Origin of the sequence: Caulobacter sp. 17J80-11 (assembly GCF_014349105.1) — a bacterium.
Taxonomy (GTDB): Bacteria; Pseudomonadota; Alphaproteobacteria; order Caulobacterales; family Caulobacteraceae; genus 17J80-11.
This window is the reverse complement of record NZ_JACSJI010000016.1, coordinates 1-53,501: the sequence shown is the minus strand read 5'-3', so window position 1 is coordinate 53,501 and position 53,501 is coordinate 1. Positions and strand designations below refer to the sequence as shown.

61 protein-coding genes and 2 tRNA genes (1 of these 63 running past the window's edge) are annotated in these 53,501 nt (G+C 70.1%); 34 read left to right on the top strand and 29 right to left on the bottom strand.

All coding sequences use genetic code 11. The features are described from left to right. From H8B08_RS15260 to H8B08_RS15250, 3 genes are all read left to right on the top strand, one after another. Positions 1-390 carry the 3' portion of a PaaI family thioesterase gene (locus tag H8B08_RS15260; RefSeq protein ID WP_370545491.1) on the top strand. Its footprint begins 33 nt before the window's first position, so the window shows 390 of its 423 coding nt (coding positions 34-423); its start codon lies beyond the left edge, outside the window; its stop codon occupies positions 388-390. A 158-nt stretch (positions 391-548) separates the two neighbouring features. Next, positions 549-890: a hypothetical protein gene (locus H8B08_RS15255; protein WP_187451052.1), complete on the top strand. Its 342-nt coding sequence runs from the start codon at positions 549-551 to the stop codon at positions 888-890. Between the two features lie 79 nt (positions 891-969). Beyond that, positions 970-1,404, top strand: a complete 435-nt coding sequence (locus H8B08_RS15250; protein ID WP_187451051.1) for a hypothetical protein — start codon at positions 970-972, stop codon at positions 1,402-1,404. Between the two features lie 33 nt (positions 1,405-1,437). On the opposite strand, the gene H8B08_RS15245 is transcribed toward H8B08_RS15250, so the two are convergent. Together H8B08_RS15245 and H8B08_RS15240 are read right to left on the bottom strand one after the other, a co-directional pair. After that, the gene (locus tag H8B08_RS15245) at positions 1,438-3,126 is read right to left on the bottom strand and encodes a lysine--tRNA ligase (protein WP_187451050.1); all 1,689 of its coding nucleotides are present in this window, start codon (positions 3,124-3,126) and stop codon (positions 1,438-1,440) included. 32 nt (positions 3,127-3,158) lie between these two features. Continuing rightward, positions 3,159-3,833 (bottom strand): HAD family phosphatase, encoded by a 675-nt coding sequence (locus tag H8B08_RS15240; RefSeq protein ID WP_187451049.1) that lies wholly within the window; start codon positions 3,831-3,833, stop codon positions 3,159-3,161. A 78-nt stretch (positions 3,834-3,911) separates the two neighbouring features. Between H8B08_RS15240 and H8B08_RS15235 the strand changes: the two genes are divergently transcribed. From H8B08_RS15235 to H8B08_RS15215, 5 genes are all read left to right on the top strand, one after another. Then, on the top strand, positions 3,912-4,748 hold the full coding sequence (locus H8B08_RS15235; RefSeq protein WP_222934511.1) for an RMD1 family protein: 837 nt from the start codon (positions 3,912-3,914) through the stop codon (positions 4,746-4,748). A 93-nt stretch (positions 4,749-4,841) separates the two neighbouring features. Then, the gene (locus tag H8B08_RS15230; RefSeq protein WP_187451048.1) at positions 4,842-5,336 is read left to right on the top strand and encodes a MerR family DNA-binding transcriptional regulator; all 495 of its coding nucleotides are present in this window, start codon (positions 4,842-4,844) and stop codon (positions 5,334-5,336) included. 18 nt (positions 5,337-5,354) lie between these two features. Beyond that, entirely contained in the window at positions 5,355-7,139 is a 1,785-nt protein-coding gene (locus H8B08_RS15225; protein WP_187451047.1) for an acyl-CoA dehydrogenase C-terminal domain-containing protein, read from the top strand. A gap of 93 nt (positions 7,140-7,232) precedes the next feature. Continuing rightward, positions 7,233-8,396 (top strand): acyl-CoA dehydrogenase family protein, encoded by a 1,164-nt coding sequence (locus H8B08_RS15220; RefSeq protein WP_187451046.1) that lies wholly within the window; start codon positions 7,233-7,235, stop codon positions 8,394-8,396. A 122-nt stretch (positions 8,397-8,518) separates the two neighbouring features. Then, the gene (locus tag H8B08_RS15215; protein ID WP_187451045.1) at positions 8,519-10,390 is read left to right on the top strand and encodes a response regulator; all 1,872 of its coding nucleotides are present in this window, start codon (positions 8,519-8,521) and stop codon (positions 10,388-10,390) included. 74 nt (positions 10,391-10,464) lie between these two features. Here the strand turns inward: H8B08_RS15215 and H8B08_RS15210 are convergent, their stop codons facing one another. Next, a complete protein-coding gene (locus H8B08_RS15210) occupies positions 10,465-11,358 on the bottom strand; it encodes a branched-chain amino acid aminotransferase (protein WP_187451044.1) in 894 nt (297 codons plus the stop codon). Between the two features lie 85 nt (positions 11,359-11,443). Here H8B08_RS15210 and H8B08_RS15205 point away from each other — a divergent pair, with 85 nt between their 5' ends. From H8B08_RS15205 to H8B08_RS15170, 8 genes are all read left to right on the top strand, one after another. Beyond that, a complete protein-coding gene (locus H8B08_RS15205; RefSeq protein WP_187451043.1) occupies positions 11,444-12,133 on the top strand; it encodes a response regulator in 690 nt (229 codons plus the stop codon). Continuing rightward, on the top strand, positions 12,133-13,488 hold the full coding sequence (locus H8B08_RS15200; protein WP_187451042.1) for an ATP-binding protein: 1,356 nt from the start codon (positions 12,133-12,135) through the stop codon (positions 13,486-13,488). The genes H8B08_RS15205 and H8B08_RS15200 overlap by 1 nt, the downstream gene beginning before the upstream one ends. 74 nt (positions 13,489-13,562) lie before the next feature. Further along, positions 13,563-14,054, top strand: coding sequence for a hypothetical protein (locus H8B08_RS15195; RefSeq protein WP_187451041.1), 492 nt, complete (start codon positions 13,563-13,565; stop codon positions 14,052-14,054). Between the two features lie 105 nt (positions 14,055-14,159). Beyond that, on the top strand, positions 14,160-14,681 hold the full coding sequence (locus H8B08_RS15190) for a hypothetical protein (protein WP_187451040.1): 522 nt from the start codon (positions 14,160-14,162) through the stop codon (positions 14,679-14,681). 52 nt (positions 14,682-14,733) lie between these two features. After that, complete coding sequence (gene ubiA / locus H8B08_RS15185) at positions 14,734-15,666, top strand: 4-hydroxybenzoate octaprenyltransferase (protein ID WP_187451039.1); 933 nt, start codon at positions 14,734-14,736, stop codon at positions 15,664-15,666. Positions 15,667-15,677: 11 nt separating this feature from the next. After that, a complete protein-coding gene (locus H8B08_RS15180; RefSeq protein ID WP_187451038.1) occupies positions 15,678-16,517 on the top strand; it encodes a DUF3298 and DUF4163 domain-containing protein in 840 nt (279 codons plus the stop codon). A gap of 41 nt (positions 16,518-16,558) precedes the next feature. Further along, positions 16,559-17,257 (top strand): HAD family hydrolase, encoded by a 699-nt coding sequence (locus tag H8B08_RS15175; protein ID WP_187451037.1) that lies wholly within the window; start codon positions 16,559-16,561, stop codon positions 17,255-17,257. A gap of 83 nt (positions 17,258-17,340) precedes the next feature. After that, entirely contained in the window at positions 17,341-18,270 is a 930-nt protein-coding gene (locus H8B08_RS15170; RefSeq protein WP_187451036.1) for a fatty acid desaturase family protein, read from the top strand. Here H8B08_RS15170 and H8B08_RS15165 read toward each other — a convergent pair. Beyond that, positions 18,267-18,842 carry a YdcF family protein gene (locus H8B08_RS15165; RefSeq protein WP_187451035.1) on the bottom strand — a complete coding sequence of 192 codons (576 nt, stop codon included), beginning with the start codon at positions 18,840-18,842 and terminating at the stop codon, positions 18,267-18,269. The genes H8B08_RS15170 and H8B08_RS15165 overlap by 4 nt on opposite strands. Positions 18,843-18,950: 108 nt before the next feature. Between H8B08_RS15165 and H8B08_RS15160 the strand changes: the two genes are divergently transcribed. From H8B08_RS15160 to H8B08_RS15150, 3 genes are read left to right on the top strand one after another with little or no spacing between them, the layout of a single operon-like run. Continuing rightward, positions 18,951-19,601, top strand: a complete 651-nt coding sequence (locus H8B08_RS15160) for a methyltransferase (protein WP_187451034.1) — start codon at positions 18,951-18,953, stop codon at positions 19,599-19,601. Beyond that, a complete protein-coding gene (locus H8B08_RS15155) occupies positions 19,598-20,353 on the top strand; it encodes a murein L,D-transpeptidase family protein (RefSeq protein WP_187451033.1) in 756 nt (251 codons plus the stop codon). Before H8B08_RS15160 ends, H8B08_RS15155 begins: the two co-directional genes overlap by 4 nt. Before the next feature lie 52 nt (positions 20,354-20,405). Beyond that, a complete protein-coding gene (locus tag H8B08_RS15150) occupies positions 20,406-20,753 on the top strand; it encodes a VOC family protein (protein ID WP_187451032.1) in 348 nt (115 codons plus the stop codon). Positions 20,754-20,793: 40 nt separating this feature from the next. On the opposite strand, the gene H8B08_RS15145 is transcribed toward H8B08_RS15150, so the two are convergent. After that, a complete protein-coding gene (locus H8B08_RS15145) occupies positions 20,794-21,705 on the bottom strand; it encodes a DMT family transporter (protein WP_187451031.1) in 912 nt (303 codons plus the stop codon). A gap of 137 nt (positions 21,706-21,842) precedes the next feature. Here H8B08_RS15145 and H8B08_RS15140 point away from each other — a divergent pair, with 137 nt between their 5' ends. After that, a complete protein-coding gene (locus H8B08_RS15140; RefSeq protein ID WP_187451030.1) occupies positions 21,843-22,256 on the top strand; it encodes a YbaY family lipoprotein in 414 nt (137 codons plus the stop codon). Between the two features lie 7 nt (positions 22,257-22,263). Here the strand turns inward: H8B08_RS15140 and H8B08_RS15135 are convergent, their stop codons facing one another. Together H8B08_RS15135 and H8B08_RS15130 are read right to left on the bottom strand one after the other, a co-directional pair. After that, the gene (locus H8B08_RS15135) at positions 22,264-22,575 is read right to left on the bottom strand and encodes an antibiotic biosynthesis monooxygenase (RefSeq protein WP_187451029.1); all 312 of its coding nucleotides are present in this window, start codon (positions 22,573-22,575) and stop codon (positions 22,264-22,266) included. Positions 22,576-22,586: 11 nt separating this feature from the next. Next, on the bottom strand, positions 22,587-23,369 hold the full coding sequence (locus H8B08_RS15130) for a Coq4 family protein (protein ID WP_187451028.1): 783 nt from the start codon (positions 23,367-23,369) through the stop codon (positions 22,587-22,589). Positions 23,370-23,426: 57 nt separating this feature from the next. On the opposite strand from H8B08_RS15130, the gene H8B08_RS15125 reads away from it, so the two are divergent. After that, on the top strand, positions 23,427-23,681 hold the full coding sequence (locus H8B08_RS15125; RefSeq protein ID WP_187451027.1) for a ribbon-helix-helix domain-containing protein: 255 nt from the start codon (positions 23,427-23,429) through the stop codon (positions 23,679-23,681). Here H8B08_RS15125 and H8B08_RS15120 read toward each other — a convergent pair. Further along, entirely contained in the window at positions 23,627-23,866 is a 240-nt protein-coding gene (locus tag H8B08_RS15120; RefSeq protein WP_187451026.1) for a hypothetical protein, read from the bottom strand. The two genes, H8B08_RS15125 and H8B08_RS15120, sit on opposite strands and share 55 nt — an antisense overlap. 125 nt (positions 23,867-23,991) lie before the next feature. On the opposite strand from H8B08_RS15120, the gene H8B08_RS15115 reads away from it, so the two are divergent. Continuing rightward, entirely contained in the window at positions 23,992-26,307 is a 2,316-nt protein-coding gene (locus tag H8B08_RS15115; protein ID WP_187451025.1) for an ATP-dependent helicase, read from the top strand. Between the two features lie 48 nt (positions 26,308-26,355). Here H8B08_RS15115 and H8B08_RS15110 read toward each other — a convergent pair whose 3' ends face one another. From H8B08_RS15110 to H8B08_RS15080, 7 genes are all read right to left on the bottom strand, one after another. Next, the gene (locus H8B08_RS15110) at positions 26,356-27,072 is read right to left on the bottom strand and encodes an amino acid racemase (protein ID WP_187451024.1); all 717 of its coding nucleotides are present in this window, start codon (positions 27,070-27,072) and stop codon (positions 26,356-26,358) included. 2 nt (positions 27,073-27,074) lie between these two features. Continuing rightward, complete coding sequence (locus H8B08_RS15105) at positions 27,075-28,073, bottom strand: D-cysteine desulfhydrase (RefSeq protein ID WP_187451023.1); 999 nt, start codon at positions 28,071-28,073, stop codon at positions 27,075-27,077. A 98-nt stretch (positions 28,074-28,171) separates the two neighbouring features. Further along, the gene (locus tag H8B08_RS15100; RefSeq protein WP_187451022.1) at positions 28,172-28,429 is read right to left on the bottom strand and encodes a hypothetical protein; all 258 of its coding nucleotides are present in this window, start codon (positions 28,427-28,429) and stop codon (positions 28,172-28,174) included. Between the two features lie 47 nt (positions 28,430-28,476). Continuing rightward, a complete protein-coding gene (locus H8B08_RS15095) occupies positions 28,477-28,905 on the bottom strand; it encodes a hypothetical protein (protein ID WP_187451021.1) in 429 nt (142 codons plus the stop codon). 31 nt (positions 28,906-28,936) lie between these two features. Next, positions 28,937-29,671: an NYN domain-containing protein gene (locus H8B08_RS15090; protein ID WP_187451020.1), complete on the bottom strand. Its 735-nt coding sequence runs from the start codon at positions 29,669-29,671 to the stop codon at positions 28,937-28,939. A gap of 86 nt (positions 29,672-29,757) precedes the next feature. Beyond that, positions 29,758-31,557 (bottom strand): arginine--tRNA ligase, encoded by a 1,800-nt coding sequence (gene argS, locus H8B08_RS15085; protein ID WP_187451019.1) that lies wholly within the window; start codon positions 31,555-31,557, stop codon positions 29,758-29,760. Continuing rightward, positions 31,558-32,250 (bottom strand): Tat pathway signal sequence domain protein, encoded by a 693-nt coding sequence (locus H8B08_RS15080; RefSeq protein WP_187451018.1) that lies wholly within the window; start codon positions 32,248-32,250, stop codon positions 31,558-31,560. It lies immediately after the preceding gene. A 120-nt stretch (positions 32,251-32,370) separates the two neighbouring features. On the opposite strand from H8B08_RS15080, the gene ispH reads away from it, so the two are divergent. Then, on the top strand, positions 32,371-33,330 hold the full coding sequence (ispH, locus tag H8B08_RS15075) for a 4-hydroxy-3-methylbut-2-enyl diphosphate reductase (protein WP_187451017.1): 960 nt from the start codon (positions 32,371-32,373) through the stop codon (positions 33,328-33,330). Positions 33,331-33,371: 41 nt separating this feature from the next. Next, complete coding sequence (gene rnhA / locus H8B08_RS15070) at positions 33,372-33,824, top strand: ribonuclease HI (protein ID WP_187451016.1); 453 nt, start codon at positions 33,372-33,374, stop codon at positions 33,822-33,824. A gap of 15 nt (positions 33,825-33,839) precedes the next feature. Here the strand turns inward: rnhA and H8B08_RS15065 are convergent, their stop codons facing one another. The 5 genes from H8B08_RS15065 to H8B08_RS15045 are packed head-to-tail and all read right to left on the bottom strand — an operon-like array spanning position 33,840 to position 36,509. After that, complete coding sequence (locus tag H8B08_RS15065; RefSeq protein ID WP_187451015.1) at positions 33,840-34,301, bottom strand: NfeD family protein; 462 nt, start codon at positions 34,299-34,301, stop codon at positions 33,840-33,842. Between the two features lie 12 nt (positions 34,302-34,313). Then, complete coding sequence (locus H8B08_RS15060) at positions 34,314-35,255, bottom strand: SPFH domain-containing protein (protein WP_187451014.1); 942 nt, start codon at positions 35,253-35,255, stop codon at positions 34,314-34,316. A gap of 58 nt (positions 35,256-35,313) precedes the next feature. Continuing rightward, entirely contained in the window at positions 35,314-35,712 is a 399-nt protein-coding gene (locus H8B08_RS15055) for a TIGR02301 family protein (protein ID WP_187451013.1), read from the bottom strand. Continuing rightward, on the bottom strand, positions 35,673-36,014 hold the full coding sequence (locus H8B08_RS15050) for a hypothetical protein (protein WP_187451012.1): 342 nt from the start codon (positions 36,012-36,014) through the stop codon (positions 35,673-35,675). The genes H8B08_RS15055 and H8B08_RS15050 overlap by 40 nt, the downstream gene beginning before the upstream one ends. A gap of 54 nt (positions 36,015-36,068) precedes the next feature. Then, positions 36,069-36,509 carry an NUDIX hydrolase gene (locus tag H8B08_RS15045; protein ID WP_187451011.1) on the bottom strand — a complete coding sequence of 147 codons (441 nt, stop codon included), beginning with the start codon at positions 36,507-36,509 and terminating at the stop codon, positions 36,069-36,071. 92 nt (positions 36,510-36,601) lie between these two features. Here H8B08_RS15045 and H8B08_RS15040 point away from each other — a divergent pair, with 92 nt between their 5' ends. The 4 genes from H8B08_RS15040 (at position 36,602) to H8B08_RS15025 (ending at position 40,808) form a co-directional block, all read left to right on the top strand. Then, positions 36,602-38,011 carry an FAD-binding oxidoreductase gene (locus H8B08_RS15040; protein ID WP_187451010.1) on the top strand — a complete coding sequence of 470 codons (1,410 nt, stop codon included), beginning with the start codon at positions 36,602-36,604 and terminating at the stop codon, positions 38,009-38,011. 269 nt (positions 38,012-38,280) lie between these two features. After that, positions 38,281-39,042, top strand: coding sequence for a peroxide stress protein YaaA (yaaA, locus tag H8B08_RS15035; protein WP_187451009.1), 762 nt, complete (start codon positions 38,281-38,283; stop codon positions 39,040-39,042). A 23-nt stretch (positions 39,043-39,065) separates the two neighbouring features. Next, complete coding sequence (locus tag H8B08_RS15030; protein ID WP_187451008.1) at positions 39,066-39,761, top strand: SDR family oxidoreductase; 696 nt, start codon at positions 39,066-39,068, stop codon at positions 39,759-39,761. A gap of 243 nt (positions 39,762-40,004) precedes the next feature. Beyond that, positions 40,005-40,808 carry a 3-hydroxybutyrate dehydrogenase gene (locus tag H8B08_RS15025; protein ID WP_187451007.1) on the top strand — a complete coding sequence of 268 codons (804 nt, stop codon included), beginning with the start codon at positions 40,005-40,007 and terminating at the stop codon, positions 40,806-40,808. 2 nt (positions 40,809-40,810) lie between these two features. On the opposite strand, the gene H8B08_RS15020 is transcribed toward H8B08_RS15025, so the two are convergent. The 5 genes from H8B08_RS15020 to H8B08_RS15000 all read right to left on the bottom strand — a co-directional run bounded on the left by H8B08_RS15020 (position 40,811) and on the right by H8B08_RS15000 (position 44,203). Continuing rightward, positions 40,811-41,731, bottom strand: coding sequence for an L-threonylcarbamoyladenylate synthase (locus H8B08_RS15020; RefSeq protein ID WP_255500868.1), 921 nt, complete (start codon positions 41,729-41,731; stop codon positions 40,811-40,813). After that, positions 41,728-42,297 carry a YceI family protein gene (locus H8B08_RS15015; RefSeq protein ID WP_222934510.1) on the bottom strand — a complete coding sequence of 190 codons (570 nt, stop codon included), beginning with the start codon at positions 42,295-42,297 and terminating at the stop codon, positions 41,728-41,730. Before H8B08_RS15015 ends, H8B08_RS15020 begins: the two co-directional genes overlap by 4 nt. Beyond that, the gene (locus H8B08_RS15010) at positions 42,294-42,851 is read right to left on the bottom strand and encodes a cytochrome b (RefSeq protein WP_187451006.1); all 558 of its coding nucleotides are present in this window, start codon (positions 42,849-42,851) and stop codon (positions 42,294-42,296) included. Before H8B08_RS15010 ends, H8B08_RS15015 begins: the two co-directional genes overlap by 4 nt. A 39-nt stretch (positions 42,852-42,890) precedes the next feature. Then, the gene (locus H8B08_RS15005; RefSeq protein WP_187451005.1) at positions 42,891-43,496 is read right to left on the bottom strand and encodes a YceI family protein; all 606 of its coding nucleotides are present in this window, start codon (positions 43,494-43,496) and stop codon (positions 42,891-42,893) included. An 86-nt stretch (positions 43,497-43,582) separates the two neighbouring features. Next, on the bottom strand, positions 43,583-44,203 hold the full coding sequence (locus H8B08_RS15000) for a YceI family protein (RefSeq protein ID WP_187451004.1): 621 nt from the start codon (positions 44,201-44,203) through the stop codon (positions 43,583-43,585). A 193-nt stretch (positions 44,204-44,396) separates the two neighbouring features. Here H8B08_RS15000 and H8B08_RS14995 point away from each other — a divergent pair, with 193 nt between their 5' ends. Further along, entirely contained in the window at positions 44,397-46,178 is a 1,782-nt protein-coding gene (locus tag H8B08_RS14995; RefSeq protein WP_187451003.1) for an acyl-CoA dehydrogenase, read from the top strand. Here the strand turns inward: H8B08_RS14995 and H8B08_RS14990 are convergent. After that, a complete protein-coding gene (locus tag H8B08_RS14990) occupies positions 46,168-46,986 on the bottom strand; it encodes a serine protease (protein ID WP_187451002.1) in 819 nt (272 codons plus the stop codon). The genes H8B08_RS14995 and H8B08_RS14990 overlap by 11 nt on opposite strands. A 94-nt stretch (positions 46,987-47,080) precedes the next feature. Between H8B08_RS14990 and H8B08_RS14985 the strand changes: the two genes are divergently transcribed. Together H8B08_RS14985 and H8B08_RS14980 are read left to right on the top strand one after the other, a co-directional pair. Continuing rightward, the gene (locus tag H8B08_RS14985; protein ID WP_187451001.1) at positions 47,081-49,186 is read left to right on the top strand and encodes a S9 family peptidase; all 2,106 of its coding nucleotides are present in this window, start codon (positions 47,081-47,083) and stop codon (positions 49,184-49,186) included. Then, complete coding sequence (locus H8B08_RS14980) at positions 49,183-49,725, top strand: GNAT family N-acetyltransferase (protein ID WP_187451000.1); 543 nt, start codon at positions 49,183-49,185, stop codon at positions 49,723-49,725. The genes H8B08_RS14985 and H8B08_RS14980 overlap by 4 nt, the downstream gene beginning before the upstream one ends. Here the strand turns inward: H8B08_RS14980 and H8B08_RS14975 are convergent. Next, positions 49,722-51,005: a cystathionine gamma-synthase family protein gene (locus H8B08_RS14975; RefSeq protein ID WP_187450999.1), complete on the bottom strand. Its 1,284-nt coding sequence runs from the start codon at positions 51,003-51,005 to the stop codon at positions 49,722-49,724. The two genes, H8B08_RS14980 and H8B08_RS14975, sit on opposite strands and share 4 nt — an antisense overlap. 68 nt (positions 51,006-51,073) lie before the next feature. Continuing rightward, positions 51,074-51,526, bottom strand: a complete 453-nt coding sequence (locus H8B08_RS14970) for a response regulator (protein WP_187450998.1) — start codon at positions 51,524-51,526, stop codon at positions 51,074-51,076. A 243-nt stretch (positions 51,527-51,769) separates the two neighbouring features. On the opposite strand from H8B08_RS14970, the gene H8B08_RS14965 reads away from it, so the two are divergent. Both H8B08_RS14965 and H8B08_RS14960 read left to right on the top strand, forming a co-directional pair. Further along, positions 51,770-52,300 (top strand): sensor histidine kinase, encoded by a 531-nt coding sequence (locus tag H8B08_RS14965; RefSeq protein ID WP_187450997.1) that lies wholly within the window; start codon positions 51,770-51,772, stop codon positions 52,298-52,300. A 110-nt stretch (positions 52,301-52,410) separates the two neighbouring features. Next, entirely contained in the window at positions 52,411-53,172 is a 762-nt protein-coding gene (locus tag H8B08_RS14960; protein ID WP_187450996.1) for a phytanoyl-CoA dioxygenase family protein, read from the top strand. 22 nt (positions 53,173-53,194) lie between these two features. On the opposite strand, the gene H8B08_RS14955 is transcribed toward H8B08_RS14960, so the two are convergent. Then, a tRNA-Gln gene (locus H8B08_RS14955) sits at positions 53,195-53,268 on the bottom strand. Between the two features lie 157 nt (positions 53,269-53,425). Here H8B08_RS14955 and H8B08_RS14950 point away from each other — a divergent pair. After that, positions 53,426-53,499 (top strand) — tRNA-Pro (locus H8B08_RS14950). Positions 53,500-53,501 lie beyond the last annotated feature (2 nt).

The following is a 53,501-nucleotide window of genomic DNA, read 5'->3' as shown; positions in this document are numbered from 1 at the left end:
CTCGGCCGCATCCCCTACGCGCGGTTCCTCGGCCTGCGCGCCGAGCTGGCCGGCGACGAGATGACGGCGATCATGCCCTTCGCCGAGCACCTGATCGGCAACCCGCTGCTGCCGGCCCTGCACGGCGGCGTCACCGGCGCCTTCATGGAGCTGACCGCGATGGCCCAGCTGGCCATCGTCGAGCGCCGCCCGCGCCTGCCCCGGCCGATCGGCGTGACGGTGCAGTACCTGCGCTCGGGCCGGCCGCTGACCACCTACGCCCGCGCCCAGATCAAGAAGGCGGGCCGGCGAATCGCCAACGTCCACGTCGAGGCCTGGCAGGAGACCCGCGCCGCCCCGATCGCGTCCCTGCACGCCCACTTCCTGCTGTCGCAAATCGAGGAAAATTAACGTTTCTCGCCTTCCGGGCGAGTGTTCGTCAGCGGCTACGCTTGACGAACGCCTCCGCTTGCCCGCGAAATCGTGGTTAACAAGTCCCTAAGCTCTACCGTTAACGACGGAAGGGTGTTAAGACCTTGTTAACTTCCTATTCAGTGGGCGGGTCACAAATGCACAAGATCGAAGTCGCCAAGAACGTCGCCGACAAGCTGTTCGCCACCGAGCACGCCGTCGATGAAGCCATGGTCAGCGCGTCGCGCTTCCTTGAATCGATGGTTGAAGCCCGCCGCGAGCTGAACCTGTCGGCCGTCGCCGGCGAAGTCGCCACCAGCCGCGTCGCCGAGGCGATCTCCGCCCTGTCGGAAGCGCGCCGTTCGGTCATGGCCGCGCACGGCGCCCTGGCGAACCTGCAGAGCAAGATGGGCATGGGCGACAACGAGTTCGGCCAAGGCCAGAAGCCGGATCAAGAATCGGGCGTTCGCCCGGCTCTCCGCGTCGCGGCCTCTCAGTAAATTAATCCGGGGCCGCTTGCGGCCAAGGATGCGAGTCTGCCACTTTCGCCCCCGAGGTCAGCCTCGGGGGCGTTTGGTTTTGTTCGACTCGATCTACTCGCAGATCTGGGCGGTCGCCCTTTTGCTCACGTGCGGCCTCGCCCTGTTGAAGGGGGACCGGCCCGAGCAGACCGCCGCGGTCGTTTGCCTGATCAGTTGGCTCGCCACCGTCTTCGCACAGGACGACACGGCGAGTTTTACGCCTGAGCACCTTTGGCTGGCGATCGACACGAGCGTGCTCGCCGTGTTCGTCGGGATCGCCTGGAAGTCGCAGCGCAGCTGGCCGATATTCGCCGCCGCGTTCCAGTCGATCGCGGTCGTCATTCACATCGCCTTCCTGCTCGACCTCTCGATCGGAACCCGCGCTTACATCGCCGCCCTGGCGATCTCCAGCTACGGCGCCCTCGGCGCTCTGGCGGTCGGCACCTGGCGTGTGTGGCGTGAGCGGGAGGCCCTGGGGTTCACCCAGAAGTAAGAGGCGAGCCGCCGGCTCGCCTCCGTACAAGCATCAGCCGGCCACCAACTCGCCGCGCGCGCCCTGCTCGATCAGGGCGACCGTCCGGTCCAGGCCGAAGATCGCCGCGAACGAGCCGAAGCGCGGCCCCTGGGTCTGGCCCAGCAGCACCTCGTAGAGCGCCCCGAACCAGGCCCGCAGCGGCTCGAAGCCGTGGTCCTTGCCGACCGCATAGACCTCGTTCTGGATCAGCTCGCCGTCCTTGCAGTCGGCCGGCAGGGCCTTCAGGCGCGTGGCCAGGTCCTCCAGCGCGGCCTTCTCCCTGGGGTCGGGCAGGCGGAACTGCTTGGCCGGGCGGACGAAGTCCTCGTAATAATTCAGCGCGTAGCCGGCCAAGCGGTCGAGCAGCGGCTCGCTCTGCGGCGTCGCGTCCGGCGCGTAGCGCGACAGGAAGCCCCACAGGGTCGCCTTGTCGGCGGCGTTGGCGGCCGAGACCAGGTTCAGCATCAGGCCGAAGGTGACCGGTGGGCCCTTCTTCGGCGGCTGGCCGTTGTGGACGTGCCAGACCGGGTTCTCGATCGGCGTGGCGTTCGCGCCCTCGGTAACCGTGCGGTTGTAGGCGTCCAGCTGCTGCAGGTACTCGTCGGTCGCCTTCGGCACCACGTCGAAGTGCAGCTTCTTGGCCGACTTGGGGGACTGGAACATGTAGTAGGCGAGGCTCTCCGGCGCGCCGTACCGCAGCCAGTCCTCCATGGTCAGGCCGTTGCCCTTGGACTTGGAGATCTTCTCGCCGTTCTCGTCCAGGAAGAGCTCGTAGTTGAAGCCCTCCGGCGGCTCGCCGCCCAGGATGCGGGCGATGCGCGACGACACCTTGACCGAGTCGATCAGGTCCTTGCCGGCCATCTCGTAGTCGACGCCCAGCGCGACCCAGCGCATGGCCCAGTCGGGCTTCCACTGCATCTTCACCAGGCCGCCGGTGACCGACTGTTCGACCCGCTGGCCGTTCTCGTCCTCGAACACGATGGTGCCGCGCTCGACGTTGCGCTCCAGGGTGGGGACCTGCAGCACCCGGCCGGTGGTCGGGCTCACGGGAAGGAAGGGCGAGTAGGTGGCGCGCCGGTCCGGCCCCAGGGTCGGCAGCATCACCGCCTGGATTTCGTCGAAGCGCGCCAGCGCCTTCAGCAGGGTCTCGTCGAAGCGGCCCGAGCGGTAGCAGTCGGTGGCCGACAGGAACTCGTAGTCGAAGCCGAACGAGTCCAGGAAGGCGCGCAGGCGCGCGTTGTTGTGGCGGCCGAAGCTGTCGTGCTCGCCGAACGGGTCGCGCACCACGGTCAGCGGCTTGCCCAGGTCCTCGGCCAGCATCTCCTTGTTCGGCACGTTGTCCGGCACCTTGCGCAGGCCGTCCATGTCGTCCGAGAAGCAGACCAGCCGGGTCGGCAGGTGGTCGTCGGTGAGCGCGCGGAAAGCCGCGCGCACCATGGAGGTGCGCGCCACTTCGCCGAAGGTGCCGATGTGCGGCAGGCCCGAGGGGCCGTAGCCGGTCTCGAAGATCACCGCCCGCCCCAGCGCCGGGAAGGTGGTCACCGCCTCGTCCGCCTTGCCTTTCTGCAGCAGGCTGGCCGCCAGGTCGCGTTCCGCGTCGTCGTTCAGACGCGTTTTCAGGAGCCGCGCCAGCAGGTTGCGCGCTTGCTCGAAGGGCCAGGCCCGGCCGTCGCGGGCGATCGAAGAGAGACCGTGTTGCATGGCGCGGGGCTTAGGCGGCGCGCCGCCCCGGGTCAACGTCCCCAGCCGCTCCACAACGCCTCGGCCTCGGCCCAGGAGCCCAGCACCCGTTCCGCCCCCGCCTCGGCCAGCCGCCCGGCGGTGACCGGATCCATGTGGCCCCCGCCCGCGAACCCCCAGACCGTCATGCCGGCCGCCAGCGCCGCGCGCACGCCGTTGAGGCTGTCTTCCAGCGCCAGGCAGCGGCGCGGATCGGCCCTGATCCTGTCGGCGGCGTAGAGGAAGACGTCGGGGTGCGGCTTGCCGCGCGCGACCAGCTCGGCCGAATAGACGTGCGGATCGAACAACGGCAGCAGACCGGTCTGGTCCAGCTTCTTGCGGAGGTGGACCGCGCCGCTGGAGCTGGCCACCGCCCGGGCCAGCGGCAGGGCTTCGACCGCCGCCGCGACCCCGGCGATCTCGGCCAGACGCTCGGCGCAGGCGGCGACGAAGCGCGCCTGCAGGTCGGGCATGAAGTTCTCGGCCAGCGGGCGCCCGGTGGCGGCGCGGCAGTCCGCGTCCAGCGCTTCCAGCAGCGGCCCCGGCGGCAGGCCCAGAAAGCGCGCCTTGTACTCGACCAGGTCGTAGGTCACGCCGAGCTCGGCCATCGCCTCCAGCTCGACCTCCAGCGACAGCACCTCGCTGTCAACCAGGACACCGTCGCAATCGAAGATCACGGCGTCGAACATGCAGGCGCTCCGGGTGGTTACCGCGACGCCCGGTCTAGGCTGCGTCGCGCCGGGCGCAAAGCCGTGAGCCCCCGCCCGATGGCCGACGTCGTGCCGCCTGCCCCCGCCCCGCCCCGGCCGCTGCTCAGCGGACGACCGATGGCGACGGCGCGCGCGCTGCTGCTCGGCGACCGGATCAACACCGCCGGGCTGGAGCGCAGCGACGTCTACGCCACCTCGCCCCTGTGCTTCCGCGTCGGCGACGGCTTTGCGGCGGTGTTCCGCTACGGCGTCGTCGTGCTGGTCGGCCTGACCCCGCTGGAAGAGGACGAGGTGCTGCGCGGGCTGAGGCCGCGGGTCAGCGAACCGGTGGAGACGCGCGAGGAAGAGGCCGTGCCGATCCGACTCGCGCGCGAAGGCGAGGAAGGCGTCGGGCCGGACGGGACGGTGCAGTTGCGCGCCTTCAGCCCCGAGCATCTGATGGTCGTGGCCGACGTGCTGGCCAAGAGCACGGCCCTGGCCCACGACGAGCGGCAGGTGGCCTCGGTGTTCGACACGCTCGAGCCGTTCGCCGGGCGGTTGGCCGCGGACGGGCGCGCGCCCGGCGGCCGGCGCGCCATGCTGAAGCTGATCGGCTCGGCCCTGCTGGTCCAGCACCGAGTGTCGGCGCGGGTGGCGGTGCAGGAGCGGCCCGACGTGCTGTGGGACCGCCCCGACCTGGACCGGCTCTATTCGCGCCTGGAGGACGAGTACGAGCTGACCGAGCGGGCCGACACCCTGAACCGCAAGATCGAGGTGATCGGCAAGACCGCGACCGCCCTGACCGACCTGATCGACACCCAGCGGTCGCTGCGGTTGGAAATCCTGATCGTGCTGCTGATCGCCGCCGAGATCGTGCTGACCCTCTGGCAGATGGGCTTCGGCGGCGGGCACTGAGCGCGGCGCCGCGCCGCAGGCGTGGCGATTGCCGTTGACGCGAGCGTAAAGATGGACCTTCCCTTTACGCACGCGTCAAGTTAGATTTGAGCCATGACCATCGCCGACGACCGCCGGACCTATTCGATCCGCCAGCTCTGCCGCGAGTTCGACGTCACCGCGCGCGCGCTGCGCTTCTACGAAGACAAGGAACTGCTGTTCCCGTCCCGCCGCGGACAGACGCGGGTGTTCTCCGCGCGCGACCGCGCCCGGCTGCAGCTGATCCTGCGCGGCAAGCGCATCGGCTTCTCCCTGGTGGAGATCCGCGAGCTGCTCGAGCTCTACGACCGCAAGGACGGCAACGCCGTGCAGATGGCCGAGACGCTGAAGCGTTTCCGCGCCCAGCTCGACACCCTCAAGCGCCAGCGGCAGGACCTCGACGAGGCCATCGACACCGTCGAGAAGGGCTGCGCCTGGCTGGAGGAGAAGGTGGCCGAGCACCGCCCGGACCTGCTGCCCCAGGCGGCCGACTACGAGACCCTGCTGCGCGCCCGGCTCGGCGAAGACGCCGCCGACGACGCGCCCGCCCCCACCCGCAAGACCGCCTAAACGAGGACCAGGAAAACCATGGCCTACAAAGCGCCCGTCCGCGACTTCACCTTCCTGCTGACCGACGTCCTCGACATCGACCGGTATTCGAACCTGCCGGGCTTCGCCGACGCCTCCTCCGACCTGGTGGCCCAGATCCTCGAGGAGGGCGCGAAGTTCGCCGAGGAAGTGATCGCGCCGCTGAACAAGACGGGCGACCAGGAAGGCTGCAAGCTGAACGCCGACGGCACGGTGACCACGCCGACCGGCTGGCGCGCCGCCTACAAGCAGATGGTCGAGGCCGGCTGGCCGGCGCTCAGCTCCGACCCGGCCTACGGCGGCCAGGGCATGCCGGCCGTGGTGTCGATGGCCTACGGCCAGATGACCGCCGCCGCCAGCGCCGCCTTCTCCATGTACCCGGGCCTGACCCACGGCGTGTACTCGGCCCTGATCGCGGCCGGCTCCGAGGAGCAGAAGGCCACCTACCTGCCCAAGCTGGTCTCCGGCGAGTGGGGCGGCACCATGAACCTGACCGAGCCGCAGTGCGGCACGGACCTGGGCATGATCCGCACCAAGGCCGTGCCGAACGGCGACGGCAGCTACCAAATCACCGGCCAGAAGATCTGGATCAGCTCCGGCGAGCACGACTTCACCGACAACATCATCCACCTGGTGCTGGCCCGCATCGAAGGCGCGCCCCAGGGCGTGAAGGGCATCAGCCTGTTCGTGGTGCCCAAGTTCTTCGTCAACGCCGACGGCAGCCTGGGCGAGCGCAACAACGCCAAGTGCGCCGGCCTCGAGCACAAGATGGGCATCCACGGCAACGCCACCGCCGTGATGGCCTACGACGACGCCAAGGGCTGGCTCGTCGGCAAGGAGAACGAAGGCCTCAAGGCCATGTTCGTGATGATGAACGAGGCGCGCCTCGGCACCGGCCTGCAGGGCCTGTCGATCGGCGCCGCCGCCTACCAGGCGGCCGTCGAGTTCGCCAAGGAGCGCCTGCAGGGCCGCTCCCTGACCGGCCCGAAGAACCCGGACGGCCCGGCGGACCCGATCATCGTCCACCCGGACGTGCGCCGCATGCTGATGGAGTCCAAGGCCTTCATCGAAGGCGGCCAGGCCTTCGTGCTGTGGACCGCGCTGCACGCCGACCTGCAGCACTCGCCCGACGAGGCCGTGGCCACCAAGGCCAAGGACTACATGGGCCTGCTGACCCCGGTGCTGAAAGCCTACCTGACCGACCGCGGCTTCCACGTCGCCTCGCAGGCCATGCAGGTGCACGGCGGCTCGGGCTACACCGAGCACTTCCCGGCCTCGCAGTACCTGCGCGACGCCCGCATCACCATGATCTACGAGGGCACCAACGGCGTGCAGGCCCTGGACCTGGTCGGCCGCAAGCTGGCCGCCAACGGCGGCCGCGCGGTGATGACCTTCTTCCAGGAAGTCGACGCCTACGTCGCCGAGCGCCAGGCGAACGCCGAGCTGAAGCCGTTCCTGGACGGCCTGGCCGACACCAAGGCCAAGCTGCAGGAGGCCACCTTCTGGCTGATGCAGAACGGCGTGGCCAACCCGGACAACGCCGGCGCCGCCTCGACCGACTACCTGCACGTCTTCGGCCTGACCGCGCTGGCCTACATGTGGGCGCAGATGGCCGAGGCCGCCCAGGCCAAGATCGCCGCCGGCGACACCGATCCCTTCTACGCGAGCAAGCTGACCACCGGCCGCTTCTTCCTGGAGCGGATCCTGCCCGACGCGGCCGGCCACCTGGCCAAGCTGAAGACCGGCGCCGACACCATGATGGCCCTGCCGGCCGAAGCCTTCTGATCCGACGACGCCGGCGGCCCGAAAGGCCGCCGGCGTTTTCGTTTCAGCCCCCCCCTGAACACACGACAAGAAGCGTACCGAGGAAGCCCGCCGATGAACGTCCTGAACGTGGAAGAACCCGCCTTCATGCAGGAAGAGGACGTGCGCCTCTTCGACGACATGGTCGCCCGCTTCGTCCAGGACCACGCTTCGCCGGAAGAGACCGCCCGCTGGCGCGCCAATCAGGCGGTGCCGCGCGAGTTGTGGAACCAGGCCGGGGCGGCCGGCCTGCTGTGCGTCTCGGCGCCGGAGGAATACGGCGGCGCCGGCGGCGACTATCGTCACGAGGCGGTGCTGATGCGCCAGCTGGGCTGGCAGGGCGCAGACCACTTCGGCATCTCGCTGCACAACGCCATCGTCGCCCCGTACATCTGGCACTACGGCACCGAGGAGCAGAAGCAGCGCTGGCTGCCAGGCATGTGCACCGGCGACTTCGTCGGCGCCATCGCCATGACCGAGCCGGGCGCCGGCTCCGACCTGCAGGGCGTGAAGACCACCGCGCGCCGCGACGGCGACCACTACGTCATCAACGGGTCGAAGACCTTCATCACCAACGGCCAGCTGGCCAACCTGATCTGCGTCGTGGCCAAGACCGACCCGTCGGCCGGGGCCAAGGGCACCTCGCTGATCTTCGTCGAGACCGACGGCTGCGAAGGCTTCGAGCGCGGCCGCAACCTCCACAAGATCGGCATGGAGGGCAACGACACCTCCGAGCTGTTCTTCAACGACGTGCGGGTGCCGGTCGACAACGTGCTGGGCGGGGCCGAGGGCCTGGGCTTCATCCAGCTGATGCAGCAGCTGCCGCAGGAACGCCTGAACATCGCCGTCCAGGGGGTGGCCGCGGCCGAGCGCGCGCTCGCCACCACCCTCGACTACGTGAAGAGCCGCAAGGCCTTCGGCAAGGCGGTGATCGACTTCCAGAACACCCAGTTCAAGCTGGCCGAGTGCAAGACCAAGCTGACCGTCGCCAAGGTGTTCGTCGACTACTGCATCGGCAAGCTGATCAAGGGCGAGCTGGATCCGGCCACCGCCTCCATGGCCAAGTACTGGGTGAGCGACATCCAGGGCGAGGTGATCGACGAGTGCCTGCAGCTGCACGGCGGCTACGGCTACATGGAGGAGTATCCGGTGGCCCAGCTCTACAAGGACGCCCGGGTGCAGCGGATCTACGGCGGCACCAACGAGATCATGAAGCTCCTGATCGCCCGTTCGCTCTGAGCCGCCTTAACCTCGAAATCCGGTTTTCCTTCACGCCCCGTTAGTCTCGTTCGTCTAGGCTCGATCGCTACCGAATGCGCTCACCTAACGGCGGTATCGGCTTCGGGGCGGAAGGATCCGGCATGACGGCTGCGGTCGAATCGACGGGATTGGTGCAGGCCGCGCGCACGCGCCGGACGCATCTGGCCCGTCGTTTCGTGCTGGCGTCGCTGGCCGCCCTGGCGATGAGCCGGCTGCTGGGCTGGGAAATCAGCATGGCCTGGATGGTCGCCTACGGGGCGACCCAGCTGGCCGAAGTCGCCGCCTTCGGCCCCCTGCCCCCGGAAACCGCGCGCCTCCCCGTCTGGCGCGCCGCCCTGGGCTCGGCCTGCCTGTTCGCCAGCGGGGCGATCTTCGGCGCCCTGTCGGTGCCGCTGTGGATCCTCGGCGGGCCGCTGGGCGGGGTCTGCGCCGCCTTCGTGCTGTCGGCCGCAGTGATCAACGGCGTGGTCAACACGCCCACCTCGCGCCTGGCCATCAGCGTGACGCTGGCGCCCTATTTCATCTACCTGATCACCACGCCGCTGTTCGTCCGCTATTTCGGCGGCAGCGGCGCCTACGACACCGCCATCGTCATGGGCGCGGTGATCTTCTTCGGCAACTCGGCCTTCCTGTGGAAGGCGCTGGACGGGACGCGCGCCTCTGAAGCCGCCGCCCGGGCCGAGAGCGAGCGCAAGCGCGCCGAGGCCGAAGCCGCCAACGCCGCCCGCACCGCCTTTGTCGCCACCGTCAGCCACGAGCTGCGCACCCCGATCAGCGGCATGCTGGCCGGCGCCGCCGAACTGGAGCGCACCGCCCGCGATTCCGGCGCCCGCTCAAACGCCGCCCTGATCTCCGACGCCGCACGCATGATGAAGGCGCTGCTGGACGACCTGCTGGACCACTCCAAGCTGGAAGCCGGCCGCATGTCGGTCGAGAACGTCGCCTTCGACTTGCGCGGCGTGCTGGCCCAGACCGCCCGCTTCTGGGGCGCGGAAGCCCGCAAGCAGGGCCTGCGCCTGCGTGTCGAAGGCTCGGCCGGCCTGCCGAACTTCGTCGAGGGCGACCCGACCCGCCTGCGCCAGATCCTCAACAACCTGATCTCGAACGCGGTGAAGTTCACCAAGCAGGGCTCTGTCACCCTGCGCCTGTCGGCCTGGCCGGCGGAGGACGGCGCCGTGGCCCTGCGCTTCCAGGTGGCCGACACCGGCACGGGCATGGACGCCGAGCAGCTGGGCCGCCTGTTCACCCCGTTCGAACAGCTCGACGCCGACGCCGCGCGCCGTCACGGCGGCACGGGCCTGGGCCTGGCCATCAGCCGCCAGCTGGCCCGTCTGATGGGCGGTCATCTGGTCGCCTTCAGCGTAAAGGACCAGGGCTCGGTCTTCACCCTGGCCCTGACCCTGCCTCTGGCCGTGGCGGCCGCTGACAACCCGGCTCAGACCGAGCCGTTCGTCTTCCAGGCCCGCGGCTTCGCGCCCGCGCCCGAGCCGGTCGCGCCCGCGGTCGAGCCGGCGCCGACGGTCGCCGCCGAACCCGCCGGGCCGGAAGCCGCCGACGAAGGCGACGAGCGTCCGCTGCGCGTGCTGATCGTCGACGACCATGAGATCAACCGCCGCGCCGTGCAGCTGGTGCTGCAGCCGCTGGGCGCCGACATCGCCACCGCCTCGCACGGCCGCATGGCCCTGGAGATGGCCGGGGCCGAGGCCTTCGACGTCATCTTCATGGACGTGCGCATGCCGGAGATGGACGGCAGAGAGACCACGCGCCGCCTGCGCGCCGCCGCCGGCCCCAACCAGCACACCCCGGTGATCGCGGTGACCGCCGACACCGGCGACGACGACGTCGCCGCCTGCATGGCCGCGGGCATGACCTACTTCGTGTCCAAGCCGCTGGATCCGGCCCGCCTGCTGGGCGCCCTGTCCGAGGTCCTCTCCGCCGCGGAAGCGGAACCGGCGGATCGCGCGGTCGCCTGAACCCCAGGAGCCGAAAACAAAAAGCCCCGCCTCTTACGAAGCGGGGCCTTTCGCACTCACGAGGGATCGGTTCGTTAAGCGGCGACCGACTGGGCCTCGCGCCGCACCAGGCGGCTGTAGTCGTCCATCAGCGCCTTGCTCAGGGCGCCGGGGGTGAACTTGTACTCGCCGATCTCGGCGACCGGGGTGACCTCGGCGGCGGTGCCGGTGACGAAGCACTCGGTGAAGTCGGCCAGTTCCTCGGGGCGGATGTGGCGGACCACCACTTCCAGGCAGCGGGCCTTGGCCAGCTCGATCACCGTCTGACGAGTGATGCCGTCCAGGATGGCGTCGACCGGCGGGGTGTGGACCACGCCGTCCTTGATGAAGAACACGTTGGCGCCGGTGGCCTCGGCCACGTAGCCGCGCCAGTCCAGCATCATGGCGTCGGCGTAGCCTTCACGCTCCGCCGCCATCTTGGAGATGGTGCAGATCATGTAGAGGCCGGCGGCCTTGGCGGCGCTGGGGGCGGTCAGCGGGTCCGGCCGGCGGTACTTCGCCCAGGCCAGGCGGATGCCCTTCATCTTGGTGGCTGCGTCGAAATAGCTCGGCCACTCCCACGCGGCGATCGCTACATGGATCTTCGAGTTAGGGGCCGACACGCCGATCTGCTCGGCGCCGCGGAAGGCGACCGGGCGGATGTAGCAGTCGGTCAGGCCGGCGCGGGCGCAGGTGTCCTTGCAGGCCTGATCGATCTCGGCCACGCTGTAAGGAATCTGGAAGTCCAGCATCTCCGCGGACCGGAACAGACGCTCGGTATGCTCCCGCAGCTTGAAGATCTCGCCGTTGTACATGCGCTCGCCCTCGAACACCGAGGAGCCGTAGTGCAGCGCGTGGGTCAGAACGTGGGTCTTCGCTTCGCGCCAGGGCACGAATTCGCCGTTCATCCAGATCCAGCCGTCACGATCGTCGAAAGGAACGAACGACATTGAACGTTTTCTCCCTAATTCGGCCGGAGTTTAGACGCCTCTTTCCCGGACGCGTCAACCGCGCGGCTGTCCTTGGAGGTGAAACGTGATCGGGTCGGAATCGGGTCAAAGACACCTGCTGGTGGTCGACGACGACGACCGCATCCGTGATCTCCTCAAGGAGTTCCTCACCCGCTCCGGCTTCCGGGTCACCACCGCCGCCCACGCCGGTGCGGCGCGTCGCCTCATGGAGTTGCTCGACTTCGACCTCATCGTGCTCGACGTGATGATGCCGGGCGAGGACGGCTTCTCCCTGACCGCCTGGGTGCGCAGCCGCGGCGCCGCGCCGGTGCTGCTGCTGACCGCGCGCGGCCTGCCGCAGGACCGCATCGAAGGCCTGCGCCTGGGCGCCGACGACTATCTGGGCAAGCCGTTCGAGCCGCAGGAACTGCTGCTTCGCATCGAGGCCATCCTGCGCCGCGCCGGGCCGAAGCCGACCGGTCCCAAGAGCGTCAAGCTGGGGTCCTACGACTTCGACCTTGAGCGCGCCGAGCTCACCTGCGACGGCTCGCTGGTCCGTCTGACCGAGGCCGAGGCTCAGCTGCTGAAGCTGCTGGCCGTCAACGCCCACGCGGCGGTCGACCGGATCGACCTGGCCCGCGACAGCGCCGACGCGGCCGGCCGCGCCGTCGACGTGCAGGTCACCCGCCTGCGCCGAAAGATCGAAACCGATCCGCGCAACCCCCGCTACCTGCAGACCGTGCGCGGCGTGGGCTACATGCTCGCCCCGGACTGATGCGCCTGCTGCCCGCCCGCCTCTGGCCGCGCTTTCTGAAGCGACGCCTGCCCTCCTCTCTGTGGGGGCGGGCGCTGCTGATCATCGTCCTGCCCGTCGCCCTGATGCAGGTGGCGGTGACCTGGGTGTTCTTCGACGCCCACTGGCAGACGGTGACCGCGCGCCTGTCGGAAGGCCTGGCGGGCGACATCGCCTGGGCGGTGGAGAGCTACAAGGAAGACCCGCGCCCTGAGAACCTGCGCGAAATCGCCGACCGGGCCGAGCGGTCCATGCAGCTGTCGATCGTGCTGCAGGAGGGCCGCAGCCTGCCCGGCGGCGGCCGGCGCCGCGGCTCCCTGTTCGGGGCGCTGGACCGCTCGTTGTCGCAGGCGCTCGATTCCAGGCTGGACGATCCGTTCTGGTTCGACGCCTCGGGCCGGCGCTACCCGGCCTATGTCGACATCCGCGTGCAGGTCCCCCACGGCGTGATGCGGATCATCGCCCCGCGCGACCGGGCGGTGGCCACCCGCGGCCACATCTTCCTGCTGTGGCTGGGCGGGGCGACCGTGCTGCTGACCTCCGTCGCCATCCTGTTCATCCGCAATCAGGTGCGCGCCATCGAGCGGCTGGCCTCGGCCGCCGACGCTTTCGGCCGCGGGGCCGAGGTCCCCGACTTCAAGCCGCACGGGGCCAAGGAGGTGCGCCAGGCGGCGCACGCCTTCCTGGACATGCGCGAACGCATCCAACGCCATTTCGAACAGCGCACCGCCCTGCTCGCCTCGGTCAGCCACGACCTGCGCACCCCGCTCACCCGCCTCAAGCTCGAGCTCGCCCTGGCCGAACCGTCGCGGCGGGTGAACGACATGAAGCGTGACCTCGGCGAGATGGAGCACATGATCGACGAGTACCTCGCCTTCGCCCGCGGCGAGGGCGGCGAGATGCTCGAGACCGTGGCGGTGCGCGAGCTGATCGACGGCGTGGCCGAAGGCGCGCGCCGGGTCGGCGCGAGTGTCGAGGTGGAGGCCGATCCCGGCCTGGAGGCCACCCTGCGCCCCAACGCCGTCCGGCGCGCCCTGTCCAACCTGGTGATGAACGCCGCGGCCCACGGCGAGAAGATCCGGGTCGCAGCCCGCACCCTGCCCTCCGGCGGCGTGGAGTTCGCCGTCGACGACGACGGCCCAGGCATCGAGCCCGAGAATTACGAGGAAGCGTTCAAGCCGTTCTCGCGCCTGGACGAGGCGCGCAACCAGAACGTCAAGGGCGTGGGCCTGGGCCTGGCCATCGCCCGCGACGTGGCCCGCAGCCACGGCGGCGACGTCACCCTGGACCGCAGCAGTATGGGCGGCCTGCGCGCCCTGGTCCGCCTGCCCGGCTGATCACTTTTCGGGGACAGGCCCTAGCCGCGGAACCGATCGCCCTCATCTCAGGGTGCGCGCTTTCGGAGGCTTCCATGCGCAGCGTCGTGCTGGCCCTCGCCCTCGCCCTCACCGCCGGCCCCGTCCTGGCGGCCGGCCCGCCGATCTCCGAGGTCACCGTCACCATCGGCCCGGCGCTGCAGACCAAGGCCGAAAAGGAGTACGGCGTCGCCGAGGTCAGGCAACTGGCCGCCGACCTGGAGACCGACGTCGAACGCGCGCTCAAGCGCGGCGGACGTCTGGCCGATCACGGCGGCGGTCGCCTGGAGCTGGTGCTGGTCGACGCCGTCCCGAACCGCCCGACCGACCAGCAGCTGACCGCCACGCCCTGGATGACCCGGCGCGGGATCGGCACCGGAGGCGCGGCGATCGAAGGCCGCCTGATCGGCGCCGACGGCAAGACCACGCCGGTCGCCTACAAGTGGTACCAGACCGACATCCGCTTCTCTTACGGCTCGGGCACCTGGACCGACGCCGGCTACGCCTTCGACAAGTTCGCCGATCGCCTGGCCCGGGGCGAGTACTAGGCGGTTACCTCGCCGCACTTGGCGTTTGTCGATTTTTGACGCTCGCCTCTGGCGAAGCTCCGCGCGACACCTAATTCTCATGGGCAAGCTTCACCGGAGCGTCCCATGAGCTTCCCCGTGCGTAAGTTCGCCCTCGCCGCCGCCCTGATCTTCTCCGCTGCCCCCGCCTTCGCCCAGTCGAACCCGAACCGCGCGGCCGTGGCCGACGTCACCGTCTCGGTCAGCCCCGAGCTGCGCGAGAAGGCCGACGAATACGGCGCCAAGGAGATCGAAGGCCTGGCCGCCGATCTGGAAGCCGACGTCGAGAAGGCCCTGGCCCGCAAGGGGCGGCTCTCGGGCGCCGCGGACACCGGCGCGGACCGGCTGGAACTGGTGCTGGTCGACGCCGTCCCCAACCGGCCGACCCTGGAGCAGCTGAAGGACAAGCCGGGCCTGTCGATGGCCAGCCTCAGCATCGGCGGCGCCGAGATCCAGGGCCGCCTGGTCCACGCCGACGGCAGCAGCACGCCGGTGGCCTACAAGTGGTACGACCGCAACCTCGCCGACGTCGTCGGCGCCGGCGTCTGGTCCACCGCCCAGACCGCCTTCGACCGCTTCGCCGACAAGGTCTCCAAGGGCGACCTCTGACGCGTCCAGCCGCCTCCCGCGCGTCCTTCGGCCGTGCTAGTCACGCCGCGTGATGACCGACACCGTCCTGCCCGACGCACGCCCGGCCAACTGGGTCGACCGCCACGCGCCTGAGCGCCTGAAGCCCTGGCTGAAGCTCGGCCGGTTCGACCGGCCGATCGGCATCTGGCTGCTCATGCTGCCGGGCTGGCAGGGCATCGCCCTGGCCGCGGCCGAGCACGGCCGGATCATGGACTGGCGCGCCTGGCTTCCGCTGATGCTGGCCTTCGCCGTCGGCGCGGCGCTGATGCGCGCCGCCGGCTGCGCCTACAACGACATCGTCGACCGCGACTTCGACGCCAAGGTCGCCCGCACGGCCGACCGTCCGATCCCGTCGGGCCGCATCAGCGTCAAGCAGGCCTGGGCCTTCGTGGCCGGCTGCTGCCTGCTCAGCCTGCTGATCCTGCTGGCGCTCAACCCCTTCACCATCGCGCTGGGCGTCGGCTCGCTGCTGCTGGTCGCCGGCTATCCGTTCATGAAGCGGATCACCTGGTGGCCGCAGGCGTGGCTGGGCCTGACCTTCAACTGGGGCGCGCTGATGGGCTACGCGGCCATGACCGGCGAGCTCACCCTGCCGGCCCTGCTGCTGTACGCCTCGGGCATTTTCTGGACGCTCGGCTACGACACCATCTACGCCCTGCAGGACATCGAGGACGACGCGCTGGTCGGCGTGAAGTCGACCGCCCGCCGTCTGGGCCGCGCCGCCCCGCAGGGCATCCTGGCCTTCTACATGCTGGCCTCCCTGCTGGCCGTGAGCGTCTGGCTGCCGGCCAGGCTGGGCCCGCTGTTTTTCCCGCCCTTCGCCCTGTTCGCCATGCATCTGTCCAACCAGGTGCGCCGTTTGAAGCTCGACGACCCGGCGTTGGCGCTGAAGCTTTTCAAGTCGAATCGAGGCGCAGGCCTGCTATTGTTCGCCGCCTTGGCGGCGGGGGCCTTCAAGGGATGAGGAGCGCGCGCATGAGCTTCGTCCGGTTTTCCCGCGTGGCCGCCCTGGCTGCGGTCGGCCTGGTCCTGACCGCCGGCGGGTGCAAGCGCAAGGAAGACAAGGCGGAGACGTCCGCCCCGGCCCAGCCCGGCGTGGCCTCTGCGGTGGTGACCCCGGCCGAGGCGGCGGCGCCCTTCAGCTACAAGACCACCTCGCCGGACGCCCAGGTCGAACTGACCCTGCCCGCCGCGCTGAAGGCCCAGCCCGACCTGCACGCCCAGCTCTACGCGGCGGGGGTGAAGGACCTGAAGGCCTTCGCCGAAGGCGCGGCGGCCGAGCGCAGCGAAATGGCCGAAGAGGGCGTGAGCGGGCCGCCCTACGCGCGCGGCGTCGCCTGGTCGACCTCGGCCGAGACCTCCAAGCTGCTCAGCCTGGAGAAGAAGGAATACGAGTACGCCGGCGGCGCCCACTCCAACTCCGCCTATGGGGCGTTGATCTGGGACAAGGCGATGAAGCGCGGCGTCGCGCCGGGCGCCCTGTTGCGCAAGGACGCCGACTTCGGCCGCCTGGACGCCGCCCTGTGCGCCGCCGTCACGCGCGCCAAGACCGAGCGTCCCGGCGCCACGCCGCTGGGCGGCGAGATGTGGACCTGCCCGAAGTGGCGCGAGTCGACCTTCGTGCTCGCCCCCTCCAACCAGGCCGGCAAGGCCGGCGGGCTGATCTTCCTGTTCCCGCCCTACGCGATCGGGCCCTATGCGGAAGGCGCTTACGAGGTCACCGTCCCCTACGAGGTGTTCGCGCCCTACCTGGCGCCTGCCTACGCCGACGAGTTCGCCGGCGCGCCGGTGCTGCGGACCGCCGAGGCGCGCTGACGCGCTTCCCGGCGCTGCGGCGGCGGGCTAAAGCGCGCGCCATGACGCTGACCACCATCGGCTTCGACGCCGACGACACCCTCTGGCACAACGAGAGCCTGTTCCGCCTGACCGAGGAACGGTTCACCGAGCTGCTGTCGGAATGGGCGGATCCGGACACGCTGGCCGCGCGCCTGCTGGAGACCGAGAAGCGCAACCTCAAGGTCTACGGCTACGGGGTGAAGGGCTTCACCCTGTCGATGATCGAGACCGCCATGGAGCTGACCGAGGGCCGCGCGCCGGCCTCGGTGATCCAGGCCATCCTGCGCGCCGGGCGCGACATGCTGGCCCATCCTGTCGAGACCCTGCCCGGCGTGCGCCAGACGCTGGAGGCCCTGGCCGACCGCTGGCGGCTGGTGCTGATCACCAAGGGCGACCTGTTCCACCAGGAGCAGAAGGTGGCCCAATCGGGCCTGGGCGAGCTGTTCGCCGCGGTCGAGATCGTCAGCGAGAAGGACGCCGCCACCTACGCCCGCCTGTTCGCCCGCCACGGCGACGGCGCTGACAAGGCGATGATGGTCGGCAATTCGATGAAGTCCGACATCCTGCCGGCCGTCGAGGTCGGGGCGTGGGGCGCCTACATCCCCTACCACACCACCTGGGAGCTGGAGCGGGCCGAGCCTCCGTTGGACAGCCCACGCTACTTCCAGCTGGAGCGCATCGACCAGGTGCCGGCCCTGGCGGAGCGGATCGTCGGCTGACGGCCCGGATTGGGTAGGGGCTTTGCCCCCTGCCGTTGCGAGCGGGCGCGGGCCGTGCGGTAATCGCCGTTCAGGAGCCGACCATGCCCGCCGCCGCCCGCGTTCAACCGAAGGACTTCTTCACCTCTGAAGAATGGGAGCCGCTGATCCGGCGCTCCTCGTGGAAAGGCCTGGCGCTCGTCGCCCACGCCTGGGGCGTGATCGGGCTGGCGGTCGCCGCCGCCGTGGTCTGGCCGGTGCTGATCCCGCTTGCGGTGATGATCGTCGGCACCCGCCAGCTGGGCCTGGCGATCCTGATGCACGAGGCGGCCCACGGCGGCCTGCATCCGAACGCGCGCGTAAACGACTTCCTCGGCCACTGGCTGTGCGCCGTGCCGATCGGGGCCAGCCTGGCGAGCTACCGACCCTATCATCTCAGCCACCACAAGTACGCCCAGCAGGCCGAGGATCCCGACCTGCCGCTGTCCGCTCCCTTCCCGGTCACCCGCGCCTCCCTGCGTCGCAAGATCGTGCGCGACCTGACCGGTCAGACCTATTTCAAACAGCGGATCGTCCCCCTGCTGCGCGCGGGCCGCCGAGACCCGAACACGCTCGAGGCGGCGCAGGTCACCGCCCGGTCGGTCGCGCCCTTCTTCCTGGTCAACGGCGTCCTGGTGCTGGCGCTGGGCCTGGCGGGGCTCTGGTGGGCGTACTTCGTCCTGTGGCTGCTGCCGATGGCGACCTGGTTCCCGATGGTCACCCGGCTGCGCAACATCGCCGAGCACGCCTGCACGCCGGCCCTGGACGACCCTCTGCGCCACGCTCGCACCACCCGCGCCAACCTGGTCGAGCGCGCCCTGATCGCGCCCTACTGGGTCAACTTCCACTGCGAGCACCACATGTTCATGTACCTGCCCTGCTGGAGCCTGCCCAAGGCCCACCGGCTGCTGGGCGCCAAGGGCGTGTGGCCGCGCATGGAGACCGCGCCGGGGTATATGGCGGTGCTGAAGGCGGCCTCGGGGAAGCCGGTCTAGCGGACCAAGTAGGCCGCGTAGCCCACCACCTCGCGGGGCACGGAATAGAGATTGCGGACGTCGAACCAGTCGGCGTGCACCGTCGAGGCCCCGGCCAGCCCCTGCTTCTCGAACGCCAGCCGCGTGCGCGAGACGTGGAAGTACTCGGTGACGATCACGGCGCTGTGGAAGCCGTGCGCGCGCATGATCGTCGCCGCGTTGCGCGCGGTGGCCATGGTGTTCACCCCGGCGTGGTCGACCAGGATCGCGTCCGTCGGCACGCCGTGGGCGATCAGGTAGCGCCGCATCACGGTCGCCTCGTCGTGGCCCTCCTTGCCGAAGCCGCCGCTGACAATCACCGCCCGTACCAAGCCGGAGCGATGCAGCTCGACCGCCTTGTTCAGGCGCGCGGCCAGGTTCGGGGCCGGGCGGCCGCTGGGATAGACCTTGGCGCCCAACACCACCGCCACGTCGCTGCGCCGGACGTCGTCGGTCAGGCCGTCGGCGACGATCGCGCCGGCCGACAGGGCGAAGGCGGCCGCCGGTCCGGCCAGCACCAGGGCGGCGCGGCGGATCCAAGACTTGTCGAACATGCTTTCCCTCCCGGCGGACGCGCATACTGGCGGGAAAACCACCGGTGCGCGAGACTGCGACGCTTTCCGCCTTGGGCCCGCCGCACCGGCGCCCTAGACCGGCCCCCGATGACCATCCACGACCGCCTCGCCTTCATTCGCAGCCACACCCGGCTGCAGCAGCCGCCGCACGCGCCGGAGCTGCAGCTGCACCTGGCCGACGAGATCACCCCGATCTGGCGGCTGACGGAGGAAGAGCTGGGCGAGATGGGCCTGCCGCCGCCGTTCTGGGCCTTCGCCTGGGCCGGCGGGCAGGCGCTGGCGCGATGGCTGCTGGACCACCCCGAACAGGTCGCCGGCAAGCGGGTGCTGGATTTCGCCACCGGCTCGGGGATGGTCGCCATCGCCGCCCTGAAGGCCGGAGCCGCCTCGGCGCTGGGGGCCGACATCGACGACTTCTGCGCCGCGGCGGTGCGGGTCAACGCCGCCGCCAACGGCGTCGAGATGACCTTCACGGCCGAGAACCTGCTGGACCGTCCCGCGCCTGCGGTCGACCTGATCTGCGCCGGCGACGTCTGCTACGAAAAGCCGATGACCGAGCGCGTGCTGGCTTGGCTGCACGAGGCCCACGCCCGGGGCGTCCAGGTGCTGATCGGCGATCCCGGCCGCAGCTACTTCCCCAAGGAGGGGCTGAGGCGACTGGCCGAGTATCAGGTGCCGACCACGCGCGAGTTGGAGGACCAAGAGGTGAAGCGCACCGGCGTTTGGACCATCGCATGAAGGCGCGCTGGCTGACCGTCGGGTCGCTCGTGGCCGGATTAGCCGCCGCCGGCGCGGTGACCATGCTCGCGCCGACAACGCTTCGAGAACGCGCGATCTCGCGCGAGCATGCGGCCCGCAAACCGCTTCCGGAGCGGCTGGCGGCCGGGGGCTTCCGTCGGGGGCAGCCGGTGTTCCTGCGCATCCTGAAGCAAGAAGGACGGCTTGAGCTCTGGATGCGCCGCGCGGACGGGTGGCGACAGTTTGAGAGCTATCGCATCTGCGCCCGATCCGGCGGGCTCGGACCGAAGCTGAAGGAAGGCGACGGCCAGGCGCCGGAGGGCTTTTATCTCGTCGGCCCGAAACAACTGAACCCGCACAGCGCCTACCATCTGGCTTTCAACCTGGGCTTTCCCAACGCTTACGACGCCGGCCAGGGCCGCACCGGATCGGCGTTGATGGTCCACGGCGCCTGCGCTTCGGCCGGCTGCTTTGCGATGACCGACGGTCAGGTCGAGGAGATCTACGGACTGGTGGAGGCCGCCTTGCGCGAGGGCCAGGCCGGCGTGCCGGTTCACGTATTCCCCTTCGCCATGACGCCGGAAAACCTCGCGCGCCACCGAAGCGACCGCTCGGCTGCGTTCTGGGCGAACCTTTCGGAGGGTTGGGCGCTGTTTGAAGCCACTGGGGCGCCGCCGACAGCCTACGCGTGCCGTGGCCGATACGGGTTCGCGCCGAATCCTGGCTGCACGCCGGTTCGGCCGTGGGCGTGAATTGACGCGCAGCCGGAATTGGAACAAAACAGCAACAAGAGGGAGCGCCGACATGTCTAAGGACCGGACGATCGACTACGTGGAGCTGCCCGGCCGGGACATGGCGGCGATGAAGGCCTTCTACGGCGAGACCTTCGGCTGGGAATTCGTCGACTACGGTCCGGCCTACGCCGCCTTCGACGCCGCCCAGGCCGGCGTGGACGGCGGCTTCGACATCGACGGCCAGGAGCTGAGCGGGCCGCTGGTCGTGCTCTACGCCGACGACCTGGAGGGCATGCTGGCGGCGGTCGAGGCGGCCGGCGGCACGGTGATCAAGCCGATCTTCAGCTTCCCCGGCGGGCGGCGCTTCCACTTCACCGACCCGGCCGGCAACGTGCTGGCGGTGTGGACCAAGGCGTAGCCGGACGCGGCGTCGTCCTTCGACAAGCCCAGGATGAGGGCTACGCCTCTTTCCCCTTGATCAGCAGCACCTGACCGCCCAGCACCAGGACCAGGCCGCCCAGCGCGCCCAGGCCGAAGCTGGCGTGCTCGAAGGCCACCGACATCAGCATGGCCACGGGCGGGGTCAGGGCCGAGACGTAGGAGGCCAGGGCGTAGCCGCTGCTGCGGGCCAGCGAGAAGTAGATCAGGAAGGCGACCACCGAGCCGAACACCGCCAGGTGCAGCAGCGACAGCACGTAGGACGGAGTGAAGCTGAAGGTCCACTGCACCCCGGTGACCAGGCCGTAGAGGAACAGCAGGCCCGTGCCGTAGGCCATGGCCCAGGCGGTGGCCTGCAGCACCGGCGCGCCGGCCTTCTGGCCGCGCCAGGCGAACAGATTGCCGACGCCGGCGCCGATCACCGCCAGCACCGCGCAGCCGACGCCGGCGATGGCGCGCGGGTCCAGCTCGGCCTTGAACAGCTCCGCCGCCGACAGCACCCCCACGCCGGCCATGCCCAGCGCCGCCCCGGCCCAGGCCGCCTTCGGGGCCTTCTGGCCGGCGAACAGGCGGAACAGCACCAGGTTCAGGAAGGCCAGGCCCGCGAAGATCACCGCCACCACGGCCGAAGCGACCCGCTCCTCGGCGAAATAGACGAAGGCGTAGTCGACCGCGAAGGTGAACAGGCCCTGCCCGAACGCCGCCACGTGCTGGGCCTTGGTCAGGCCCGCCGGCTTGCGCGTGATCAGGCAGATCGCGAACAGGATCAGCGCCGCCAGGCCGAAGCGATAGGTGATCGAGGCGACCGTCGGCACCACGCCCAGCTGCAGGGTGATGGCGTACCAGGTGGTGCCCCAGATCACGCTGCAGGCCGCGACGGAGAGGACGGCGACCGTCGCGGGCGACGGCCGGGATACGGCGAGATCGGTCAAGGTCGGACGCCCGAACGGGAGGAGCGGAGGCGCCCCCGCCTAACACGGCTTCGCCGGAAGCGTCCTGTCACATCTTGCGCCGGAACGTTTCATCGGCCGCGGCGATTGCTGCGGCGAAGCCCGCGCCGGAGGTCCGTATGCGCCGCTCCGCTCTCCCCGCCTTGTGCGCTTTCCTGCTGGCCGCCTGCGCGTCGCCGGAGAAGCCCGCGCCCGCCACGGCGTCCGCGGTGACCGGAACGGTGACCTACCGCGAGCGGATCCTGCTGCCGCCGACCTCGACCCTGACGGTGCGGCTGGAGGACGTCAGCCTGGCCGACGCGCCGGCCAAGACCCTGGCCGAGCAGACCCGGGTGATCGGCCCGACAGCCCCGCCCTATTCGTTCCGCTTGAAGTACGAGCCGGGCTGGATCGAACCCAACCACACCTACGCCGTCCGCGCCGAGATCCACGATCCGGAGGGCGCGCTGCGCTTCACGACCACGACGCGCCACGCCGTCCTGACCCAGGGCGCGCCCAGCGACGTCGAGATCGTGCTGCAGGCCGCCCGCTGACCGAGGCTCAGACGCCGGTGCCGGCGCACACCTCGTAGTGCAGCACGTGCGCTTCCTTCTCGATCAGGTACAGGTCGTCGAAGTCGTAGTAGCGGGCGATCTCGTGGTCCTCGCCGGCGAACAGCTTCACCGCTTCCACGTCGTCCCAGAAGCTCAGCAGCTCAAAGTGGACGATCTCACCGTCGTCGCGGCGCATGCACCAGGCTCCGCGGTTGCCCGGCACGCCGCGATAGTCCGGAAGCACGACCGCGCGCATGTACTCGGCGTACCGGTCCGCCTTCTCCTGAGGGACCCGGCCGTGCCAGAAGCGCGCGATCATCGGTTCCTCCTTTACGCAGCCCTCAGCTTCAGGGCGTCGCGGACGTCCTTGGCGACCGAGGCGTAGGTCGTCGGGGTGCGGATGTTCAGCCGCCGGCGGGCGTCCTCCAGCGGCTCGGCGAACAGTTCGGCGTAGTTCACCGCGGGCAGCCAGGCCGCCCGGCGGCCATTGCGCCAGGCCTCCAGGACCGCGCGACGGGCCGGCACGGCGCTGTTCTCGCGATGGATCTCCTGGGCCGCGCCCAGGCCGATGAAGGCGAAACCCAGGCTCTGGGTCTGGCCGTAGGAGAAGCTGACCACGCAGGCCTCGCCCAGGGCGTCGCGGCCGTAGCCGGTCAGCACGTGCCAGACGTCATGGATGTCGCGCAGCCGGCGCGAATACCAGGCGTAGACGTGCGGATCGTCGATGTGGGCCTCGACCTTGCGGCTCTCCATGGCCAGGCCCTCGGCCGAGAGGTTCTCGCTCCACATGAAGTCGCGGTAGGCGGCGCCCACCGTGCCCGGCGCGAAGCTCTTCAGCCAGTCGCGGTCGGAGAAGCGCTGCGACAGCTCCTCCTGGGCGTAGGCGATGCGGCCGCCGCCCGGCGAGGCCAGCAGGCGGGCGTAGCCCTTGGTGGTCGAGCGCCCGGTCAGGGCTTCCATGATCACGAAGACCTGGGTGGTGTCTTCCTTGTCGGCCATCAGTTGCCTGAAGGCGCGCGCCGCACGCAGCGGCTGCAGCCGGCGGTCGTACTTTTCGAGGACGGGTTTCTCGAAAACGGCGGGTTCGGCGGCGGTCGTCAGGGCTGAGGTCATGGCGGATCTCACGGACGCCTGTAAGGTGAACGTCGTTCCCCTTTCCGGCAAGTGTCCATGGTCAACCTCAAGAAGCGGTCCGTCAGCCTGGCCGGTCATGCCACCTCCCTGGCGCTGGAGCCCGAATTCTGGGCCGTGCTGGAGGACATGGCGCAGGCGCGCGGCCTCAGCCTCGCCGGCCTGATCCTGGCGCTGGACGCCGGCCGCGGGCGACGTCCGCTGGCCTCGGCCTGCCGGGTGAGCGCCCTGGCCTGGATTCAGGCCGGCGGCGCCGTGGCCGCCTCCGCCCCGGGCGAGGTCGCCGAGGGCTGAGGATCAGGCGTCGGCACGTCGGGAATTCTCGGCTTGGGCACGTCGACGTCGATCTTCACGTCGCGTGCGGCCTGGGCCAGCCGCGAAGCGGACCAGGCGGTCCAGCCGATCAGCGCCAGGGCCACCAAAAGGGCCCCGACCAGCAAAGCAATCCACGGCGCGTTGGATGGCATGCGAGCCGCCATGGTTCCTCCTTACGGAACGGAACGGGGGGCGCGGGGGCAGGTTCCGCGTCCCCTCGGTCGCAGCGGGTTCACGCGGGCGCGCGTGCACCTTATGTTCCGCCCGAATTTCGAATGTTCGCGACTCGATGACCGATTACCCCAGCCCCCGCATTTCCGACCTGGCCCGCGCGGCGCCGCCGCCCCCGCCCTACCTCGAGGGTCTGAACCCCGAGCAGCGCCAGGCCGTGCTCGCGACCGAAGGCCCGGTGCTGGTGCTGGCCGGCGCGGGCACCGGCAAGACGCGGGTGCTGACCACCCGGCTGGCGCACATCCTGGCCACCGGCAAGGCCAAGCCGTGGGAACTGCTGGCGGTCACCTTTACGAACAAGGCCGCCCGCGAGATGCGTGAGCGGATCACCCACATCATCGGTCCGGACGCGGAAGGCCTGCGGTGGCTGGGCACCTTCCACGCCATCGCCGCGCAGATCCTGCGCCGGCACGCCGAGCTGGTCGGCCTGCGCTCGAACTTCACCATCCTGGACACCGACGACCAGGAGCGGCTGATCAAGCAATTGCTCGAGGCCGAAAACATCGACTCCAAGCGCTTCACCCCGCGCGCCTTCGCGGGCCTGGTCGACCACTGGAAGAACCGCGGCTGGACGCCCGAGAAGCTGCCGGGCACGGAGAACGAGTTCGCCAACGGCAAGGCGCAGAAGCTCTACGCCCTCTACCAGGACCGATTGCGGGTGCTGAACGCCTGCGACTTCGGCGACCTGCTGCTGCACAACCTGACGATCTTCGTCCAGCACCCGGACGTGCTGGCCGAATTCCACCGGCGCTTCCGCTACGTGCTGGTCGACGAGTACCAGGACACCAACGTGGCCCAGTATCTGTGGCTGCGGCTGCTGGCCTCGGCGCACAAGAACGTCTGCTGCGTCGGCGACGACGACCAGTCGATCTACGGCTGGCGCGGCGCGGAGGTGGACAACATCCTGCGCTTCGAGCGCGACTTTCCCGGCGCCGAGGTCGTGCGCCTGGAACGCAACTACCGCTCGACCTCGCACATCCTGGGCGCGGCCTCGGGCCTGATCCGCGCCAACAAGGGCCGGCTCGGCAAGACCCTGTGGACCGAGGCCACGGGCGGCGAGAAGGTCGCCGTGCGCGGCGTCTGGGACGGCGAGGCCGAGAGCCGGCTGATCGCCGACGAGATCGAAACCGCCCGGCGCAAGGGCCGCAAGTACAAGGACATCGCCGTCCTGGTGCGCGCCTCCTTCCAGATGCGCGCCTTCGAAGAGCGGTTCCTGATGCTGCAGATCCCCTACACGGTGGTCGGCGGCCCGCGCTTCTTCGAGCGGGCGGAAATCCGCGACGCCCACGCCTACCTGCGGCTGATCCAGTCCGAGGACGACGACCTGGCGTTCGAGCGCATCGTCAACACGCCCAAGCGCGGCGTGGGCGAGGCCAGCGTGCAGAAGATCCTGTCCATGGCCCGGTTGGCCGGGGTGTCGGCCATGCGCGCCAGCCGCGACCTGCTGGGCTCGGACGAGCTGCCGGCCCGCACCCGCACGGCGCTCGGAAACTTCATCCGCGACCTCGACCGCTGGCGCGCCTTGGCCGCGCACAAGCCGCACTACGAGCTGGCCGAGACCGTGCTCGAAGAGAGCGGCTACACCGACATGTGGCGCCAGGACCGCGCCACCGGCCAGACCCGCCTCGACAACCTGAAGGAGCTGGTCCAGGCCATGCAGGCCTTCGACACGCTGGGCGCCTACCTGGAACACGTGTCGCTGGTCATGGACCTGGAGCGCGCCGACCGCGGCGACGACCAGGTGCAGATCATGACCCTGCACGCCGCCAAGGGGCTGGAGTTCCCGCTGGTCTTCCTCCCCGGCTGGGAGGAAGGCGTGTTCCCGTCCCAGCGCTCGATCGACGAGAAGGGCGAGAAGGGCCTGGAGGAAGAGCGCCGCCTGGCCTATGTCGGCGTCACCCGCGCCAAGGAAGAGGCGCGCATCTCCTTCGTCGCCAACCGCCAGGTCTACGGCCGCTGGACCACCCAGCTGCCCTCGCGGTTCGTCGACGAGCTGCCGATCGACCACGTCGAGGCCAAGAGCGAGACCGGTTACTACGGCGGCGGCCCGGGCATGCAGCAGGCCGCCAGCCGCTGGGACCAGGCCCCGTCCTTCGGCTCGTCCTCGTACGACTCGCCGGGTTGGCGCCGCGCCCAGGAGCGCGGCGCGAGCTTCACCGGCGGGTCGGCGCGCAAGCCGGTGATCGAAGGCCAGGCCAAGCTGGTGGCCGTGTCCGAGCCGTCGGCCGGCAACGGCTACAAGCGCGGCGACCGGGTCTTCCACCAGAAGTTCGGCTACGGCGCGGTCCGCGCGGTCGAGGGCAACAAGCTCACCGTCGCCTTCGACAAGGCCGGCGAGAAGAAGGTGATCGACACCTTCGTCGAGAAGGCGTGACCCCCTCTCCTCCCCTGCGGCGAAGCCGCGGGGGAGGAGAAGAACGGTTCACCGTTCCGGCAGCGGCTCGCCCAGCGCGTAGGCGACGGTGCGGGCCACCAGCACGTCGGTGGAACTGATCAATGGGACGGCCGCATCCCCAGCGCCCAGCACCAGCGGCACCTCGGTGCAGCCGGCGATCAGCGCCTCGGCCCCCTGGTCGACCAGAGCCTGGCCGATCGCCGCCATCTCCGCACGCGCGGCCGGGCCGGTGTCGCCCGCCTTGATCGCGTAGATCAGCGTCATGAACCGCTCGAGCAGCTCGCCCTCGGGCACGACCGTGTCCACGCCCTCGGCGGCGAAGGCCTTCGGATAGAGGCCCGCGGTCAGGCAGCCGGAGGTGGCCAGCACGCCGACGCGACGCGCGTCCGGACGCTCGGCGCGCGCGGCCTTCACCGTCTCCGCGATCAGGCTGACGAAGGGCAGCCGCGTCGCCGCCTCGATCTCGGCCTGGAAGGCGTGGGCGGTGTTGCAGGGCATGACCAGGAAATCCGCCCCGGCCCGCTCCAGCCCCTGGGCCATGACCGCCAGCGCCGGCCCCGGCGAGGGGCCGGTCCCGGCGATCGCGGAGTTGCGGTCGGGCGCCAACGGGTTGTTGTCGATGATCAGGCGCAGGTGGTCCTGATCCCGGCTGGCCGGCGTCGCCTTCAGCACCCGGTCGAAGAAGTCGACCGTGGCGGCCGGGCCGAAGCCGCCCAGCACGCCGACGGTCTTACGAACGGTCACGCTCACGCGCCCTGCAGCACCGGCTGGTAGGCGTAGAGCGCCGGCGCGCCGCCGGTATGCAGGAACAGCACCCGCTCGCCCTTCTTGAAGTGGCCGCGCCGGATCAGGCCGATCAGGCCGGCCATGGCCTTGCCGGTGTAGACCGGGTCCAGCAGCACGCCTTCCAGGCTGGCCAGCATGCGCACCGCCTCGATCATCTCGGGCGTCGGGATCGAGTAGCCGCCGCCGACCCAGTCGCCCAGCGCGACCACCGCCTCGCGCGCCGGCGCGGCGATGCCCAGCAGGGCCGCGGTCTCCGTCGCCAGCTTGTGCACGTTCGGCTCCTGCTCCTCACGGGTGCGCCGCACGTTGATCCCGGTCAGCGGCAGGCCGCTGGAGGCGCCGACGAGGCCGGTGAGCAGACCGGCGTGGGTGCCGGCGCTGCCGCTGGCGCAGACCACCTGGTCCATCGGCAGGCCCATGTCGAAGGTCTGGGCCAGGATCTCCTCGGCGCAGGCGACGTAGCCCAGCGCGCCCAACGCGTTCGACCCGCCGCCCGGAATGACGTAGGGCGTGCCGCCGGCCGCGCGGACGTCGTCGGCCACCGCGTTCATGGCGGCGGCGAGATCGCTCCCGCCCTCGACGACGGTGATCCCGTCCACGCCCAGCAGGTCGAACAGGAAGTTGTTGCCCGAGGCCTTGGGGTCGTAGCTGCCCGGCACCCGCTGTTCGAGCACCAGGCGGCACTTCAGCCCTTCCTTCACCGCGGCCGCCAGGGTCAGGCGGCAGTGATTGGACTGCACTGCGCCAACGGTGATCAGGGTGTCGGCGCCCTTGGCCAGGGCGTCGGCGACCAGGAACTCCAGCTTGCGGGTCTTGTTGCCGCCCGCGGCCAGGCCCAGCAGGTCGTCGCGCTTGACCCAGATCTCCGGACCGCCGAGCTCACGGCTCAGGTGCTTGAGGTGCTCGATCGGGGTTGGGTGCGGCGTGTAACGCCGCCGCGGGAAACGGGCGAGGTGCATGAGGTCTCCGGCCGAAATCGCCGGAACCATAGGACCGATCTGCGCCGCTACGCTAGGTCGGCGAAGCTTTAGCCCTCAACTGTTCACCAGCGGGCGCCTCAGTCGAAGTCGTCGTCCAGGTCCGGGCGCATGACCCTCAGCTTGGCGCGCAGGTTGCGGCGCAGGACGCCGATGTCGGCCGGGCGGGCCGGATGGCCGATCATGGCCTCGCTCAGCACTTCGTGCACCAGGCGGTAGGACGCGTTCACGTCGGCCGTCAGGGTCTTGGCCTCTTCCTGCAGGGAGGTCCCCAGGCGGACGAGGTCCAGCGCGCGATCATCGACGGCTCGGCCACCACCATAGAGGTCGATCGTCATCGCGCGCTCCTCTCCTCGAAAGTCCAAGATGGCGCGCGCCGCCGAATTTACAACGCACGCTGACGCGCGAACGTTCGAGCAGGATCTTGGTTCCTCATCCCGGACTTACGGCTGCGCTTTCGCGCCGCGACCGCGCCCAGCGTCAGCAGCAGCCCGCCCAGCACGGCCCAGGCGGTGATCGGGATCCACGGCGCGACGTCCTTCTCGGGCGTCTCCGGGGCGGCGTCGACCGGGCGGCGACGGAAGGTGACGGTGCGGTCCTCGACGTCGGCGCGCACCACCTCCCAACCGACCGGCAGCCAGGCCTGCGACTGGCGGGTGTCGGCCGCCTCCCACCAGTCCTCGCGCGCGCGCGCCCCCTTCGGCAGGGCGGCGCCCATGACCTGCTCGACTTCGGCGAAGGTCGCACGCCATTCGAAGCCTTCGAAGGCCGCCAGATGGTCGGCGAGCGTCTGATACTTGGACTTGCGGGCCACGGGGGCAGAACTCCCCGGCACCGAGCGGGTTTCAGCTTTGGGAGCTGACCAGGGTCAAATGCCGCTTCACCCGCGGCACGCCCGGCGGGAGATAGCTGGCCGGACGCTGGATGACGCCCTCGCGGCTGTTCAGCATCTCCGGCAGCAGCGCCTGCTCCAGGTGCTCGGGCGTCAGGCTGACCTGCGCGTCGGCCCAGGTCAGGACGTGGCGGTTATGGCCGCGCCCGGGCGGAGCCACCGAGACCAGCTTCTTCTGCGGAAACCGCTGCTTCAGCCAGCGGGCGGTGGCGGCGTGGTCGCCGTCGGTGGTCATCAGGTAGCAGACATCGAAGCGGTTCTCGTGCGCGTCGTCCAGCACCGACAGGGCCAGGTTCACGTCGCCCTGCTTCTCGGTCGCCACCTGCCACATGTGCCCGCAGGCGTTGCAGCCGTCGGCGTGGACCACGAAGTGGCCGGTGCGGCAGATCACGCCCTGGGCCTCCAGCGCCGCCAGGTAGAGCTGATGGCGCACCAGCTTGCTGCGCGAGGCCGGGCGGAAAGCGGTGCACCAGGTGACCTTGCGCACCACCTCCGAGCGCGGCGCGATCACCCGGGCCAGAGCCTTCAGGTCCAGCCACTTCAGGTAGGGCCGCTTCAGCTCGTCGATGGCGTGGTAGAGGTTGAAGCCGTCGACATACAGCGCCGCCCGCCGCCGGAACACCGGCAGGTGGAAGCCGTCCGTGCGGACGACCGGAACTTCGCGCTGACGAGCCTGACGGGGCGGCATGGACGAACGACGTTACCTCGCCGCTCACCATAAGCCGGTCCAGCTGGAAGAGTCCGTGTCGCCGGCGCTACAGCGCCGGCTCCGGATCACATCCGCTCGGGCGTCTCGATGCCCAGCAGCGACATCGCCACTTCCAGCTGCTGCAGCGTCGCCTCGACCATCCGCAGGCGCGAGCCGCGGGTGGCGACGTCGGGCGCGGCCAGCACCGGGCAGGCGGCGTAGAACTTCGAGAAGCTCTGGGCCAGCCGGTAGGCGTGCTCGGCGATGTAGTTCGGCGCGCGCTTGTCGTAGGCGTCGACCAGGGCCTGTTCGAAGGCGTCGAGCGTCAGGGCCAGGTCGCGCTCGGCCGGCTCGACGATCGCGATCGGACCGGCCGCCGCGCCCTCGGCCGCCGCCTTGCGCAGCAGCGATTTGATGCGGACGGCCTGGTACAGCAGGTACGGCCCGGTCTTGCCCTCGAAGCTGGTGAAGCGGTCGAGGTCGAAGACGTAGGAGGTGCCGCGGAAGTTCGACAGGTCGGAGAACTTGAGGGCCGAGACGGCCACCTTGTGGGCGGTGTCCTCGAATTCGGCTTCGTCCAGCGCTTCGCCCAGACCGGCCTCATGCAGGCGGGCGCGGGCCTTCTCGCGGGTCATCTCGATCAGGTCGTTCAGCTTCAGCACGCCGCCGGCGCGGGTCTTGAACGGCGTGCCGTCGGGCCCGTTCATGGTGCCGAAGCCGAGATGCTCCAGCGCGCCCTCGGCGGCGTAGCCGGCCAGGTAAGCGGCGCGGAACACCTGCTCGAAGTGGTCGGCCTGGCGCTGGTCCACCACGTAGAGGATCAGCTCCGCCTCCTCGGACCGGCGACGGTCGAGAATGGTGGCCAGGTCGGTCGTGCCGTACATGGCCGAGCCTTCCGACGAGACCACCAGCAGCGGGTCCGGGCTGGGGACCACGACGACCGTGCCGTCCGGCAGCTTCTTCTTTTTCGTCTCCCCCGGACGGGCGACGTGCACGACCTGGGCGCCCCGGTCCTCGACCAGCAGGCCCTTGGCCTTCAGGTCCTCGACCATTTCCGGGATCAGCGGATCGGCGTCGCTCTCGCCCTTCCAGAGATCGAACCAGACGTCGAGCGCGCCGAAGTCGCGCTTCAGCGCGGCCATGGACACGTCGTGGAAGTGCTTCCACAGCGCGCGGTAGCCGGCGCGGCCGCCCTGCAGCTCGGCGGTGGCCTTGCGCGCGCGGTCGCGGAACGCGACGTCTTCCTTGGCCTTGGCGGCGGCGGACGGGTAGAGCCGCTCGAGGTCCTCGAGGGTGACCGGGCTCTCGGCCGGGAACGGCCCCGGGCCCTCGGCCATGAACTCGGCGGCGCGGCCCTCGTCGCCGAGGGCGACGATCAAGAGCCCCATCTGGAAGCCCCAGTCGCCGAAGTGGGCGTCGCCCCAGACCTGGTCGCCGCGGAAACGGTACAGGCGCTTCAGCGACTCGCCGATGATCGAAGAGCGCAGGTGGCCGACGTGCATCGGCTTGGCCACGTTCGGGCCGCCGTAGTCGACGACCACGCGGCGCGGCTGGGAGACCTTGCCCGCGCCCGCGCGCACGTCGCCGGCGATCTCGGCGGCGCGCTCGGTCAGGGCCGCGTCGGTGACCCGGAAGTTGATGAAGCCCGGCCCGGCGATTTCGATCGACTGCAGGCGCGCGTCGTCCTTCAGGCGCTCGACGATGCGGCCGGCGATCTCGCGCGGATTGGCCTTGGCGGCCTTGGCGGCGGCCAGGGCGCCGTTGCACTGGAAGTCGGCGAGGTCCGGGCGGTCGGACACGGTCACCCGGCCGAATTCACCGGCCAAACCTTCGGCGGCGAAGGCGGCGGCCGCCGCTTCGCTGAGGACGGACTTGAGGTCGGACATTTACTGCTGCGTCTGGCCCTGCGCGGGGGCGCCTTGAGTCTGGGCGCTCTGGGTCTGGCCCGCATTGATGCGGAAGCGTTTGCCGGCGCGGTTGAACGCGGCCATCTCCGGCGTCACGTCCAGCCCCACCAGGATCTCGAAGTTGGCGCCGCTGGTGGCCTGGTCGAGGCGCGGAATGACGATGCCGGTGACGTCGTCGTTCACGTACATGCGGTCCGTGCCCGGCTGGAAGGTGACCGGCAGGTCGAAGTACTGCTTGGCCAGCACCGAGCGGTTACGGTCGGTGACCGCCACCCAGTAGCGGTAGGTCTTCTGCTGGCCGTCGGCCTTGGGCCCGCGGCCGAGCGCGAACAGCAGGTCCATCTGAACCTTGATCGGGTCGCTCTCGCGGTACTCGCACTTGGCCTTCACGCCCTCGACCTCGCCCGAGAAGCCGACCGCCGAGGAGGCTTCCTTGCCGTCGAACTCGATGTAGCGGGCCGCGTCGTACAGCACCTTCACATAGGGGCAGGGACCCGCGTTCGGCCGGTCTTTCAGCGGCCGCTGGGTGATCTCCCACTCCTTCTTCTTCTTTTCCTTCTCGGAGGGCTTGGCGTCCTCCTTCTTCCCGCGCTGCTGCGCCAGGACGTCGGTCGGGACCGCTACGGACGAGGCGATAGCCAAGGCGCTGAGCGCGAGCAGGAAGCGACGCATGAAGGGGTTCCGCCGATGAAGGTGCGACTTGTGGAGGATTGATAGAGGTTAAACGACGGGGCCGCAATGAACCGAACGGTCGCTGGCGCCGGAGCGCCGCGCGCCTTAAGTTCGCGCCCGATGAACGCGCCCTTCCCTTCCCGCCGCCCGATTCAGGTCCTGCTCGCCACCCCGCGCGGCTTCTGCGCCGGCGTCGACCGCGCCATCCAGATCGTCGAGCGCGCGCTGGAGAAGTACGGGCCTCCGGTCTACGTGCGCCACGAGATCGTGCACAACCGCCATGTGGTGGAACGGCTGAAGGCCATGGGCGCGGTGTTCGTCACCGACCTCGACCAGTGCCCCGACGACCGGCCGGTGGTGTTCTCCGCCCACGGCGTGCCGAAGGCGGTGCCGGCCGAGGCGAAACGCCGCGAGCTGTTCTTCCTGGACGCCACCTGCCCGCTGGTCTCGAAGGTGCACGTCGAGGCCGAGCGGCACTACGCCGCGGGCCGCGAGATCGTGCTGATCGGCCACGCCGGCCACCCGGAGGTGATCGGCACCATGGGCCAGCTGCCGCAGGCGGCCATCACCCTGATCGAGACGGTCGAGGACGCCGAGGCCTTCCAGCCGCGCGATCCGGACAAGCTGGCCTACGTCACCCAGACCACCCTGTCGGTCGACGACACCGCCGGCATCGTCTCCGCCCTGAAGAAGCGCTTCCCCGGCCTGCCCGACCCGCACAAGGAAGACATTTGCTACGCCACCACCAACCGCCAGGAGGCGGTGAAGCGGGTGGCGGCGACTTGCGACCTGGTGCTGGTGGTCGGTTCGCAGAACTCTTCGAATTCCCAGCGCCTGGTCGAGGTCGCGCTGCGCGCCGGCGCCCGCGACGCGCGCCTGGTGGACGACGCCGGCGCGGTGGACTGGAGCTGGTTCGAGAACGTCTCCACCGTCGGCGTCACCGCCGGCGCCTCGGCCCCGGAGCCCCTGATCGAGGCCCTGGTCGCGGCCATCGCCGCCCGCTTCGACGCCGAGGTGTCGGAGGACTCCGGCGCGCGCGAGACGGTGTCGTTCAAACTGCCGCGGGTGCTGGCGGAGTGATTGGGTCGCGCCGCGCGCGCGACTCCGGCTAGACGGCCCCGATGGACACCAAGGTCATCATCTACACGGACGGCGCCTGCAAGGGTAACCCCGGCCCCGGCGGCTGGGGCGCGGTGCTGCGCGCGGGCGCGCACGAGAAGGAGTTGTGGGGCGGCGAGCCGCTGACCACCAACAACCGCATGGAGATGATGGCGGCGATCATGGCGCTCGAGGCGCTGAAGAAGCCGTGCAAGGTCGAGCTCAACACCGACAGCAAGTACGTGATGCAGGGCATCACCGAGTGGCTGCGCGGCTGGAAGGCGCGCGGCTGGCTGACCGCCGACAAGAAGCCGGTGAAGAACGACGACCTGTGGAAGCGCCTCGACGCGGCCCGCTCGCGCCACGACGTCAGCTGGAAATGGGTGAAGGGCCACGCCGGGATTGCGGGCAACGAGCGCGCCGACCAGCTGGCCAACTTCGGGATCGAGCAACTGAAGCAGGCCGGGGCGAAGTAGCGCGCCCCGCCGCCCTCACCCCACCGCCCGCACCGTCAGGCGCGCGCCGCTGACGTTGGTGACCGTCACCCGCGCGCCGGCCGGCAGGTCGCCGCCGCCTTCCAGCTCGGCCGGCCATTCGGCCCCGTCGACGAAGACGCGGCCATGGCCGGCGGCGATCGGGCCGGCGGCTTGGCCGGCCAGGCCGATCAGGCGCAGGCGCTGGTCGTTGATGTCGTGGCCCACGCCCTGGACGCGGCTGACCAGCTTGCGGCCGCCCAACGTGGTCAGCAGGGTCAGGCCGGCGAACACGAGCAGCTCGACCGGCGCGCCCAGGCGCAGGCCCAGCAGGGTGAACAGGGCGGTCAGCCCGGCCGCGGCGGCCGGCCACAGCAGCCACTCGGTGTTGGCCGCCGCCTCGATCGCCAAGAGGGCGGCGCCGAACGTCAGCCACACCCAGAACGGGTGAGTCTCGTAGAGCGAGGTCACGACCTCCATGGTCCGCTCTCCTTAGCTCCGCGGGACCGAGCCGCGCGGCGCGGCGTGCTGCTGGTCGCGCGCCTTGCTCACCAGTTCGGTGATGCCGGCCAGGCTGCCGACCAGGCCGCTCATCTCGGCCGGCACGATCACCGTCTTCTGCTGCGGCGAAGTCGCCAGCTTGGCGAAGGCCTCCACGTATTTCTGGGCCACGAAGTAGTTGATGGCGTTCACGTCGCCCTTGGCGATGGCGTCGGACACCATGGCCGTCGCCTTGGCCTCGGCCTCGGCGGCGCGCTCGCGCGCCTCGGCGTCGCGGAAGGCGGCTTCCTTGCGGCCCTCGGCCTCCAGGATGGCCGACTGCTTGGCGCCCTCGGCCCGCGCGATGGCGGCGGACTTCTCGCCGTCGGCCTCGGTGATCACCGCGCGCCGCTCGCGCTCGGCCTTCATCTGCCGAGCCATGGCGTTGGTGATGTCGGCCGGCGGCTGCAGGTCCTTGATCTCGATACGGTTGACCTTCACGCCCCACGGGCCGGTGGCGGAGTCGACCACCGTCAGCAGGCGGGTGTTGATCGCCTCGCGCTCGGACAGCACCTCGTCCAGCTCCATCGAGCCGACCACCGTACGCAGGTTGGTCATGGCCAGCTGGCCGATGGCGTAGAGCAGGTTGTCGACGCGGTAGGCGGCGGCGGCGGCGTCGATCACCTGGATGAAGACGATGGCGTCGACCTTCACCATGGCGTTGTCCTTGGTGATGACCTCCTGCTGCGGAACGTCGAGGACCTGCTCCATCATGTTCATGCGCCGGCGGATGTTCTCCACGAACGGCGTCAGGAAGGAGATGCCGGGCTTGAGCGTGCGGGTGTAGCGGCCGAACCGCTCGACCGTGTACTCGCGCCCCTGCGGGACGATCTTCACCACGCTGAACAGAATGGTCAGGGCCAGCGCCAGCAGCGCCAAGGCGAACCAGGACATAGAACTAAAACCCCCGAGTCGTTTTCGGACCAAGGGTATCGGACCGGGCGCGCGACCGCTACGGCGTGCGGGACAAGGCGGCCGAGAGTTCCTGGCCGCGCTTGGCGACCTTCGCCGCTTCGGCCTTCGAGGCCGGCGCGCAGGTCGGAAAGCTCTGGCGGGCGGCGGCGAAACCGGCGTTGAACTGCTCCGCCAGGCGCGCCTCGAAGGCCTGATCGGGGGTCTCCACCGCGATCAGCCGGGTCATGCGCGCGCGCCAGGTCTGGTCTTCAGGCGCACAGGCCTGGGTCAGGGCGTGCGACTGGCCCAGCACCCAGGCGAGTTCAAGCAGCGACTGGCGCGCGGCCGGCGGCCGGTCCTGAGCCCAAGTCAGGGCCGGGGCCGGACCGGCGACGAGGATGACGATCGCGGCTGCGGTCAGCCGCCGACGGTGAGCGGAGCGCCCTTGAGCTTGCACAGGTCGACCTCACGCATATCGGCCGTTTCTCCATCGGAGAACTCGGCCCGAAGGTCGCGGTCGCAGACGCTGCTGTCGACCGAAATCGACGCGATCTCGCCCGAGCGCACCACCTTGCGGCCCAGCACGTCGGCGTCGAAGTCCAGGGCCGACGGCGTGGACACGTAGAGCGCCGTCAGGGTCGCGCCCGAAGCGTTCTCGACCCGGAAGGTCATGGGTTCGTCCGTCTTGGCGCTGACGCCGATCGCGAACGAGGTCAGGCAGGCTGCGGCGGCCATCACGGCGACGGCTCTTTTTATCATTGGAAGCGTACTCCCCCCGAATGCCGGGACCCTAACGAGGGGAATTCCCGGCGTCTACGGAGCATCCGTCAGACGCGAAACCGCCAGCTTCACGATCCGGCGAGTCTCCTCCCAGGCGACCAGTTCGTCGAGCATGTTCAATGGCTTGAAGGCCGCGTCCGCGGCGTCGTCGCCGGCCCGCGGCTCGCCCGAAACCCAGCGCGCCGCGTAGTCGATCAGCACGTAGTGGCGCCCCGGCTCGCCGGGGAAAATCCCGTCGACCACGTCCAGCAGGCCGGCCAGTTCGGCCTCGACGCCGGTCTCCTCCATCAGCTCGCGCAGGGCCGCGTCTTCGGCCCGTTCGCCCCACTCGATGCGCCCGCCCGGCAGGCTCCATTCGCCCACCCGCGGCGGCGTTCCGCGCCGGATCAGCAGCACCTCGTCGCCGCGCAGGCAGACCACGCCCACCGCCGCGACCGGCCGGGATGCGCCCTCGCCCGTCGTCTGGTCCGTCATCGTCCCCTCCCCGCCCGCGCCTCCGCTGATAGCAAATCCCGTCCGGCGAACACCGCCCTTTCATGGGCGCGCGCGGCCGATATGCTGGCCCCATGACTCTGCCCGTTCCCGCCGACGTCCTCTCCAAGCTGAAATCCGTGCTCGGCCCCGACGGCTGGAGCGTCGATCCGGACCGCCTCGCGCCCAAGCTGGTGGAATGGCGCGGCCGCTGGCGGGGCGAGACGCCGCTGCTGGCCCTGCCGCGCACCACCGAAGAGGTCGCCGCCGTGGTCGGCATCTGCTTCGAGCACGGCGTGGCGATCACGCCCCAGGGCGGCAACACCGGCCTGGTCGGCGGCCAGATCCCCGAGGGCGAGATCCTGCTCTCCACCGAACGGCTGCGCCGGGTGCGCGACGTCGCGCCGATCGACGACTGCATCGTGGTCGAGGCCGGCGTCACCCTACTCGAGACCCAGCAGGCCGCTGCGGAAGCCGGCCGGTTCTTCCCGCTCAGCCTGGCGGCCGAGGGCACCGCCACCATCGGCGGCAACATCTCGACCAACGCCGGCGGCACGGCGGTGCTGCGCTACGGCGTCATGCGCGACCTGGTGCTGGGGCTGGAGGCGGTGCTGCCGAACGGCGAGGTGTTCCAGGGCCTGAAGCGCCTGCGCAAGGACAACACCGGCTACGACCTGAAGCAGCTGCTGATCGGCGCCGAGGGGACGCTCGGCGTGATCACCGCCGCCAGCCTGAAGCTGTTCCCGGTGATGGTCTCGCGCGCCACCGCCGTGGTCGGCCTGGCCAGCCCGCAGGCCGCCGTCGATTTGCTGGTCCGCGCCAAGGCCGAGACCGGCGGCGGGGTCGAGGCCTTCGAGCTGATGGGCCGGCGCGGCGTGGAGAACGTGCTCAAGAACATCCCCGACACCCGCGAGATGCTGTCCGAGCCGCACCCCTGGTACGTGCTGATCGAGCTGACCAGCGGCGAGCCCGGCGCGGCCGAGGCCGGCATGGAGCGCCTGCTGGCCGCCGCCTTCGAGGAGGGCCTGATCGCCGACGCGGCGCTGGCCCAGAACGAGGCCCAGGCCAAGGCCTTCTGGCGGGTGCGCGAGGACCAGTCGGCCGGCCAGAAGCCCGAGGGCGCGGCCTGGAAGCACGACGTCTCGGTGCCGCTGTCGCGCATCGCCGACTTCATCGTCGAGGCCACCGCCGCGGCCGAGCGCTTCCATCCCGGCGCGCGCGTGGTCGCCTTCGGTCACGTCGGCGACGGCAACGTCCACTTCGACGTGCTGCAGCCGGTCGGCGCCGACGGGGCCGCCTTCTCCGCCCTGCGCGACGAGGGCTCCAAGATCATCCATGACCTGGTCGCCGCCTACGACGGCTCGATCTCGGCCGAGCACGGCCTGGGCCGCATGAAGTCGGCCGAGGCGCTCCGCTACAAGTCGCCGGTGCAGGTCGAGGCCATGCGGGCGATCCGCGCGGCGCTCGACCCCAAGCGGATCATGAACCCGCGGGTGCTGTTCTAGGCGCGGTACAGAAGCCAGGCGCCGGTCGCGACCACAGCGACGCCGGCGACCGCCAGGCTGAGCGTTTCCGCGACCGCCACCTGCGGAACGGTCCGCTGCTGACCGAGTTCTGGGGCGCGGCGCAGGACCACGAGGAAGAGGCCTCCGCCGCCCGCCCCGCGCCGGCGCCCCGCCCGCGCGCGCTCGCTTCCGCAGGCTGAACCGCCGATCCAGCGCTTCCCAAGCGCGGCGGCGCAGCCTATCTGCGCGTCGTTCCCGCGCGAGGCCGCATGCTGATCGTCCTGTCCCCCGCCAAGTCGCTCGACTTCACCCCGGCCCCGGCGGAGGTGCCGTCCACCAAGCCGGAGCTGAAGGCCGACACCGCCGAGCTGGTCGAGGTGGCCCGCAAGCTGACCCGCTCGGACCTGCGCTCGCTGATGCACATCTCCGAGAAGCTGGCCGACCTGAATTTCGAGCGCTTCCAGGCGTTCAAGGGCAAGGCGAAGGTGCAGGCCGCCCTGGCCTTCGCCGGCGACGTCTACGACGGCCTGGACGCGCGCAGCCTGGATCTCGCGTCGCTGGAGTGGGCGCAGGACCACCTGCGCATTCTGTCGGGCCTGTACGGCGTGCTGCGCCCGCTGGACTGCATCGAGCCCTACCGTCTTGAGATGGGCGCCAGGCTGCGCACCGAGCGCGGCACGACCCTCTACGATTTCTGGGGCGCCAAGATCGCCGAGCGCCTGAACAAGGTCGCCGCCAAGCACACCGACCCGACCCTGGTGAACCTGGCCAGCCAGGAATACTTCGGCGCGGTCGACGCCCGCGCGCTGAAGCTGCCGCTGGTCAACATCCGCTTCCTTGAGGACAAGGACGGCGACGCGCGGGTGATCAGCTTCTACGCCAAGAAGGCGCGCGGGCTGATGGCGCGCTACGCCATCGAGAACCGGATCGAGATCGCCGTCGGCCTGAAACGCTTCGACGTGGCCGGCTACCGGTTCGACGAGGCGGGATCGACGGAGGCCGATTGGACGTTCGTGCGGCGACACCCCTGAGGGGGCCCGCACAAGGAGCCGCCATGCCGACCGTCCTCGTCGCCGGCGCCAACCGAGGCTTAGGGCTGGAATTCGTTCGCCAGTACGCCGCCGACGGCGCGCGGGTGATCGCCGGCGTACGCGATCCCGCCAAGGCGAGCGAGCTCAACGAGATCGCGAAGGCTTCCGGCGGCGCAGTCACCGTCCACCGGCTCGACACCGCCGACGACGCCTCGGTCGCCGCCTTCAAGGCCGAGGTCGGCGACCAGCCGGTCGACATTCTGCTGGCGGTGGCCGGCGTGATGGGCGGCGATCGCCAGCAGCAACTGGGCGACATCGATTTCGCCGAATGGATGCGCACCCTGTCGGTCAACACCCTGGGCCCCGCCCGCCTGGCCGACGCCTTCGTCGACAACCTGCGCGCCGGCCACGAGAAGAAGCTGGTGGCCATCACCAGCGGCATGGGCTCGACCTCGGAATCCAGCGGCGGCTACTTCGCCTACCGCTCCTCCAAGGCGGCGCTGAACAACGTCATGCGCAACCTGTCGATCGCGCTGCGCGACGACCGGATCGTCTGCGTCGCGCTCAATCCCGGCTGGGTGAAGACCGACATGGGCGGCGCGGGCGCGCACATCACGCCCGAACAGTCGATCGCCGCCATGAAGGAGCGGATCGCCCGCTACACCATGGCCGACACCGGCCGGTTCCTGAGCTGGGACGGCAAGCAGTTCGGCTGGTGAGCCCGCCTCGAACCTGATCGGATCCTCTTGGATTGGATCAGGTTCGGACGAATCTCGAGTGGCGCATTTCCTTGTCGCCGAACCGGCGCCCACTTCGGCTGGAAATGCGCTGCTGGCCAAGCTCGGCCGTAGACGCTACGGTGGATTAAATTCACCGACAGTGGAATTCCGATGTTCGGCTGGTTCAAGAAGCCTGCGCCCGCTAAACCGACGCCCGCGCAGCAGCCCACGGAGACGCGACCGATGCCGACCGACCCGTTCGCCAGCCTGAAAGGCCAGGTCGCGGTGGTGACCGGCTCGACCTCCGGGATCGGCCTGGCGATGGCGCGCGCCCTGTCGGAGCGCGGTGTGAAGGTCGTGCTGAACGGACTGGGCGATGCGGCCGCGATCGAGAAGGCCCGCGCAGGGCTGGAAGCGGAGACCGGCGCGCTGGTCCGCTATCACGGCGCCAACATGCTGAAGCCCGACGAGATCGCCGACCTGGTCGAGTACGCCAAGCGCGAGTTCGGCCGGCTGGACATCCTGGTCAACAACGCCGGCGTCCAGCACGTCGAGGCGGTCGAGAACTTCCCGACCGAAAAATGGGACCAGATCATCGCGATCAACCTGACCTCGGCCTTCCACGCCACCAAGGCGGCGGTGCCGCACATGAAGGCGCAGGGCCGCGGCCGCATCGTCAACATCGCCTCGGCCCACGCCCTGGTCGCCTCGCCGTTCAAATCCGCCTACGTGGCCGCCAAGCATGGCCTGCTGGGCTTCACCAAGACGGTGGCGCTGGAAGTCGCGACGTTCGGGATCACCTGCAACGCGGTCTGCCCCGGCTACGTGATGACGCCGATCGTGCAGAACCAGATCGCCGACCAGGCCCGCACTCGCGGCATCACCGAGGAAGAGGTGGTCAAGAACGTCATGCTGGCGGCCCAGCCGACCAAGCAGTTCGTCACCTTCGACCAGCTGAACGGCATGCTGCTGTACCTGGTGTCCGACGCCGGCGCTTCGGCCAACGGCGCCGCCTACCAGGTCGACGGCGGCTGGACGGCGCAGTAGGCCTAGCCGACATAGCCGGCCGCGCGCTTCAGCCGGTCGTTGATCGCCTCACCCAAACCCTCGCGTGGGATCGGCGCGACGGCGATGGCGGCAGGCTTGGTCCGGTCCGCCTCGCGCAGCAGCCGGAACAGGTTGGCGGCCGCCTCGCGCAGGTCGCCGCTCGGGCTCAGATTGAACGGCGAGGCGCTTCCGGCACCAAATGCGAGATAGGCCTCGCCCTCCCCGGCCCCGTCCGCCTCCAGCCGCACCGGCGCGTCCGGAGCGTAGTGCAGGGCCAGCCGGCCGGGCGAGCGTTTGGCGTCGTCGCCGGCCTCGGCCAGCGGGCCGACCACCGCCTCCAGGTCCTGGCGGGTCACCGCGCCCGGCCGTAGCAGCCGCACCTCGCCGTCGTTCACCGACACCACGGTCGACTCGATGCCGACCGCGCAGTGATTGCCGTCCAGCGCCGCGGCGACGGCGAAGCCGGTCTCGTCCATGGCGTCGGCGAAGGTCGTGGGGCTGGGCCGGCCGGACCGGTTGGCCGACGGCGCGACCACCGCCCCGCCGAACCGGCCGATCAGCTCGCGCGCCTTCGCGTGGCCCGGCACGCGCACCGCCACGGTCGACAGGCCCGCGCGCGCCAGATCGCACACCCGCTGAGGATCGCGCACCGGCAGCACCAGGGTCAGCGGCCCCGGCCAGAAGGCCTCGGCCAGCCGGCGCGCCTTGTCCCCGAACACCGCGACGCGCTCGGCCGCGTCCAGATCCTCGACGTGGGCGATCAGGGGATTGAAGCGTGGCCGGCCTTTCGCCTCGAAGATCCGGGCCACCGCGATCGGATTGGAGGCGTCCGCGGCCAGGCCGTAGACGGTCTCGGTCGGCATCAGCACCAGTTCGCCGGCGGCCAGGGCGCGCGCCCCGGCCTCCACGCTGGACGGCGTCAGCCCGCCTTGCGGGCCGTCAGATTCACCAGCACCGTCACCTTGGTCGAGACCGTGTCGTCGGACTTCCACTGTCCCGTTCCCACGCCGAAAGCGGTGCGATCCAGCACCAGCGAGCCGGTCATCTTCGCCACGTTGCCGGTGATCGCAAGCTTGAACGGCAGAACCACGGGCCTTTTCACGCCCTTGATGGTCAGGTCGCCCTGCGCCTCGTAATTGCCGCCGCCCTTGTCGACGAAGCTGCGGCTGACGAAGGTCGCCTTCGGGTACTTGGCCACGGCGAACCATTCGGCGGTGGGCAGCAGCTCGTCGCGGTCCTTGTCGCCGGTGGTCACCGAAGCGACGTCGATCGTGGTGGTCACGGACGAGGCGGCCAGGTTCTTCGGATCGAACGCAATCGCCGAATCCCAGCGCTGGAAGCGGCCGTTGAAGGCGACGCCGGAGGCGCTGGCCTTGAAGCCCAGGACCGAGGCGGCCTTGTCGACCGTCCAGGTCGCGGCCGGGGCGGCGGAGGCGGGGACGGTCAGCAGCAGCGCGGCGGCGGCGCCCAGGAGTGCTCTACGGATCAACGCGGTCTCCCCACGATCGGCAGCATGCGCCACAGGACTTCGTCCCGGTCCACGAACTGATGCTTCAACGCCCCGGCCACGTGCAGGGCCAGGACGCCGAATGTAGAGAGCACCAGGGCGACGTGCACGTCTCCCAACTGGTCGGACAGCGCTTTCGAGTGCGGCAGCGGCAGGTGCGGCCAGGGCACGACGCCCCAGAATTCGGTCGGGATGTTGAGCGGGCTCGACGACACCGTCGCCCAGCCGAACAGCGGAACGCCGATCATCAGGACATACAGGGCGACGTGGGTGGCGCGGGCGAGCAGCTTCTCCCAGCGCGCCATGTGCGCCGGCAGGGGCGGGGCCGGATTGGCGATACGCCAGCCCAGCCGCGCCAGGCTGAGCAGCAGAACCGTCAGGCCGACCGACTTGTGCGTCTGGAACAGCTGGAACTTTTCCAGCCCCTTGGCCTCGTCCATCTGCCAGCCGAACCACACGTTGATCACGATCAGCGCGGCGATGGTCCAGTGCAGCAGGATCGACACCGTCGAATAGCGGTCGCGCGGTTCAGCCATCAGTCGCTCCGGCATTGCGAGGGCGCCCACCCTCGCCCATCACTGTTTGTCGAACTCGGCCGAAATGGAAACCCGCACCTCGTCCGAAAAGACGTTGGCCGGCAGCTTCGGCGCAACGTCGAAGTCGGAACGCTTGAACGCGCCCTCGGCCTGGAAGCCCAGCACCGGCTTGCCCTTGAAGGGGTGCGGGCCGCCCCCGATGAAGGTCACGTCCAGGGTGACCGGCTTGGTCACGCCGTTCAGGGTCAGGTCGCCGGCCACCTTCGCGGCGTTACCGCCCTGCGGGACCACGCTCTTCGACACGAAGGTGATCGGCGTGCCGCCGAAGAAGGCGCCGCCAATCTCCTTGTCGAAATCGGGCAGTCCTGTGTGGACCGTGGCCGGGTCGAGGGTGGCGGTGATCGAAATGGCCGAAGCGTCCTTCGGGTCAAACTTCAGCGTCCCGCCCACGCCGTCGATCCGGAACGTATAGTTGGAGAAACCCATGTGCACGCCGCGCACCGTCGCGCTCGAGTGGCGTGCGTCGACCGCATAGGTCCCCGCCGGCTGATCCGCCGGATTGCCCGACCAGCCGCGCCCCTGGGCGTCGGCGGTTCCGGCGAACGCGGCGGCGGCCGCCAGGGCGATCAAGGTGGCGCGGATCATGTGACGGCTTCCCGAACTGTCATTTTCGCTGTTGCGGATATTGCCGACCGCCAAGCTCGACGGAAGCCCGACTCACGAAACCGTGATCACCCGGCCGAGCGGCTGAACTCCGCCTCGATCTGAAGCTGCACGTCGTCGGAGGCCAGGAGCTGGTATTCGGTGGACCCGAACTCGCTGCGCTTGAACGATCCCTTTGCCGACACCCCCACGCGAGGGCGGCCGTCGGGGCCCGAGGCGATGTCGGAGATCTTCGCGTCCAGGGTCAGCGGCCGGGTCACGCCGCGGAACGTCAGGTCGCCATGGATCTTGCCGCTGGTCGGCCCGGTCCGCTCGATGCGGGTCGAGACGAACTTCATCTGCGGATACTGCGCGGGGTCGAGCATGGCGTCGGCGACCCGCTTGTCGAACGCCGAAGATCCCGCCTCCGCCGAGGTCGCGTCCACGACGACCGACACCTTCGACGCCGTCGGGTCTGACGACACGTCGAGCGTTCCCTCGAACCGGGCGAACGTCAGGGTGTGGGTGGTCACGCCCAGCTGCGTCACCCGCGCGCTCAGACTGGAGCGCCCGAGGTCGAGGGTGTAGACGCCCGGCGTCGTCCCCGCCGCACGCTCGGCAGGCGCGTCCTGGACCGGCCCGGCCCCAGCCGCCGGGGCCGCGAAGCCCATCACGATCGCCGCCGAAAGCACGCACGCCACGCGAACCATCCGGACACCTCCTCCGAGGACCGACCCTCACAGAGCCTAACGCGCAGATATTCGAGCCGGAAGCGGCGCGAAACCGGCGAAAATGACGGCGGGGATCGCCGCGCGGCGTGCTAAGCCGACCCCGATTCACGCACGCCTACGTGCGTGGCGACGGGGCGTGGGGCCTCGTCCGCCGGGTGGAGAGTCCAAGTCGATGAGCTTCCGCGCCCCTGTCCGCGACCTGCTGTTCAGCCTGACCGAAGTCGCCGGCCTCGACCGGCTGATCGAGACCGGCGCCTGGCCCGACCTGGACCGCGACCTCGCCGGCGCGGTGCTGGAGCACGCGGGCGAACTGGCCACCGACGTCCTGGCTCCGTTGAACCGCCAGGGCGACCTGAACGGCGCGAAGTACGCCAACGGCGCGGTGACCGCCGCCCCTGGCTTCCGCGACGCTTACAAGGCCTTCGCCGAGGGCGGCTGGCACGGGCTGGCGGCGGAAACCCAGTACGGCGGCCAGGGCCTGCCCAAGGCGCTGGAGCTGGCCGCGTTCGAGATGTTCCACGCCGCCAACATGGCGTTCGGCCTCTGCCCTATGCTGACCCTGGCCGGGATCGAGGCGCTGCAGGCGCACGGCACCGAGCGCCAGAACGCGCTGTACCTGCCCAAGCTGATCTCCGGCGAATGGACCGGGGCCATGGTGCTGACCGAGCCGCAATCGGGCTCCGACCTCGGCACGCTGCGCACCCGCGCCGAGCCGAACGGCGACGGAACCTACGCCCTGCACGGCCAGAAGATCTTCATCACCTGGGGCGACCACGACTGCACCGACAACATCGTGCACTTCGTGCTGGCCCGCCTGCCCGACGCCCCGGCGGGCGTGAAGGGCATCTCGCTGTTCCTGACCTCCAAGTTCGACGTCGCCGACGACGGCAAGCTGGGCGCGCGCAACGCCTTCCGCCCGGTCGGCGTCGAGCACAAGCTGGGCATCCACGCCTCCCCCACCTGCGTCATGGCCTACGAGGGCGCGCGGGCCGAACTGGTCGGCGAGCTCAACCAGGGCCTCGCCCACATGTTCACCATGATGAACGCCGCGCGCCTGGCGGTCGGGGGCGAAGGCGTCGGCATCGCCGAACGCGCCTACCAGCACGCCCTGGCCTACGCCCTGGAACGACGCCAGGGCCGCTCGGCCTGGACCGGCGAAGCCTCAGCCCGGATCTTCGACCACCCGGACGTGCGGCGCATGCTGGCCGTTTCCAAGGCCAAGATCGAAGCCGCGCGGGGCATCTGCCTGTCGACCGCGGTGGCCGCGGGCCTGGCCGAGCACGCCGCGACCGAAGACGAGCGCGCCCGCTGGAAACGCCGCGAGGACCTGTTCGTGCCGGTCGCCAAGGCCTGGTCGACCGACGTCGGCGTCGAGGTCTCGTCGCTGGGCGTGCAGGTGCACGGCGGCATGGGCTTCATCGAGGAGACCGGCGCGGCCCAGCACTACCGCGACGCCCGCATCGCCCCGATCTACGAAGGCACCAACGGCATCCAGGCCGTCGACCTGACCGGCCGCAAGCTGTCGGTCGGCGCCGGTCAGGCCGCGCACGAACTGGTCGACGACATCCGCGCCGACATCCTGGTCATGGCCGGCGATCCGCGCCTGGCCCCGGCCGTCGCGAAGCTGGCCGCCGGCGCCGACGCGCTGGAGGCGACCACCGCCTGGCTGCTGGAGCGCAAGGCCGACCGGCCGGCCGACGTGCTGGCCGGCGCCAGCGCCTACCTGGCCCTGACCGGCGACGTGGCCGGCGGCTGGATGCTGGCCAAGGGCGCCCAGGCGGCCGCGCGCGGCCTGACCGAAGGCGCGGGCGACCAGGCCTGGCTGAACGGCAAGCTGAACCTGCTGCAGGTCTACGCCGACAACGTGCTGGCCCAGGCGCCGGCGCGGGCGGCGGCCGTCACGCAGGGGGCCGAGGCGCTGGCCGCCCTGGACGAGCGCGCGCTCAGCGCCTGACCGGCTGGGGCGACGGCGGCGAGCGCGAGGGCGCGCCCGCCGTCACCGTCGGCGGCGGGGCGGCGATCGGCACGGGCTGGTCCAGCATGGCCACCGTCTCACGGATGTAGCTGGCGTGGGTGACCACGCCGATCTCCAGGCTCTCGCGGTTCTGATCGTGGGTCACCATGCTGGTCACCAGGCCCGCGACGAACGGGCCGCGCGCGGCGTCCCCGTCCGCGCGTCGCGCCGCGTCGACCATGAACACCGGCCCGCCCGAATTGCCCGGGAACACGGTGAAGTCGACCAGGAAGGTCGGAAAGGCCGCGGACGGCGACACCGGATAGGACGCCACCCGCCCGTACCGCAGGATCGGGAAGCCGGCCATGTTGGACGACAGGCCGCGCGGGAAGCCCAGCCCCATCATCTCTTCGCCCGGTCCAACCTGCGTGTCCTCGAAGGTGGTCTCGCTCGCCAGCCACGCCAGCGGGATGGCCGCCTTGGCGAATTCGGGCGGCGCCTTGATCTCCATGGCGGCGACGTCGCGGATGGGGTGCCGGGTCCACAGCGGCAGGGAGCCGTCGCGGATCTTCAGCGGCGCAGGCGCGAACCGCCAGCCGCCGCCCGCGTCGGCGAACCGCCAGCCGATGCTGGCCTGCGGGTCCGTCATCTCGGTGAGCACGTGTGCGGCGGTGACCAGCACCACGCGCGGCGTCCCGTCCGGCTTGGGCGCCCGGATGAGGAACCCGGTGCCGGTCGTACGTTCGCCGTCCGCACGCACCTGCTCGATCTGCACCGTCGCGTTGATCAACTCGACCGTAAGGTCCACGGACGCGCCCCTTCACCGTCACTGAAGACGATTTGAACGCGGCCACGCTTTCCGCACAAGCGCCCGCCCCTTGCGAGCGACCGAAGGGGCGTCCATGACGGCGTTCATGTCACACCCGATACCGCCGGTCGCCCGCAAAGACCCTCACCGCATCGAACAGCTCGGCCGCGTCCGGGTCGACGACTACGCCTGGATGAAGGACGAGAACTGGCAGGCGGTGATGCGCGACCCGGCCGTGCTGCGCGCCGACGTGCGCGAGCACCTCGAGGCCGAGAACGCCTACACCAAGGCCATGCTGGCCTCGACCGAGGCGCTGCAGGCCAAGATGTTCGACGAGATGAAGGGGCGCATCAAGGAGGACGACGCGTCGGTCCCCTCCCCCGACGGGCCCTGGGACTATTACAGCCGCTTCGAGATCGGGGCGCAGCACCCGATCCTGGCGCGCCGGCCGCGCGGCCGGCTGGACGACGAGCTGATCCTGATCGACGTCGACGCCATGGCCAAGCCGCACGCCTACTTCCAGGTCGGCCACGCCGACCACAGCCCCGACCACGCGCTCTACGCCTGGGCCGAGGACGCGCAGGGCTCGGAGTACTACGCCATCCGGGTCAAGGACCTGGCCACCGGCGAGACCCTGCCCTCGGCCGTCGAGAGCTCGACCGGCGACTTCACCTTCTCACCCGACAGCCAGTGGCTGTTCTGGACCTGGCGCGACGAGAACGGCCGCCCGGCCAAGATCTTCCGCCGCCCCGCCCGCGGTGGCGAGGACACTCTCGTCTACGAGGAGAAGGACCCGGGCTTCTTCCTGGGCGTGGCGCGCAGCTCGTCGAACGCCTTCGTCTTCATCGGCGCCGGCAACCAGGAGACCAGCGAGGCCTGGCTGATTCCGGGCGCCGACCCGACCGCCGCGCCCCGCCTGGTCGAACCACGCCGCGAGGGCGTGCGCTACGAGCTGGACCACTGGGGCGACCGCTTCGTGGTGCGCACCAATGTCGACGGCGCCATCGACTTCAAGCTGATGTGGGCCGACCAGGCCGATCCTTCGGCGCGGACGTGGCGCGAGTGGATCGGTCACCGCCCCGGCGTCTTCGTGGTCGGCGGCGCGCCTTACAAGGACTGGTACGTGCGGCTGGAGCGGGTCGACGCCAACAACCGCATCGTGGTCACCGCCAAGGCCGACCTGTCGGAGCACGAGATCGCCTTCGCGGAGGAGGCGTATTCGCTGTCGCTGGAAGGCGGCTACGAGTGGGAGACCGACCTCACCCGCTTCGTCTACACCTCGCCGACGACGCCCCGGCAATGGTTCGACTACGACATGCGCACGCGCGAGCGGACCTTGCGCAAGACCCAGGAGATCCCCTCCGGCCACGATCCGGCCCGCTATGTCGCCAGGCGCCTGTTCGCGACCGCGCCGGACGGCCAGCAGGTGCCGATCACCGTCCTGATGCTGAAGGACACCCCGCTCGACGGCTCGGCGCCGCTGATGCTGTACGGCTACGGCTCATACGGTCACTCGCTGGATCCGGCCTTCTCGATCCGCCACCTGTCGCTGGTCGACCGCGGCTGGATCTGGGCCACGGCCCACGTGCGCGGCGGCTCGGAAAAGGGCTGGGGCTGGTTCCTGGACGGCCGCAAGGACCGCAAGAAGAACACCTTCACCGACTTCGTCGCCTCGGCCGAAAAGCTGGTCGCCGAGGGCTACGGGCGGGCCGGCCGCATCGTGATCTACGGCGGCTCGGCCGGCGGCCTGCTGGTTGGCGCCGCCAACAACCTGCGCCCGGACCTGTGGGCCGGGGTGATCGGGGCCGTGCCGTTCGTCGACGTGGTCAACACCATGAGCGACGTGACCCTGCCGCTGACCCCGCCGGAATGGCCCGAGTGGGGCAACCCGCTCGAGGACGCGGCCGCTTACGACTACATCGCCAGCTACAGCCCCTACGACAACGTCGTCGCGACCGCCTATCCGGCGGTGCTGGCCACCGGCGGTCTCTCGGACCCGCGGGTGACCTACTGGGAGCCGTCCAAGTGGGCCGCGAAGCTGCGCGAAAGCACCATCTCGCCGAACCCGATCCTGCTGAAAATGAACATGGAGGCCGGCCACGGCGGCGCCTCGGGGCGGTTCGACTTCCTGAAGGAGATCGCGCTGGACTACGCCTTCGCGGTCTGGGCGGTGGACCGGGGCTGGGAGCGCGCGGCGTGAACGTGCGCGAAGCGACGCTCGCCGACGTCCCGGCGATCACCGAGATCTACGCCCACCATGTCCTGCACGGCTTCGGCACCTTCGAGGAGGTCCCGCCGGGCCACGAGGAGATGGCGGCGCGCATGGCCGCGGTGCAATCGCGCGACCTGCCCTACCTGGTGGCCGAGGTGCACGGCCGGGTGGTCGGCTTCGCCTACGCCGGGCTGTTCCGCCCGCGCACGGCCTATCGCTACACCGCCGAGGACTCCGTCTACGTCGCCCCCGACCGCACCGGCCAGGGCGTCGGGCGCACCCTGCTGGAAGAGGTGTGCAAGCGCTGCGAGGCGATCGGCCTGCGCAGCGTGCTGGCGGTGATCGGCGACAGCGGCAACGCCGGCTCGATCGGCGTGCACCGCAGCTGCGGCTTCGAAATGGCCGGCGTGCTGCGCGGCGCCGGCTTCAAGCACGGCCGCTGGGTCGACGTGGTGTTGATGCGCCTGGAGCTGAACGGGGGCGATTCCTCGCCCCCGGTCGGCGACGGCTGGGCTTTTGGGGGTTAGTCCTCGCCCAGCGCGTGCTCCAGGTCGGCGATCAGGTCGTCGGCGTTCTCCACCCCGACCGACAGGCGGATCAGGTTCTCGGCGATGCCGAAGCGGGCCTTGGTCTGGGGCGTGTAGTCCGAGTGGGTGGTGCTGGACGGGTGCGAGACCAGGCTCTCGGTGCCGCCCAGGCTGACCGCCAGCTTGAACAGTTGCAGGCGGTTCAGCACCCGGAAGGCGTCCTTCTCGCCGCCCTTCAGCAGCACGCCCAGGGTCGAGCCCGCGCCCAGGCACTGGCGGGCGTAGATCTCGCGCTGGCGCTCTGAGCAGCCCTTCCCGCCCGGGACCAGCACGCGCTCCACCTTGGGGTGGCTCTCCAGCCAGGCCACGATCTTCTTGGCGCTCTCGGCCGAGCGCTCCATGCGGATCTGCAGGGTCTCCAGGCTGCGCAGCAGCAGCCAGGCGGTGTGCGCGTCGCTCACCGTGCCGCAGATGGTGCGCATCTCGGCCACCCGCGCGATCAGCTCGGCCGACCCCAGCGCCGCGCCGGCGATCAGGTCGGAGTGGCCGCCCACGTACTTGGTCAGCGAATAGAGGACGAGGTCGGCGCCCAGCGACAGCGGCTTCTGCCACAGCGGGCCCAGGAAGGTGTTGTCGACCGCCAGCACCGGCCGCTCGGGCCCGAAGCCCTTCAGCAGCTCGGCGAGGCCGGCGATGTCGGTCAGCTCGTTGGTCGGGTTGGCCGGGGTCTCGACATAGACCATGGCGAGTCGCCCGCCGCGCTCGCCGGCTTCCTTGGCCAGCTCGCCCAGCGCCGCCTTGAACTCCGCCTCGGCCAGGCCGGCCGGCAGGGCGTGGGCGCGCACGCCGTAGCGCGGCAGGATGCGGTCGAACAGGTACTCGGTGCCGCCGTAGGCCGGCGCGGTGTAGGCGATCACGTCGCCGGGCCGGCACAGGGCCAGCACCGTGGTCGAGATCGCCGCCATGCCGGTGGAGAACACCAGCGCCCGCTCAGCCTCGTCCCACAGGGCCAGGCGGTCCTCGAGGATTTCGAGGTTGGGGTTGTTGATGCGCGAGTAGATCAGGCCCAGCGCCTCGTCCGGCTCACGCTCGCGCAGGCCGTAGGCCACCTCGAAGAAGCGCTTGCCGTCCTCGGCGGAGCGGAACACGAAGGTCGAGGTCTGGAAGATCGGCGGCTTGATCGCGCCTTCCGACAGGAAGGGATCGTAGCCGTAGCTCATCATCAAGCTTTCCGGCCGCAACTGATGCGAGCCGATCGTACGCTTCTTGGAACCCTTCACCGTAACCTCGCTCCCGGAACGGGAGCTGCCTTAGGCCAGCGGCGGGCCGGCCACAACCCGGCGTTCGATCAACACGCGTCCAGCTGATCCGGCGAGGCCAGCAGCCAAGGCGCGACCCGGAATTGGCGTGGCGCCGGTCCGAGCTCCCGGTTCCTGACGAAGTTTGCGGCGAAGGCGAGGACGTCACGCAGCAGGCCGTCGTCGAAGGGCTTGGGCATGACCCCGATCGCGCCGGAGAAGCAGCTCGGGATCTGCTCGGGGTTGGCGGTCAGGAAGATCACCACGGCGCCGTGATCGGCCACCAGCCGGCGCGCGATCTCGGGACCGGTCGGCCCGTCGGTCAGGTTGACGTCGACGAGGGCGAGATCGATCTGCTCGGACGAGGCGAGCGCGAGGCTGTGGTCGAGATCCGTCGCGGTCCCGATCACCTCATGCCCAAGGTCGCGCAGCACCAGTTCGATCTCCAGAGCCAGGATCGACTGGTCCTCGACGACCAGAATGCGCAACCGCTTCCCAGCCATCCCCCTACCTCGTCGCCGCGCCTCCGGCCCCCACCGTTCACATTCGTTAAGGCGCGCGACGGGCCTCCCTTACACGTTTTGTCGGTGGGTCAACAGTCTTGTTTAGCTTGCTCAACGAACGCGGGTCGGGTCCCATGTCACTCGTTTCGGGGGCGACGAATCAGAATGAGTACGGGCGAGGGGCTGCGCCTTGCAGAGCTTCGGCATCGGCTGGGGAGCAATCTTCAGCTCCTTCAGACCCTCGTGACGGCCCGCCTGCGCGCGGTCGCCGATCCGGAAAGCCGCCGGCATCTGGCCTGGCTGGCGGACGTGATCGCGGCGCTAGGACTGCTGAACCGCCGCCTCGACGATGACGAGCCCGCCGACTTCGCCGCCTACCTCGTGGAGGCGGTCGGTTTTTGGAAACGGGTCTGCGCCGGACGCCGGATCACCTTCAACCTCGAGGTGGCCGAGGCCCCGGTCCCGCCGGCGGTCGCCGCCACTCTCGCCCTGATCGTCCACGAATTGATCGGCGGCGCGGTCGCCCATTCCTCCGAGAGCCGGGCCGGCCAGGTGAAGGTCGCCGCCCGACGCTCCGGCGGTCTGATCGAACTGCTGGTCCAGGACGACGGCGCCCCGCTCGACCAACGGCACTGCCAGGAAACCGTGACTATGGTCCGCGGGCTGGCGGAGCATCTGGGCGGCAGCTTCGAAGTCACCCAGGCCGCGGCCGGGGTCGAGGCGCTGGTCCGCGCGCCGGTCCTGCTGTTGACGACGCCGCCGATCCGGCACTGACGCCGCGATCGCGCCCCAGGGGTTTTCCGCAAGCGGTGGAACCGCCACGCTCGGCCTACGGTTAAGTCGGCGTCGCTTCTGAGGGGAGAAGGACGATGGCGTCGACGGCGTTGCGTGCGCGTGGCGTTCCCGCTTTCCGCCATCCGGGCCTGGGCGTCCCGGAACCTCCCGAAGTCCTGCATCTCGACCTGAACGCGCGCGGCGACCTGTTCCGCGACGGCTTCCTGGCGCTCGAGAACGTCACCGACGCCGCCGATCTGGCGACCATCCGAGACCTGATCGCGCCCTGGCTGGACGGCGGATCGCACCTGCGCCGCGGCGCCCGGTCGCGTGAGCTGGGCGGCGGGCAGCACGGCCCGATCCACGAGGTGACCAATCTGACCCGGCTGGAGCCGCGGCTGCTGCAGACCCGCTTCTTTCGTCGCGCGGTGCAGACCACTCGGGCGCTGTACGGCCCCTCCGCGCGGCTGATGTTCGACCACGTGATTCACAAGCCGCCGCGCAACGGCACGGCGACCGCCTGGCACCAGGACTGCGCCTACGGCCACTCGCTGACCTTTTCGGCGCGCCGGCTGCACTGGTGGCTGCCGCTGCAGGACGCCACCCTCGAGAACGGCTGCATGCAGTTCGTGCGCGGCAGCCATGCCGGCCCGGTGTTGCCGCATCGGCGCATCGCGCCGGGCGCGCATCCGCGCACCGTCTCGGCGCCGCTCGATCAGAGCCAGGTGGTGGCCTGCCCCCTACCCGCCGGCGGCGCCACGATCCACCTGCCGAAAACGCTGCATTACACCGGCCCCAACGAGACCGACGCGGAGCGCCTGGCGTGGATCGTCCAGATCGGCGTGCGAAGCCGACTGCCGATGCTGCTTTAGGCGTTCAATTGAGGGGAGAGAGTGGCTGGGGAACTAGGACTCGAACCTAGAATAACGGTACCAAAAACCGCTGTGTTACCATTACACCATTCCCCAGCAGGAAAGGCGATTCCGCGGGAGCGCCGCGGGAGGCGGTCAGATAGCCCAAGCCCCTGAGCCATGCAACAGGGGCGAAGAAAAACTTCTTTTCGCCTGCGTCGCATTGAGCGCTTGCGGGCCGAAAAGCCCGTCGCTATAAGCCCCCTCCTCAAGTCGGAGTGTGGCTCAGTCTGGTAGAGCACCGCGTTCGGGACGCGGGGGTCGCAGGTTCGAATCCTGCCACTCCGACC

Excerpts from the sequence above, each read along its gene's own strand:
- H8B08_RS15210 (WP_187451044.1), bottom strand. The coding sequence starts at position 11,358 with ATGTCGTTCGTTCCTTTCGACGATCGTGACGGCTGGATCTGGATGAAC.
- H8B08_RS15010 (WP_187451006.1), bottom strand. The coding sequence starts at position 42,851 with ATGGCTGAACCGCGCGACCGCTATTCGACGGTGTCGATCCTGCTGCAC.
- H8B08_RS15135 (WP_187451029.1), bottom strand. The coding sequence starts at position 22,575 with ATGATCGCGCGCTTCTGGCACGGCCGGGTCCCTCAGGAGAAGGCGGAC.
- H8B08_RS15040 (WP_187451010.1), top strand. The coding sequence starts at position 36,602 with ATGACTCTGCCCGTTCCCGCCGACGTCCTCTCCAAGCTGAAATCCGTG.
- H8B08_RS15200 (WP_187451042.1), top strand. The coding sequence starts at position 12,133 with ATGCGCCTGCTGCCCGCCCGCCTCTGGCCGCGCTTTCTGAAGCGACGC.
- H8B08_RS15105 (WP_187451023.1), bottom strand. The coding sequence starts at position 28,073 with ATGCACCTCGCCCGTTTCCCGCGGCGGCGTTACACGCCGCACCCAACC.
- H8B08_RS14985 (WP_187451001.1), top strand. The coding sequence starts at position 47,081 with ATGACGGCGTTCATGTCACACCCGATACCGCCGGTCGCCCGCAAAGAC.
- H8B08_RS15140 (WP_187451030.1), top strand. The coding sequence starts at position 21,843 with ATGCGCCGCTCCGCTCTCCCCGCCTTGTGCGCTTTCCTGCTGGCCGCC.
- H8B08_RS15125 (WP_187451027.1), top strand. The coding sequence starts at position 23,427 with ATGGTCAACCTCAAGAAGCGGTCCGTCAGCCTGGCCGGTCATGCCACC.
- H8B08_RS15080 (WP_187451018.1), bottom strand. The coding sequence starts at position 32,250 with ATGCGTCGCTTCCTGCTCGCGCTCAGCGCCTTGGCTATCGCCTCGTCC.
- H8B08_RS15155 (WP_187451033.1), top strand. The coding sequence starts at position 19,598 with ATGAAGGCGCGCTGGCTGACCGTCGGGTCGCTCGTGGCCGGATTAGCC.
- ubiA (WP_187451039.1), top strand. The coding sequence starts at position 14,734 with ATGACCGACACCGTCCTGCCCGACGCACGCCCGGCCAACTGGGTCGAC.
- H8B08_RS15215 (WP_187451045.1), top strand. The coding sequence starts at position 8,519 with ATGACGGCTGCGGTCGAATCGACGGGATTGGTGCAGGCCGCGCGCACG.
- H8B08_RS15025 (WP_187451007.1), top strand. The coding sequence starts at position 40,005 with ATGCCGACCGACCCGTTCGCCAGCCTGAAAGGCCAGGTCGCGGTGGTG.
- H8B08_RS15230 (WP_187451048.1), top strand. The coding sequence starts at position 4,842 with ATGACCATCGCCGACGACCGCCGGACCTATTCGATCCGCCAGCTCTGC.
- H8B08_RS15060 (WP_187451014.1), bottom strand. The coding sequence starts at position 35,255 with ATGTCCTGGTTCGCCTTGGCGCTGCTGGCGCTGGCCCTGACCATTCTG.
- H8B08_RS15160 (WP_187451034.1), top strand. The coding sequence starts at position 18,951 with ATGACCATCCACGACCGCCTCGCCTTCATTCGCAGCCACACCCGGCTG.
- H8B08_RS15130 (WP_187451028.1), bottom strand. The coding sequence starts at position 23,369 with ATGACCTCAGCCCTGACGACCGCCGCCGAACCCGCCGTTTTCGAGAAA.
- ispH (WP_187451017.1), top strand. The coding sequence starts at position 32,371 with ATGAACGCGCCCTTCCCTTCCCGCCGCCCGATTCAGGTCCTGCTCGCC.
- H8B08_RS15170 (WP_187451036.1), top strand. The coding sequence starts at position 17,341 with ATGCCCGCCGCCGCCCGCGTTCAACCGAAGGACTTCTTCACCTCTGAA.
- H8B08_RS15225 (WP_187451047.1), top strand. The coding sequence starts at position 5,355 with ATGGCCTACAAAGCGCCCGTCCGCGACTTCACCTTCCTGCTGACCGAC.
- H8B08_RS15045 (WP_187451011.1), bottom strand. The coding sequence starts at position 36,509 with ATGACGGACCAGACGACGGGCGAGGGCGCATCCCGGCCGGTCGCGGCG.
- H8B08_RS14970 (WP_187450998.1), bottom strand. The coding sequence starts at position 51,526 with ATGGCTGGGAAGCGGTTGCGCATTCTGGTCGTCGAGGACCAGTCGATC.
- rnhA (WP_187451016.1), top strand. The coding sequence starts at position 33,372 with ATGGACACCAAGGTCATCATCTACACGGACGGCGCCTGCAAGGGTAAC.
- H8B08_RS15255 (WP_187451052.1), top strand. The coding sequence starts at position 549 with ATGCACAAGATCGAAGTCGCCAAGAACGTCGCCGACAAGCTGTTCGCC.
- H8B08_RS15050 (WP_187451012.1), bottom strand. The coding sequence starts at position 36,014 with ATGATAAAAAGAGCCGTCGCCGTGATGGCCGCCGCAGCCTGCCTGACC.
- H8B08_RS15195 (WP_187451041.1), top strand. The coding sequence starts at position 13,563 with ATGCGCAGCGTCGTGCTGGCCCTCGCCCTCGCCCTCACCGCCGGCCCC.
- H8B08_RS14995 (WP_187451003.1), top strand. The coding sequence starts at position 44,397 with ATGAGCTTCCGCGCCCCTGTCCGCGACCTGCTGTTCAGCCTGACCGAA.
- H8B08_RS15030 (WP_187451008.1), top strand. The coding sequence starts at position 39,066 with ATGCCGACCGTCCTCGTCGCCGGCGCCAACCGAGGCTTAGGGCTGGAA.
- H8B08_RS15065 (WP_187451015.1), bottom strand. The coding sequence starts at position 34,301 with ATGGAGGTCGTGACCTCGCTCTACGAGACTCACCCGTTCTGGGTGTGG.
- H8B08_RS15180 (WP_187451038.1), top strand. The coding sequence starts at position 15,678 with ATGAGCTTCGTCCGGTTTTCCCGCGTGGCCGCCCTGGCTGCGGTCGGC.
- H8B08_RS15190 (WP_187451040.1), top strand. The coding sequence starts at position 14,160 with ATGAGCTTCCCCGTGCGTAAGTTCGCCCTCGCCGCCGCCCTGATCTTC.
- H8B08_RS15175 (WP_187451037.1), top strand. The coding sequence starts at position 16,559 with ATGACGCTGACCACCATCGGCTTCGACGCCGACGACACCCTCTGGCAC.
- H8B08_RS15115 (WP_187451025.1), top strand. The coding sequence starts at position 23,992 with ATGACCGATTACCCCAGCCCCCGCATTTCCGACCTGGCCCGCGCGGCG.
- H8B08_RS15090 (WP_187451020.1), bottom strand. The coding sequence starts at position 29,671 with ATGCCGCCCCGTCAGGCTCGTCAGCGCGAAGTTCCGGTCGTCCGCACG.
- H8B08_RS15165 (WP_187451035.1), bottom strand. The coding sequence starts at position 18,842 with ATGTTCGACAAGTCTTGGATCCGCCGCGCCGCCCTGGTGCTGGCCGGA.
- H8B08_RS15235 (WP_222934511.1), top strand. The coding sequence starts at position 3,912 with ATGGCCGACGTCGTGCCGCCTGCCCCCGCCCCGCCCCGGCCGCTGCTC.
- argS (WP_187451019.1), bottom strand. The coding sequence starts at position 31,557 with ATGTCCGACCTCAAGTCCGTCCTCAGCGAAGCGGCGGCCGCCGCCTTC.
- H8B08_RS15220 (WP_187451046.1), top strand. The coding sequence starts at position 7,233 with ATGAACGTCCTGAACGTGGAAGAACCCGCCTTCATGCAGGAAGAGGAC.
- yaaA (WP_187451009.1), top strand. The coding sequence starts at position 38,281 with ATGCTGATCGTCCTGTCCCCCGCCAAGTCGCTCGACTTCACCCCGGCC.
- H8B08_RS15240 (WP_187451049.1), bottom strand. The coding sequence starts at position 3,833 with ATGTTCGACGCCGTGATCTTCGATTGCGACGGTGTCCTGGTTGACAGC.
- H8B08_RS15100 (WP_187451022.1), bottom strand. The coding sequence starts at position 28,429 with ATGACGATCGACCTCTATGGTGGTGGCCGAGCCGTCGATGATCGCGCG.
- H8B08_RS15120 (WP_187451026.1), bottom strand. The coding sequence starts at position 23,866 with ATGGCGGCTCGCATGCCATCCAACGCGCCGTGGATTGCTTTGCTGGTC.
- H8B08_RS15150 (WP_187451032.1), top strand. The coding sequence starts at position 20,406 with ATGTCTAAGGACCGGACGATCGACTACGTGGAGCTGCCCGGCCGGGAC.
- H8B08_RS15000 (WP_187451004.1), bottom strand. The coding sequence starts at position 44,203 with ATGGTTCGCGTGGCGTGCGTGCTTTCGGCGGCGATCGTGATGGGCTTC.
- H8B08_RS15245 (WP_187451050.1), bottom strand. The coding sequence starts at position 3,126 with ATGCAACACGGTCTCTCTTCGATCGCCCGCGACGGCCGGGCCTGGCCC.
- H8B08_RS15005 (WP_187451005.1), bottom strand. The coding sequence starts at position 43,496 with ATGATCCGCGCCACCTTGATCGCCCTGGCGGCCGCCGCCGCGTTCGCC.